Source organism: Pseudomonas sp. PDM30 (assembly GCF_019218985.1).
Taxonomy (GTDB): domain Bacteria; phylum Pseudomonadota; class Gammaproteobacteria; order Pseudomonadales; family Pseudomonadaceae; genus Aquipseudomonas; species Aquipseudomonas jessenii.
Genome location: NZ_JAHUWM010000013.1, coordinates 56,269 through 113,066, shown reverse-complemented (window position 1 = coordinate 113,066; position 56,798 = coordinate 56,269). Strand labels below are relative to the sequence as shown.

Genomic DNA, 56,798 nt, shown 5'->3' with positions numbered 1-56,798 from the left:
GCGCAAGTACACCGTTGCGCTGATGAAGGAGGGGGAGCGGCATTTCCGCATTTCCTCGGACATCGGTGAAAACGCGCCCATCCCCTGGACCGCATCCGGGCGCTTGCTGCTGGCGCACCTGAGCGACCAGGCAATCGTCGACCTGATCGACCGCGACGACTTCATCCTGCCCAACGGCGAACGCTTGGAACTTGCGCAGTTTCTCAAGGAAATCCGTCAGGCCGGTATCGATGGTTTCTTTTCCTTCGATAGCGTCGCCGACACCTTTACCCATTGCTTCGCCGCACCGGTCAAAGACCCCAACGGCGTGGCCATCGCGACCCTGTGCATCGTCGCCCCCCGGGCCGATGCCAAGAACAACTACAACGACTACCGCCGGGTGCTGATCGAAAGCGCCAATAGCCTGGCCCGTCGCATCAACGAATAACAGTGGCTGCCTGCGGCCGCGTGAACGAGGAGTTCGACCATGTCTTCTGCCCCCAATACTGCCGCCGTGGAAAAAGGCACCGCACCCAAGGGCGCCAGCCTGGTGCGTGACGTCAGCCTGCCTGCGCTGGTACTGCACCGCGAGGCGCTGGAACACAACATTCGCTGGATGCAGGCGTTCGTCAGCGACAGCGGAGCGGAACTCGCGCCCCATGGCAAAACCAGCATGACCCCGGCGCTGTTCCGGCGCCAACTGGACGCCGGTGCCTGGGGCATCACCCTGGCCAGCGCCACCCAAACCCGTGCGGCCTACGCTCATGGTGTGCGCCGGGTGCTGATGGCCAACCAGTTGGTCGGTACGCCGAACATGGCGCTGATTGCCGACCTGCTGGCCGACCCGACGTTCGACTTCTATTGCATGGTCGATCACCCGGACAACGTCGCCGACCTCGGCGCCTATTTCGCCTCCCGTGGCGTGCGTTTGAACGTCATGATCGAATACGGCGTGGTCGGTGGTCGCTGCGGTTGCCGCAGCGAGCAGCAAGTGCTCGACCTGGCCAAGGCCATCGCCGCGCAACCGGCGCTGGCCCTGACCGGGATCGAAGGCTACGAAGGGGTGATCCACGGCGATCACGCAGTGACCGGTATCCGCGATTTCGCCGCATCACTGGTGCGTCTGGCGGTGCAGTTGCAAGACAGCGGTGCCTTCGCCATCCCCAAGCCGATCATCACCGCGTCGGGTTCGGCCTGGTATGACCTGATTGCCGAGTCGTTTGAAGCACAGAACGCCGCCGGGCGTTTCCTCAGTGTTCTGCGTCCCGGCAGTTACGTGGCCCATGATCATGGCATCTACAAGGAAGCGCAGTGCTGCGTGCTCGACCGTCGCAGCGACCTGCACGAAGGCCTGCGTCCGGCGCTGGAGGTGTGGGCGCACGTGCAGTCGCTGCCGGAGCCGGGGTTTGCGGTGATTGCCCTGGGCAAGCGCGACGTGGCCTACGACGCCGGTTTGCCGGTGCCATTGCTGCGCTACAAGGCGGGCGTCGTACCGGCCGAAGGCGATGATGTGAGCGTCTGCAAGGTGACTGCGGTGATGGACCAGCATGCGTTCATGACCGTGGCACCGGGGGTTGATCTGCGGGTGGGCGACATCATTTCGTTTGGCACTTCGCACCCGTGCCTGACGTTCGACAAGTGGCGTGTCGGGTGCCTGGTGGATGAGCAACTGAACGTCATCGAGACGATGGAAACCTGTTTCTAAGGGTTTGAGATCGAGTTGCGGCCATCGCGAGCAAGCTCGCTCCCACATTGGATCTATGGCGTTTACAAAATCCCTGTGGGAGCGAGCTTGCTCGCGATGGCGGCCGACCAGACAACACCGAAACACCAGAGACCCCACAACAATGAACACCATCAACACCCTGGGCCCCAACACTCCACGCATCGCCCTGATCGGCGAGTGCATGATCGAGTTGCAGCATCGCGCCGACGGCAGCCTGCAACAGAGCTTCGGCGGCGATACATTGAACACGGCCGTGTACCTGTCCCGGGAACTGGGAGAGGACGGCTCCGTGGACTACGTCACCGCCCTGGGCGATGACAGTTTCAGCGACGCGATGTGCCAGAGTTGGGCGGCGGAAAATATCGGGCTCGCCATGGTCCAGCGTCTGCCCGGACGCCTGCCGGGTTTGTATTGCATCCAGACTGACGCTGCCGGTGAGCGACGCTTCCTGTACTGGCGCAACGAAGCGGCCGTCCGCGATTGCTTCACCACCCCGGCCGCCGCGCCGATTCTCGCCGCGCTGCCGGATTATGATGTGCTGTACTTCAGCGGCATCACCCTGGCGGTACTCGGTGCGCAAGGTCGGGAAAAACTGCTGGAAACCCTGATCGAAGCCCGCCAGCGCGATGCGCGAATCGTGTTCGACAACAACTACCGGCCACGGCTGTGGGCATCGGTCGAGGACGCCCGGGCGGCATATCGCAGTGTGCTGGCGTATGTCGACCTGGCGTTGCTGACGGTGGATGACGAACAGGCGTTGTTTGGTTATGCCGATGGTGACGCGGTGTTTGCCGCGTATGAGCAGATCGGTACGCCGGAAGTGGTGCTCAAGCGCGGCGCACAAGCGTGCCTGATTCGTTGTGATGGAGAGTCGTTCGAAGTGCCCGCGCAGAAGGTCGAGCGGGTGGTGGACACCACGGCGGCGGGGGATTCGTTCAGCGCGGCGTATCTGGCTTCGCGGCTCAAGGGCGGCAGCCCTTCGCAAGCCGCCGAGGCCGGGCATCGGTTGGCGAGCCGGGTGATTCAGGTGCCGGGGGCGCTGATTCCCAGAGATTGAAATGCATTAACTGGGGCGAGGGGGGCTTTGTGGCGAGGGGGCTTGCCCCCGTTGGGCTGCGAAGCAGCCCCAAACCCTGTCTACCGGATTTATCTGACATGCCGAGTGCAGCGAACTCACGAGTGCTGCGCACTCGAACGGGGGCAAGCCCCCTCGCCACAGGGGCCTGACCAGCCACTCAATCCCGGTAAAACACCTGCACCAGGTGATACCCGAACTTGCTCTTGATCGGCCCATGCACCACCCGCAGCGGTTTCTTGAAGATCACCGCATCAATCACGCCGACCATCTGTCCCGGCCGCACTTCACCGAGATCGCCGCCGCGTTTGCCCGATGGGCAGGTCGAATACTTCTTGGCCAGCACGTCGAACGCTTCGCCCTTGGCGATGCGTTGTTTGAGCTGCTCGGCTTCTTCCGAGGTTTTCACCAGAATATGGCGGGCTTGAGCTTTCATTGGCGGTACCTTGCAACGGTGGTGGCTATGTGGGCGGCAGTGGGGGCGCGCGATTATGCCTCAACTCAGTCCGATTGACTGATCATCGTGCGAATCTTGTTGGCCAGCAGATCGATGGAAAACGGCTTGGCCACCATGTCCATGCCCTCTTCGAGAAAACCCTGGCGCTCGGCGGCGATCTCGGCGTAACCGGTCATGAACAGCACTTTCAGTTCGGGACGATGCTGACGGGCGATTTCCGCCAGTTGGCGGCCGTTCATGCCCGGCAACCCGACGTCCGTCACCAGCAGGTCCACCCGCAGGTCCGACTCCAGCAGCGGCAGGGCGCCCTTGGCATCTTCGGCTTCATGGGCTCGGTAACCGAGCTCATTGAGCAGGTCCAATACCAGCATGCGCACCGCCGCATCGTCCTCGACCAGCATCACGGTTTCGCCGGCAATGGCCGCCGGTGCCTCGCCGATGACGGGCGACAAAACTTTTTCCGACTCGGTCGAATGCAGGCGCGGAAGGTACAAACGCACGCTGGTGCCCCGTCCCGGCAGGCTGAACAGAGTGACGTGGCCCCCCGATTGCTGGGCGAAACCGTAAATCATCGACAAGCCCAAACCGGTGCCCTGGCCGATGGGCTTGGTGGTGAAGAACGGGTCGAATGCCTTGGCCAGCACCGAGGGCGTCATGCCGGTGCCGTTGTCGCTGACGGCAATCATCACGTAGTCACCGGCCTTGACCGGTTCCAGGGTCGTCATGTCACTGCCGTCGAGGTACACGTTGGCCGTTTCGATCTGCAACTCGCCGCCATCGGGCATGGCGTCTCGGGCGTTGATCACCAGGTTGAGCAGGGCGTTTTCCAGTTGGCTGACATCGGTGTTGACCCGCCAGATGTTCTCGGCCAGTTGCAGGTCGAGCTCGATATGGTCGCCCTTGGTGCGCCTGAACAAGTCTTCCAGAGAGTGGATCAGCTCGTTGGGGTTGAGCGGCTTGCGATTGAGTGATTGGCGGCGGGAGAACGCCAGCAGGCGATGGGTGAGGGCGGCGGCGCGGTTGGCCGAGGACACGGCCGCTTCGGTGAATCGACCGATCTCGCTGGCGCGGCCGTCGGCAATGTAGCGTTGCATCAGGTCGAGGCTGCCGATGATACCGGTGAGCATGTTGTTGAAGTCATGGGCGATGCCGCCGGTAAGCTGGCCGACCGCTTCCATTTTCTGCGCATGGCGCAAGGCGTCTTCGGCACGTTCGCGCTCGAACATCTCGTTTTGCAGGCGCTCGTTGGCTTCGGCCAGTTGGCGGGTGCGGGCGGCAACCCGTTCTTCAAGGGTTTCGTTGAGGTTACGCAGGGCTTCTTCGGTCTTTTTGCGCTCGGTTTCGTCGATCACAAAGATGTAGAAACCGTTCACGGCGCCATCCGCGCCGTGGCGTGGCAGGTAATTCATCAAGGCCTGGCGGATGCTGCCGTCGCGGTGTGGCGTGCTGATGCTGAAACAGCACGGCCGGCCGGACAGCGCTTCCTTGATGTGCGGAGCGCGCAGCGCATAGGCTTCTTCGCCGAGCACTTCAAGAATGGTTCGCCCGTAAAGCTCTTGCGGCGTCAGCCCGTACCAGTCGAGGTACGCCGCATTGTTCAGGCGAAAGCGTTCTTCGCGGTCGACGTAGCTGATCAGGACCGGCATGGCGTTGATGATCAGTTGCAGCTCGGTCTGGCTCTGGCGCAGGGCCTGTTCGGTGTGTTTGCGCTCGGTCAGGTCCAGGGCGGCGCCGAGGAAGCGCACTGGCCGGCCATGGTGATCCTTGTAGCAGCGACCGCGGGCAAATACCCAGCGCATCTGGCCGTCGGTTTGCAGCAGGCGATACTCCTCGGCGTATTCGGTGCCATGGGTGATGCAATGCTTGATGCTGCGGGCGATCAGGGCGCGGTCTTCGGGGTGTACGCCGTGCAGGTATTCACTGATCGGCAATTGACTGGCCATGGCCGGGTCGATGCCATGCAGTTGGGCAAAATGCGCATCGGCGATGAAGCGGTCCTCGCTGATGTCCCAGTCCCAGGTACCGACCGCATCGGTGGCGGCGAGGGCCAGTTGCAGGCGTTCCTCGGTTTCACGCTGGGCCTTGAGGCTGGCCGCCGAGCGCTGTTCGAGTTCGAGGGCGATGCGCCGGCGTTCGTTGGTTTCGATGGCGGTGACCAGGATCCCGGACACCTGGGCACCTTCGTCGCGGATCGGGCTGTAGGTCAGGTCGAGCCAGAAGTCAGACTCCCGGCCCCCGCGTTGCAGGGTAAAGCGCTGCTCGCTGTAGGTTCGCACCTGACCTTGCAGGACGGCGCTGTAGATCGGGTCGGTGAAGTCTTGCAACTCGGGCCAGATCAGGTGTGTCGGTTGTCCGAAAGCGTGCGGATGCTTGCTCCCGGCGAGCAGGGCGAAGCCGTCGTTGTAGATTTGCGTCAGTTGCGGGCCCCATAACAGCAGCATCGGCATCGGTGAATGAATGACGATGTCCACGGCGGTTCGCAGGCTTTGTGGCCAAGTGCTGGCAGCGCCCAGCGGGCTGCTTGCCCAGTCGATTCGGGCGATCAAGGCCTGGGCATCGCTGGCGGTTGGTATTGCGTTCATCAAGGAGTCCTGCACATGAGTCGCTTTGGCTGGGACTATTCTTGCACAGGTGATAGGTGCAGGTTGATTCGAAGGCTTGAGCGGTTACTGTGGGAGCGAGCTTGCTCGCGATGGCGTCGGGTCACGTTGCATTGATGTCAACTGACACTCCGCTATCGCGAGCAAGCTCGCTCCCACAGGTAATCCCATTTCAATCCATCAGTTCGGGCCGGTCACGAAATTGCTCCAGCGCCTCGGGATTGGCCAAGGCATCAGTGTTCTTCACTTTCTGCCCATGCACCACATTGCGCACCGCCAGCTCAACGACCTTGCCGCTGATGGTCCGGGGAATGTCCGTCACTGCCACAATCTTCGCCGGCACATGACGCGGCGTGGTATTGGCGCGAATCACCTGGCGGATCTGCTGTTGCAGGGCCTCGTCCAGTTCGAGCCCGTCGCGCAAGCGCACGAACAGCACCACCCGCACGTCGTCCTGCCACTGCTGACCGATCGCCACGCAGTCGAGCACCTGGGGAACTTTCTCCACCTGGCGATAGATTTCCGCCGTGCCGATGCGCACGCCGCCGGGGTTGAGCACGGCATCGGAGCGTCCGTGGATCATCATCCCGCCATGGGGCAGTTGTTCGGCGTAATCACCTTGGGCCCAGACGCCGGGGAACAGGCTGAAATAGGATTTGTGCAGTTTTTCGCCATCAGGATCGTTCCACAGGCCAATGGGCATCGCCGGGAAATGCCGGGTGCAGACCAGTTCGCCTTTTTCACCGATCACCGGGTGGCCTTCGTCGTTCCACACTTCAACGGCCATGCCCAGGCTCTTGCCCATGATTTCGCCGCGCCGCACGGGCGACATCGGGTTGCCGTTGACGAAGCACGAGACGATGTCGGTGCCGCCGGACATCGAAGCCAGGCACACGTCAGCCTTGAAGTCGCGATAGACGAAGTCGTAACTGTGCGGCGACAGCGCCGAGCCGGTGCAAAGCAACGTCTTGAGGCTGCTCAGGTCATGACTTTCACGGGGCTTGATACCGCTGCTTTCCAGGGTTGCGAGGTATTTGGGACTGGTGCCGAAGACGCTGATGCATTCGTCGTCGATCAGGTCGATCAAGCGTTGTGGCTCGGGCTGGAACGGTGAGCCATCGTACAGCACCACGGAACTGCCTGTGGCCAGTGCCGACACCAACCAGTTCCACATCATCCAGCCGCAGGTGGTGTAGTAGAACAGCCGTTCACCGGGGCCTAGATCGCCATGCAGGCCGTGTTCCTTGACGTGTTGCAGCAACACGCCGCCGGTGCTGTGGATGATGCATTTGGGCACGCCGGTGGTGCCGCTGGAGTAGAGGATGTACAGCGGATGGGCGAAGGGCACGGGGACGAAATCCGGCTCGCCGCCGGGTTCGTAGAAATCGTCCCACAGCGTCAAGTTGGCCTGGGTGTGGAATTCTTCGATGTGCGCCTGTGGCCGAGCGTAAGGCACGACGATCAGCTGTTGCAGCGAAGGCAGACGCTGGAGGATCTCGTTGACCTTGGCGGTCTGGTCTATCTCCTTGCCGGCATAGCGGTAGCCAGCGCAGGTCACCAGTACTTTCGGTTCGATCTGACCGAAACGGTCAACCACCCCTTGGGTGCCGAAGTCCGGTGAGGAGCAGGACCAGATAGCGCCAAGGCTGGTGGTGGCGAGCATGGCCACCAGGGTCTGCCAGGTGTTGGGCATGCACGCGGCGACCCGGTCACCCACACCGACGCCGGCGGCGATCAAGCCATTCTGAAAACCGGCGACCTGCTCGGCGAGTTCAGCCCAGGTCAAATGTTCACGCTGACCGTTTTCGCCGACGGCTATCACGGCGATCGCATCGTCGCGACGCTGTAGCAGGTGTTCGGCAAAGTTCAGCGTTGCACCGGGGAACCATTGGGCGCTGGGCATCCGCGGGCCTTCGAGCAGCACGGCGTCGGGCTGCTCGTGGAAGCGGATGTCGAAGAAATCGACGATGGTCTGCCAGAAGTCCGGGCGCTGATCGATGGACCATCGGTGCAGGGCAGGGTAGTCGTCGATCTTGAGGTGGTGTCGCTGATTGATGAAGCGCCGAAAGGCTTCCATGCGGGTCTTGCCAATGCGTTTGGCGTCGGGTTGCCAGAGGATGTCGGACATGGTTTGCCTCTTCTTTTTTATGCCTTCACACAGGCTGATGTGGAGCCGGCTTTTGTGGCGAGGGAGCTTGTGTGGCGAGGGGGCTTGCCCCCGTTCGGCTGCGAAGCAGTCGTGAATCAGACAACCTGAATCGTCTGTGAGTTTTTGGGGCGGCTTCGCCACCCAACGGGGCAAGCCCCCTCGCCACAAGGGTCTATCAGCCAGTCACTGCGCCAACCACCCACCATCAACATTCCACGCCGCGCCCCGCACCTGGCTGCCGGCTTCGCTGCACAGGAACAAAACCAGTTCCCCCAGTTGCGGCGGTGTCACGAATTCCAGCGATGGCTGCTTTTCAGCGAGCAAATCGTGCTGCGCCTGCTGCGGGTCAACTCCACTGGCGGCACGATCATCAATCTGCTTTTGCACCAGCGGCGTCAATACCCAGCCTGGGCAGATCGCGTTGCAGGTGACCTGGGTGGTTGCGGTTTCCAGCGCGACCACTTTGGTCAAGCCGATCACCCCATGCTTGGCGGCGACATAGGCTGACTTGCCCACCGAACCGACCAGACCATGCACCGAGGCAATGTTGATCACCCGGCCCCAGCCCTTGGCGCGCATGCCCGGCAGGCTCAAGCGGGTGCTGTGGAACACCGACGACAGGTTGATGGCGATGATCGAATCCCAGCGCTCCACCGGAAACTCATCCACTGCTGCCACGTGTTGAATGCCAGCGTTGTTGACCAGGATGTCGACGCCGCCGAACTCGCGCTCGGCGTAGGCAATCATGTCGGCAATTTGCGCCGGATCGCTGACATCGGCCGGGTGATGGCCGACCTTGCCCCCGAACTGTTGCACCTGGGCGATCACTTGGGAGGCATCGCCAAAGCCGTTGAGGATCAGGTTGGCCCCGGCCTTGGCCAGGCTGAGGGCGATCCCAAGGCCGATGCCGCTGGTGGAACCGGTAACCAGTGCGGTCTTGCCCGAAAGAGTCGTCATGAATACCTCACACAATGCCAGTGGCGTAGAAAGTGCCGATCACCACAAAAACCGCCAGGGTCTTGATCAGCGTAATACAGAAAATATCTTTGTAAGCCTCGCGGTGGGTCAGCCCGGTGACCGCCAGCAGGGTAATCACCGCGCCGTTGTGCGGCAGGGTGTCCATGCCGCCGCTGGCCATCGCGGCGACCCGGTGCAGCACTTCCAGCGGAATGTTCGCCGCATGGGCTGCGCTGATGAACTGCTCGGACATTGCCGCCAGCGCGATGCTCATGCCGCCCGAGGCGGAACCGGTGATGCCGGCCAGCAGGGTCACGGTAATCGCTTCGTTGACCAGTGGGTTGGGAATGCTCTTGAGCCAGTCGGCCAGTACCAGGAAACCCGGCAGGGACGCGATCACCGCGCCGAAACCATATTCCGAGGCCGTATTCATCGCCGCCAGCAAGGCACCGCTGACCGCACTTTTACTGCCTTCGGCCAGCTTGCGGCTGATCGCCTTGTAGCCGAACACCAGCACCATGAGGATGCCGACCAGCAAGGCTGCCTGTACCGCCCAGATCGCCGTGAGCTTGGCGATTTCCGTGGTCACCGGCGTGGCCATGCCCGGCAGCGCGAGGCTGTGGGTCTTGCCGTATACCTGTGGAATCCAGTGGGTGAACAGCAGGTTCATGATGCCCACCGCCAGCAGTGGCGACAGCGCCAGCCACGGGTTGGGCAGTTTCAGGTCGGGGGCGGTTTCCGGCTCGTTGCGCAGGTCCGAACCATAGCCTTCACCGGTACGCTGGGCCTTGTTGCGCTGGCGCTGGAGAAACAGCATGCCGGCGCAGAACACGAAGATCGTGCCGATCACGCCCAGCCACGGCGCCGCCCAGGCGGTGGTGTTGAAGAAGGTGCTGGGGATGATGTTCTGGATTTGTGGCGTGCCGGGCAGGGCGTCCATGGTGAACGAGAAGGCGCCCAGCGCAATGGTCGCCGGGATCAGCCGCTTGGGGATGTTGCTCTGGCGGAACATTTCAGCGGCAAACGGATAGACCGCGAACACCACCACAAACAACGATACGCCGCCGTAGGTCAGCAAGGCGCAGACCAGCACGATCACCAGCATCGCCTGGCGGGTGCCGAGCAGGCGAATGGCTGCCGCGACGATGGAGCGCGAGAAACCGGACAGTTCGATCAGCTTGCCGAACACCGCGCCGAGCAGGAACACCGGGAAATACAGCTTGATGAAGCCGACCATTTTTTCCATGAACACCCCGGTGAAAGCGGGGGCGACGGCAGACGGGTCAGTCAGCAGGACAGCGCCGAGGGCGGCAATCGGGGCAAAAAGGATAACGCTGTAGCCACGGTAGGCAGCCAGCATCAGCAGCGCGAGGGCTGCCAAGGCAATGATCACACTCATGGTGTGTCTCCTGGGTTGTTATTTTTGTTGGGTGAAGCCTGGTGGGAGAGGCGTATAGCGAGTTTTGTGCCATCTTACTAAGTTATTGAAATATAAGGATATATTTGATTTTTGAGGGTTGAGTTCGAATGCTTTGTCTCTAATTCGAGACTTTTGGCGATGGTGCTGGCCTCATCGCGAGCAAGCTCGCTCCCACAGTGGGACGGAGTAGTTCAGTAGAACGCGGTCTACTGTAGGAGCGAGCTTGCACGCGATGGTTTGTCTAGAAATTGAGACTAATGTCTCTTTATTGAGACTCTGCAATCCCCAGTGCCGCCATTTTCTTGTACAGCGTCGACCGCCCAAGCCCCAGCCGTGCCGCTGCATCAGGCACCTTGCCCCCGCATTGCGCGAGGGTGGTTTCGATCAATTGCCGATCAAATCGCTCCCGCGCCACACTGAACGTCTCGTGGGCAAGCGGTTCAATGGTCAAGGGCGCCACGCGTTCCACCGGTATGAATGTACCGATCGCCCCGCGGATGTCCGCCACCGTCAGGCGCAAATCATCACTGAGCAGCGCGGCCCGCTCCAGCACATTGCGCAGCTCCCGGATGTTCCCCGGCCAGGCGTGTTGCCCCAGAAGTTCCAGGGCTTCGTGGTGCAATTCATGCTGGCTGCGCAGTTCTTCGAGAATGGCCTCACTGAGCGCCGGCACGTCATCGAGGCGGTCACGCAGGGGCGGAACCTGGATCGGCAGCACGTTGAGCCGGTAGTACAAGTCGGCGCGGAATTCGCCGCGCTTGATCGCGGCTTCCAGGTCCGTAGAGGTCGCGGCGATCACCCGCACATCGCTCTGGATCACTTCGTTGGAGCCCACCGGCTCGAATTCCTTTTCCTGCAGCACACGCAGCAGTTTGCTTTGCAGGGGCAGCGGCATGTCGCCGATTTCGTCGAGGAACAGCGTGCCGCCCTGAGCGATCTGCAATTTGCCGGCGCGGCCCTTGCGGTCGGCACCGGTAAACGCGCCGGGGGCGGTGCCAAAGAATTCAGCCTCCAGCAGCGATTCGGGAATCGCCGCGCTGTTGATACTGACAAACGCCTTGTGCGCGCGGGGCGAGGCGTTGTGGATCGCCTGGGCCAGCAACTCTTTGCCGGTACCGGTCTCGCCGAGCAGCAGCACCGGCGATTCGGTGCTCGCACTGCGCCGGGCGCGGCGTTTGACTTCCAGGCTGGCGGCGCTGGTGCCGATGAAGTGGGCGAAGTTGTATCTGGTCTGCCGCGCCCGCAGCAGCGAGCGGGTGGAGGCCAGTTCTTCCTGCATGCTCATGTAGCGCTTGAGCATCGGCGACAGGCTGCGCAACTCGTCGAACAGGGCGAAACCGATGGCGCCGATGACTACGCCGGCATCGTCATGAATCGGCAGGCGCATGACCACCAGCGGTTCTTTGGAGGTGTCTTGCATATCCAGCAGAATCGGCCGGCCGGTGCGCACCACCTCACGCAGCAGGCTGCCGGGGATCACGCTTTCGCAGGGCTTGCCGATCGCGACTTCGGCCGATGGCAGGCCGAAGCGCCGGGCATACCGCTCATTCATCCAGACGATGTTGGCATCGCGGTCGACAATCACCGTGCCCTCGCTTGATTGTTCGATGATTTCGAACAGCGAACGGATCGCCAGCAAGCGAACGCGCTGGTAGTCCTTGAGGCTTTCGGTGGTGTTCATGGGTTTGATCCTGATGATTTATTGCCTGTGGCGGCCCCTTCGCGAGCAAGCCCGCTCCCACATGGGATCTGTGAACGACACCGATCAACTGTGGGAGCGGGCTTGCTCGCGAAGGCCGCAACGCGGTCTAACAGTCAGATTATGCCTGCCCCAACATCGCCGCCGCCAATAGCTCCTTGGTGTACGGATGCTGCGGTGAGTCAAACACCTCATGGCTGGCGCCGCGTTCCACCACTTTTCCGTCCTTGATCACGATCATGTCGTGGGCCAGGGCGCGCACCACTGCCAGATCATGACTGATGAACAGATAGGTCAATCCGTACTTTTCCTGAAGCTGACGGAGCAGGGCGACCACTTGTTTTTGCACCGTGCGGTCCAGCGCCGAGGTTGGTTCGTCGAGCAGGATCAGTGCCGGTTTCAGCACCAGCGCCCGGGCGATGGCGATACGTTGACGCTGCCCGCCAGAGAACTCGTGGGGATAGCGATGGCGACTTTGGGGGTCAAGGCCGACTTCGTTCAGTGCCCGGATCACTTCGGCATTGCACTCTTCAGTGCTCAACTGGCTGTGCACCTCCAGGCCTTCGCTGATGATCTGCGCGACCGACATTCGCGGGCTGAGGCTGCCGAAAGGGTCCTGGAACACCACCTGCATCTTCTTGCGCCACGGCCGTAGCTGTTTTTGCGTCAGGCCGTCCAGCGCCTGGCCTTGAAAGCGAATACCGCCTTCGGAGTCGAGCAAACGCAGGATCGCCTGGCCAAGGGTGGACTTTCCCGAACCGGACTCGCCGACGATGCCCAGGGTCTTGCCGCGTTGGATATTCAGGCTGATGCCATCCACTGCACGCAGCCAGGTCTTGCGCTGAAACAGGCCACCACCGACGGGAAACCGCACCTGCAGGTTGTCCACCTCCAGTACGTTTTCGCGCTCGTCCCGGGGCAAGGCTTCGCCCTCGGGTTCGGCGTGCAGCAGTATGCAGCTATAAGGGTGCCTGGGTTCGGTGAACAGGGTTTCGCACGGCGCCTGCTCGACGATTTCCCCGGCCTTCATAACGCACACGCGCTGGGCGATGCTGCGCACCAGATTGAGGTCATGGCTGATCAGTAGCAGCGACATGCCCAGCCGCTGTTGGAGGGATTTGAGCAGCAGCAGGATTTTGCGCTGCACCGTCACATCCAGCGCGGTGGTCGGTTCGTCGGCAATCAGCAGTTCCGGTTCACACGCCAGGGCCATGGCGATCATCACCCGTTGGCGCTGCCCGCCAGACAATTGATGGGGATAGGCCTTGAGGCGCTCTTCGGGTTTCTGGATGCCTACCAGATGCAACAATTCGAGGATCCGCGCTTGCGCCGCCTTGCCCGCCAGGCCTTTGTGCACCAGCAAGGTTTCACCGATCTGTTTTTCGATGCTGTGCAGCGGGTTGAGGGAGGTCATCGGCTCCTGGAAGATCATCGCGATGCGATTGCCGCGCAGTTTGCGCAACTTGCCGGCATCGGCGCCCACCAGTTCCTGGCCGCGATAGCGGATGCTGCCTGTCGTCTCGGTATCGGTTTGCGGCAGCAGTTGCAGGATCGAGTGGGCCGTCACCGACTTGCCCGAGCCCGATTCGCCCACCAGCGCCAGGCATTCGCCGGGGCGGATGTCCAGGCACAGATTGCGCACCACGGTCTGGCCACTGAAGGCCACGCTGAGGTCACGGATTTCGATCAGGTTGGTCATATCAACATCCGCATCAAGATCGGGGGTCAAAAGCGTCGCGCAGTGCTTCGCCAATGAACACCAGTAAAGAAAGAATCAGCGCCAGGGTGAAGAACGCCGTCAGGCCCAGCCATGGCGCTTGCAGGTTTTGCTTGCCCTGACCGATCAGTTCACCCAGGGAAGCGCTGCCGGCAGGCATGCCGAAGCCGAGGAAGTCCAGCGCCGTCAGGGTGGAAATCGCCCCGGTCAGAATGAACGGCAAGTAGCTCAAGGTCGCGTTCATGGCGTTGGGCAGAATGTGCCGCACGATGACTTTGCGGTCGGTCAGGCCCAGCGCGCGCGCGGCCTTGACGTATTCCAGGTTGCGCCCGCGCAGGAACTCGGCGCGCACCACGTCCACCAGGGCCAGCCATGAAAACAGCGCCATGATTCCCAGCAGCCACCAGAAATTCGGCTCGACGAAGCCCGACAGGATGATCAGCAGGTACAGCACCGGCAACCCGGACCACACCTCCAGCAGACGCTGGCCGAGCAAATCCACCCAGCCGCCGTAATAGCCTTGCAGGGCTCCGGCCGCGATGCCGATCAGGGCACTGACAAAGGTCAGCATCAAGGCAAACAGGATCGACACCCGGGCACCGAAGATCACCCGGGCCAGAACGTCCCGTGCCTGGTCGTCGGTGCCCAGCCAATTGACGCTGGAGGGTGGGCTGGGGGCAGGCTTGTTCAGGTCGTAGTTGGGGGTGTCGTCACTGAACGGAATCGGTGGAAACAGCAACCAGCCGCCATCCTTCTTGATCAGTTTCTGCACGTAGTCGCTGCGGTAGTCGGCCTGGAACGGCAGTTGCCCGCCGAAGGCCTGTTCGGTGTGGCGCTTGAAGACCGGGAAGTACCACTGGCCTTGATAGCTGACCACTAACGGTTTGTCGTTTGCGATCAGTTCGCCGCCCAGGGTCATCAGGAACAGGCCGACAAACAACCAGAGCGACCACCAGCCCCGACGGTTTTTCTTGAAGCGCTCGAAGCGGCGACGCGCCAGCGGTGAAAGCTTGAGCATCAGGCGTTCCTCGCGGCGAAGTCGATACGCGGGTCGACCAGGGTGTAGCAGAGGTCGCCGACCAGTTTTATCAGAAGGCCAAACAGGGTGAAGATGAACAGCGAGCCGAACACCACCGGATAGTCCCGGGACACTGCCGCTTCGTAGCTCATGCGGCCGAGGCCGTCGAGGGAGAAGATCACCTCGATCAGCAGGGAACCGGCAAAAAACACACTGATGAACGCCTGGGGAATGCCCGACACCACCAGCAGCATGGCGTTGCGGAACACGTGCCCGTAGAGCACCCGTCGTTCACTCAAGCCCTTGGCCCGGGCGGTGACCACGTACTGGCGGGTGATTTCATTGAGGAACGAGTTCTTGGTCAGGATGGTCAGCGTGGCGAATCCGCCGATCACCAGGGCGGTCACGGGCAACACCAGATGCCAGAAATAGTCGGCCACCTTGCCAAGGGTCGACAGCGATTCGAAGTTGTCCGAGACCAGCCCGCGGACCGGAAACCAGTTCAGCGAAGTGCCACCGGCAAAGATCACGATCAGAAACATCGCAAACAGGAACGCCGGCATGGCATAGCCAATGATGATCGCGGTACTGCTCCAGATGTCGAATTGGCTGCCATGGTGCACGGCCTTGCGGATGCCCAGGGGAATCGACACCAGATAGGTGATCAGCGTCGCCCAGAGTCCGAGGGAAATGGTCACGGGCATTTTTTCGAGGATCAGGTCGGTGACGGTGGCGCCGCGGAAGAAGCTTTTGCCGAAGTCCAGGCGCGCGTAGCTGGTGAGCATTAGCCAGAGGCGTTCGTGGGCCGGTTTGTCGAAGCCGTACTGTTTTTCAATGTCCTTGATCAGCTGCGGGTCGAGCCCGCGACTGGCACGGGACTTGCCGCTCACGGACTCGCCGGAACCGCCGCCAACCGCGGCGCCGCCAATGCCTTGCAGGTGCGCGATGGCCTGTTCGACCGGCCCGCCCGGCGCGGCCTGGACGATGACAAAGTTGACCAGGAGAATAATCACCAGCGTCGGAATGATCAGCAGCAGACGCCGCAATATGTAAGCCCACATCAGTGCGGCCCTCCGGGTTTGCCTCGGCTGATACGCTCGGCGGTCATCTGTTGGTTGGTCAATGGCGTGGTGCTCATCTCCCACCAACTCTCGATGGCTTCGTCATTACTCGCTTGCACGTTCGGGATGCCGAAGCGGTTCCACCACACCGTTGAGGTGCCCGGCGGGTAATAGTTGGGAATCCAGTAGTAATTCCATTGCAGCACCCGGTCCAGGGCATGGGCGTAATGCAACATGTCAGCCTGGGTATTGGCGCGGATCAGCCCGGTGATCAGGGTGTCCACCGCCGGGTTCTGCAACACCATGTAGTTGTTGGAGCCAGGGTCGGTGGCCGCCTCCGAACCGAAGTAATTGACCAGTTCGCCCCCCGGAGAGGTGGTGACCGGGTAGCCGGTGACGATCATGTCGTAGTCGCGGCTCATCAGGCGATTGACGTACTGGGACGAGTCGATGCGGCGGATGTTCAGGTCGATGCCGATCTGTTTCAGCGTGCGTTTATAGGGCAACAGCAGGCGGTCCATGCCGTTTTGACTGACCAGGAACGTGAAGCTCAGCGGTTCGCCGTGGGCATTGACCAGTTGGTCGCCATCGGGTTTCCAGCCAGCCTGTTCGAGCAAGTCCAGGGCCTGCAACTGCTTGTCGCGAATCACGCCGCTGCCATCGGTCTTCGGCGCCTCGAACACTTTGGTGAAGACTTCGTCGGGAATCTGCCCGCGCAACGGTTCGAGAATCGCCAGCTCACCCGCATCTGGCAGTTGCCGGGCCGCGAGATCGGTATTGGAAAAAAAGCTCTGCTGGCGGATGTACATGTCGCGCATCATCTGCCGGTTGCTCCACTCGAAGTCCCACAGCATCACCAGCGCCTGGCGCACTCGACGGTCCTGGAACAGGGGCTTTTGCAGATTGAACACAAAACCCTGGGCCGGTTGCGGCGCCTCTGTGGCGAGGTGGGCTTTTTGCAGGCGACCATCGCTCAGGGCCGGGCTTTCGTAGCCGATGGAGTAAGCGGTGGCGGAAAATTCCCGGTTGTAGTCATAGGCGCCGCCGCGCAACACCTGGCGCGCCACGTCGGTATCGCCGAAGTACTCGATGCTGAAATGATCGAAGTTGTACAGGCCGCGGCTGACCGGCAGATCCTTGCCCCACCAGTCGGGATTGCGTTCGAACGTGATGCTGCGCCCCGAATCGATCTTGCCTACTTTGTAGGGGCCGCTGCCCAACGGCGCTTCATAGCCGCCGCCACCGGCGAAATCGCGGCTCTTCCACCAGTGTTCGGGAAACACCGGCAAGGTTGCGATATCGAGGGGCAGGGTGCGATTTTCGTTGTTCTTGAAATCAAAGCGGATGGTCAGTGGCGATTCCACTTCGACGCTTTTGACATCGGCGAATTGGGTTCGGTAGCGCAGGCTGCCCTGGGTCATCAGCAGGTCGAAGGTGTAGCGCACGTCTTGGGCGGTAATCGGTTTTCCATCGGCAAAACGCGCCTTGGGGTTGAGGTAAAAGCGTAGGGACAGGCCGTCCTCTGAACGCTCCATCTTCTCAGCCACCAGACCGTAAACGGTATAAGGCTCGTCCAGCGAGCGTTGGGCCAGTGGCGAGTAGATCAAGCCGTCAATCTGTGTAACGCCGATGCCTTTGTCGATGTAAGGCAAAACATGGTCGAACTGACCGATTTCAATCGCCGATCGCCGCATCGTGCCACCCTTGGGGGCCTGCGGGTTGGTGTAGGCGAAATGACTGAAGCCGGGAGGGTATTTCGCCGGTTCGCCGTACACGGTCATTGCCGGTTGCGGTGCCGCATGCACGCCCCAGGCACCCATCAGCAGGGCCACGGCCGTGAACAGCAAAGTAGGGAAAGCCAGTCGCATTGTCAGCCTTAGAGCCGGAGGTCGTTAACGACAATTTGTACGCTAGCGGCGCGTCCCTCGCCAGCCGTATTGCACTTTGAAAACACAACGGCCCACCAATAGGCGGGCCGTTGTGTGAATAGCTCAGGCGTCGATCAGTCCTGACGGCTGGTCACTTCCAGCAGGTGGAAACCGAACTGGGTCTTGACCGGGCCCTGGACCACGTTGAGCGGTGCGCTGAAGACCACGGTGTCGAATTCCTTGACCATCTGGCCCGGACCGAACGAACCCAGGTCACCGCCCTGGCGGCTGGAAGGGCAGGTGGAGTTTGCCTTGGCAACTTCGGCGAAATCGGCGCCAGCCTCGATTTGGGCCTTGAGTTCGTTGCACTTGGCTTCGGAGGCAACAAGGATGTGACGGGCAGTGGCTTTAGCCATGGGAAAATACTCCTTTCAATACTCGATAAAGTGCTGAGCCTACCGGATTCAGTGAGCTATTTCTCCTCAAAGTTCCGTTCCACGCAGGATCCGCGGCAGTCGCACCTCAAAGGCCGGCGTCCCTCAAGCGCCTGGCGTGCTGGACATACAGTTCAATCGGGTTGACACCTTTACGCAGTTGACCGGCCGGCTGGCCAATGGTGTCCAGATGATCCAGTGAATAGTCGGACCGGATAACCGTTCCCAGATGGGAGCTGAAACGACCGACCAAACCGTCGTTCTGCTCGCTTTCCGTGACGAAATAACCGGAAAGGGCTCGACAGAAGACGTTGAACGGATCGAGCGCATAAAGCCCTTCTTGGAGCGCATTCGGCGGCAGCACGCCGCTCCACGAGTAGTAATGAACACCGTTGACCCGTTCGCACCCTTTGCCACCCCAGGTGGCAGGCAGTCCTTGTGGGTATTTGTCGTTGAATGCGCCTACGCCTTCGGTGGTCAGCGCGTTGAGGGCGGCAATGGCGTTCCGCGGTAGATACTGATTGTCGCTTAATGCCGCGAGGAAGTCGGCGAACAGGGTTACCACTGTCTCGGCCACATGTTCCGGCAGGCAGCCCGGTGTCAATGCCTTGCGCAGGAAGTCGGCCAGTTCCGAACCATGGTTCGGCCCGCTGACAGAGGTGACCGATGCCACGCTGTGTGGCGCAATCGCCGCGGCATAACGTGCGGTCAGTGCGCCCTGGCTATGACCTATGAGGTTGACTTTGTGTGCACCGGTTCCTTCCAGTACCCGCTCGATCTGTGCGAGCAATTGGTCTCCGCGTACCTCGTTGTCATGGATGGCCGACAAGTGGGGAACGAACACCCTGGCTCCGGCGTTCCTCAGCGCCTGCCTGATGTCGTGAAAGAGCTCGAACTTGCCGATTCTTTCGAAGCCGAAAAGGCCGTGGACCAGCAGTATTGGGTAACAAGTGCTTGCATTCCTTTGCATGTTCATACCTTTACGCAGAAGTTCATTGGGGCTGCATGGCGCTTCACTCTAAAACACTCGAGGTTGGCGCGATGTATGAAAAGTCCGGCGAAACTTGCGGAAAACGGAATAGAACAAGTGCGAATACCCAAGAGTGGCTGAAGCTTTGGTCGGAATCGTTTGAGGACTTTTCGCGGCAATCAGCTTGCTGCTGATCAAAGACCTACTTTGCGTGTATCGACTTTCCGAGCGGGTCAGCGTTTGAGGCCGACATCGCGATTGTTTGCCATGGGGTTAAATAGCCGTCCAGAGCCGGCCACCTGTCCGGTGTCTATTCCAGGGAATGGAGCGAATGAATGACTGCTTATGAACCCGATACCTTGAATCTCGTGCAGCAACCATTACCACCTCCCAAGCTGGAGCAGGCGCAAAACGGTGTTCTGAACCCTTCTGACAAAAAAGCCGTCATCAGGGTCCAGCCGTATCCAGGCATGACCTGCGGCGACAAATTACTATTGAGTTGGGCGGGGCTGGATGCCGATGGCCTCGCCTGCAAGCATCAGGTGGCGCGTTTTGTCAGTGAGGAACGGGTCGGCGAGGACATCATCTTTGCCGTAAGTGGTGCAAATATCGCGGCGCTTGAGGGTGGCTCACTGGAAATCGGTTACTCACTCACGAGCACTCGATTTGCCGACCCCGTGCATTCCCATCGTCTGCAGCTGAGTGTCGGTGACGTGCAATGCAACCTGTTGCCCGCGACGGTGAGCGATGTGGTGGGTAGAACGCTTGATCCGGATCGGGTGAAAGAAGGGGCGATCGTTACGATCAAACCCTATGCGCACATGGCGGCGGGCGACTGGGTGTTGCTGACCTGGGCGGGCGTTTCGGTCGACTCAAGTTTCAGTGATGCACTCAAGGTCGAGTCCTTCGCTGTGGGGGACGAACTGTCGTTTTGGGTCAGTCCGGAGTGCATTACGCGGAATCTGGGCTCCTCAGTGTCCGTCGATTATTGCGTCAAGCAAGTAGGGCAGGGGCCTCGTTATTCTGAAGTAACGGCACTGATGATTGGCATCCTGGAGCGCCGACCACTGCAAGCACCCACTGTGCTGGAAGCCGACGAAGGTTGGGTGGACCTGCATGATGCGCAGGATGGCGTGACCGTCGTCATCGAGAACGCCAGCGCTGAAAAAGGAGAACGGATTTACCTGGAGTGCGACGGGGAGAAACTCAATCACCATGACGACCGCGAAATAACCAGGGACACCGTTGGCGAGCCGTTGGTGTTCATCGTTCCCTACCCGTTCTGGAGGGAACATCGAGATTCGGCGATCCGTGTTTCCTATTCAGTCGAGCGCCTTGACGGCACCCGACAGCAATCGGGGGTGACGCTGGTTCAAGTGCAGTCCCTGATGGGACATTGATTGCCATTTGCCCTCCAGTCTTTCCATGAAGACCGGAGGGCAGACGGATGATGTCGATTATCAGGCGTTGTTTGACGCTCGCAGCCGATCTGCCGCATCAAGCAACAGTTGTTCTGTTCCTCAAGTAAATCGTTGAACACGGCTTGCAATCGACAATGATTCGAGCCGGAATCCTGAGTCTGGTCAGGTGGCTGTTTACCTGGGCGACCGCGCGGTCAGTGCTCCGTGGTGAGGTCCTATGAGGTTGACTTTGTGTGCACCGGTTTCTTCTTGTACCCGCTCGATCTTCGTGAGCAATTGATCATCGAGTACTTCGTTGTCATAGGTGGCTGATAGGTGGGGAACGAACACTCTTGCTCCGGCGTTCGTTCGCGTCTACCTGATGTCGTGAAAGACCTCGAACTTGCCGATTCATTCGAAGCCGAAAGGTCGTGGACCAGCAGTATTGAATACCAGGTACTTGCATTCCGTTGCATATCTTACCTTTCCGCAGACGTTCGCGTCAGTGATATTGCGCTTAACTCTAAAACTCTCGATGGTAGTGGGAGTTATGAAAGTTCCAATGAGTTTTGAAGAAAATGGAACGGAATCAGTAGGAATATTCGATTTTATGGGCGGTCTTCGCCGGAATGTCTGAACGTAATTCGTCAAAAAGAAAATTGTAAAGCGCCAATTCCTACCGCATCAATATCAATATTCTCCATGGCTCGAAGTGCTCTCCCTACATCATGAGATTTTTTTATGACGTTTAATAGGCTTCGTTCGATGCCGATTGTTGGGCGGCGAACTTTCAATGGATTGATAGGGAGAAGTTTCACGTGGCAGATAACGGATTTGTTCGAGGCAAAACTTACTATATTAAACCTACGCACATTGTTGCTGGGCGTCAGCAAACCTTCGGTCCCGGTGGTGGCGGTGGTTACAGCGGAAGTAATGGTGGATGGGGGTTGCAGGAAGGGCCTCGTAGAGGGGAGGGAGGCCCAAGTGGAATTCGGGACATCGCGTTGCCAAACGTTATGGCTGAGTTTATGAATGAACAAGTCTACAATCAGCAGCAGATTGATAATGAATACAATGCACGATTCAATACACTCCGCACCGATACCGCGCGTGAACTGGAGGAAAGAAAAAACGCCGCCAAAAGTGCTCAGGTTTTAGCTCCCCCAGAATCTGCTGCCGTAGACCAACAGGTCACCCTAGAGCTTATTGACTTAAAAAAGAAGCAGTACATATCCATCGCACCAAATATCTATGGCCTTTTTGGTCAGAGCCCCTTTTTCATGATGGAGGTGCTGCCGCGTCAGAAGATGCGTGAGTTTCTGAACTCCGGTAGCGCTGACTCCCAAGCACTCATGAGCCTATATGCCATGTTTGACAATGTCTATAAATCGGCATTGGAGCTCAAAGCGCTTTCACTCTCGGTGGACATTCTGGCTGGCAAACTCGCAGATCTAGCTAACAGCAGAAACCAAGCGGAGTCGGTAGTTCCTCTAGATGGTACCGCATGGTTCGCTGTGCAGAGCCAGAGACTCAGCATTATTGGTTTGGAACTGAATATTCACGCTCAGCAACTTCCCGAGTTTCTTCAAACAGAACTCGTTGCTGCAGCAGGTTCCCTGACAGGCATGACCCAAACTCAAGTGTTATTACATTACAAGGCGACGCTAGAGCGTATGGCTTCGACCAAAATGGCAGAGATCAAACCTGTCGTTGCACCGCCTCCATACAAAAGTGGTGGGATAACCATCAATTTTCGTGCGAATAACCCGAAAATCAGCGCACCTCTGAGCAAGCCAGAATTAGAGGCCCTCAACGAGTTGGTTTATCTGCAAACCCACACCCCGATAGGGACAAAGTGGCTCAGCTACCACGACGCATTGTTGAAGGCCGAATCTGCGAGGCACCTGACTTCAACTTCAAATGCGTTGGGTGGCTTGGCAGAACGGTCAAATGAAGCTGAACAGATCCAGAGTGCAATCAAATTTACTACGGATTTTTATAAGGAGGTGAGTGAGAGATTTGGTGTAAGAGCCGAGGCGCTGGCGAAAGAGCTTTCGGAAAATGCCAAAGGGAAGACGATTCGTAATGCTGGTGAGGCAATAAAGGCCTTTGATCAGTATAAGAATATTTTGAGTAAGAAGTTTGGAGTCCAGGACAGGGAGGCGATTGCTCGGGCTCTTGACGCTCTTGATAAAGAGGTGATGTCTAAAAATCTGACGGCATTCGGTAAAGGGCTGAAGACTATTGGTAATCTCACTGATCTTTACAGCTTGCTCGCGGAAGCGCAAACCTCATCAAGGAGTGGTGATTGGATACCGTTTTTTGTCAAAGTTGAGTCTTTAGTTGTGGGTAAGGGGGCAACCGCTCTGGTGGCGTTCATGTTTGGTCTGACGGCTGCGACACCCATGACTATTCTAGGATTTGCATTGCTAACGGCTGTGATTAGTTCATTGATTGATGACGCGCTCGTGGGCAAGATCAACGACTACGTGATAAATCTCTGACATGTAAAAGGGGGGGCAGCTTTCACCCCCTTTTTAAGATCATGCATATTAAGTAAGCGCTGCCCAGTGGGATGGCGAAGGCGAGGCAAAAAAATATAAATAGTGCATTTATTCCTGTAGAGTCCCCCTTGATAAAAAAATCCTTTCTCCAGAACTCCGGTCCTGTCAGTTTGTAGGCGCTGGCAGTTATCCAGTACCTGGAAAACGGGTATAGCAACGTGCTGAGCAGCATGAATGTGACAAGCTTAATGTCATGGTAGAAAAATTTGTCGCCAATATAAAAAGCAGCGCTAGCTGTAATTAGGTACAGCACGCTCAATAGTAAATGTTTAGTAAAATATTTTTTATCCATCCTTGACCTCGTTACTATTGATGACAATGTGCCGTGTCAGCTTGAATCGAGCTGGCGTCACTTTCTTCTTACTCTGTAGATTTGCCTCCATACATAATCATCCAGGTTTTTCGACAGAACTCTTGTGCTTCAATCGTCGTCCAAAAGCTTTACGAGTGCAGCGTCTAAACGTTACGAATTGTTCGGGGGTGAGGAGCTCAGCTTGCGCCATATGGAGCGCAAGGGAGCTCAACACCAGAGCGATTGTTAAGTGCGAATTTGTTTCCGCAATCTATCCGCTGCATCGCGCAACAACGTTTCCGTCCCAGACCAGCCCAGGCAACCATCCGTAACCGACACGCCATACTTCAGTGTCGAACCTAGTGGCTGGCAGCCTTCGAACAAATGGCTCTCGATCATCATGCCGATCAGCGAATGATCGCCTTGCAGGCGTTGTTCAAGTACATCGTTGAAAACGGCTGGCTGGCGCAACGGGTCTTTGCCGCTGTTGGCATGACTGCAATCGACCATGATTCGAGCCGGAATCCTGAGCCTGGTCAGGTCGCTATTCACCTGGGCGATGCTGGCGCTGTCGTAGTTCGGGCCGCGATGGCCGCCGCGCAATACCAGGTGCGTGTCCGCATTACCCGGGGTTTGAATGATCGCCGGATGTCCCTGGCTATCGACACCGAAATGGCGATGGGGATGGGCGGCGGAGCGCATGGCATCGCTGGCGACGCCAACACCGCCGTCCGTCCCGTTCTTGAACCCTACAGGCATGCCCAGGCCGCTGGCCATTTCCCGATGGATCTGCGACTCCGTGGTCCGGGCGCCAATTGCGACCCAGCTCAACAGATCATCGAAGTAGCCGGCCGCCATCGGTTGCAGCAGTTCAGTGGCAACGGGCAGGCCCAGGCGGAGCATTTCGCGCATCAACTCGCGGGACAGCGTCAGGCCGGCGGCCATGTCATCGCTGCCATCGAGGTGCGGGTCGTAGGCCAGGCCTTTCCAGCCAACCGTGGTACGGGGTTTTTCGACGTAGGCACGCATCACCAGCAGCATTTCGTCGCTGACTTCGGCGGCGAGGCGGGCAAGGTTGCCAGCGTATTCGAGGGCTGATTCGGGATCGTGTATCGAGCAGGGGCCGACGATGACCAGCAGGCGGGAATCCTCACCGTTGAGGATCGCGCGAACCGCCTGGCGGTGGGCGGTGACTTGCCGGGTCAGGGCGTTGCCGAGGGGCAATTGCTGTTTGAGTTGCAATGAGCTGGGCAGGCGCAGGGTCAGCGCTTCATTGGCAGGGCTCAAGGTGGACAGCGGCAGTGCAGAGACGGACGAGTTCATATTCAAGGCTTCCTGGGCTGGTGGCGGGTTCGTGCCCGCGCTCTCGGCCCTACTGGGGTGTTCGACAATTGGCCGGATTGGCTGCGTGTGTGTGCTTGCCACCTGTGGGTGACCGATCGGAGGCGGCAGGCTGTCCCGAGCGGAGGGTGGTAAATCGCCAGGCGGTAAAACTGTCGTAACGGTAATAAGTGGCGTAGTTCATGTTCTTAATCCTCTGAATGTCTGGTGTGTCGCTAAAAGTGTTGGGGCTGAAAAAACAAAACCCCCGGTCGGGAGGCCGACCGGGGGTTGAGAATTCTCTGGTGGCGACCCGTTTAAAGTGGGCGCCGTGTGGGTATCAGGCGCGCCAGTGGCTAAACCAATACCCAAAATAAAAGCTGACCGGAGCACAACCGTCGTTCACCCGGGCAGCCGCAACCGAGCGCGGGGCGCTGGCGGTACCAAGCTGTAAGAGGGCGTTGAACATGGTCTGTCTCCGATGGATGGGTCGAGCTTACTAGAGGCCGGTACGCAGATTCAATCAGAAAATGCTATCGGCCAACGACGTCCCTTTCTATCGCTTGAGTACCCCGAAGGTTGTGACACACTCTGCGCTTCAATAAAAAACATATCGTCACAAGGACGCACCTGACCCTCGCCGTGGAGCTGGAATGATGGAATGCCAATGGCGTCCGGCAACACCGGATGACCTGGAATTTGCCCGCGAACTGACCTGTAGAGGCATGCTGCGTTACTACATTGAGCATGACCTGTTGTGGCTGGACGAAGCGTTTGACGTGGCCTGGGCCGGGCGGGACAACCGCTTGATTGTATGGGGCGACAAAGTGCTGGGTTATGTCAGCCTGAGCCGTGATGCCAGGGCCTTGTATATCCGCGAATTGCATATCGTCGAAGCGTTTAGTGGGCGGGGCGCTGGATCCTGGGCGATCGATCAGGTACTGGTTCTGGCGCGCCAGGAGCGGCGCCCGGCGTTGCGTCTGACGGTTTTCGAAAACAACCCGGCGCAAGCGTTGTACGAGCGCAAGGGATTGAGGGTGGTGGGCAAGGACGAATGTTTCCTGAGGATGCAGCTGGATATCCCTGGCCTGGATCTCTGCAACACGCTTGCGACAAGCCTTTCAAGATGAATTGAAACTTTTAATCTGACGCTTTCCGCTAGGTCTGCCAGATGCTTTTTGCTAAGGTGTCTGACAACCCAATAAGACCAAATCGCGAGGTGTCTGCTTGATTAGGGTGCTAGTAGTCGATGACCATGATCTCGTTCGTACAGGCATTACACGAATGCTGGCTGACATCGATGGCCTGCAAGTAGTCGGCCAGGCCGAGTCGGGTGAGGAATCCCTGATCAAGGCGCGCGAGCTGAAACCCGATGTGGTGTTGATGGACGTCAAGATGCCGGGTATTGGCGGTCTTGAAGCCACTCGAAAATTATTGCGCAGTCATCCGGATATCAAGGTCGTCGCGGTGACCGTGTGTGAAGAGGACCCGTTTCCTACGCGGCTGTTGCAGGCCGGTGCGGCAGGTTACCTGACCAAGGGGGCAGGTTTGCCGGAAATGGTCCAGGCCATTCGCCTGGTATTTGCCGGGCAACGCTACATCAGTCCGCAAATTGCCCAGCAATTGGCGATCAAGTCCTTCCAGCCGACCAACGATTCGCCTTTCGATGCCTTGTCGGAGCGGGAAATCCAGATCGCGCTGATGATCGTCGGCTGCCAGAAAGTACAGATCATTTCCGATAAACTGTGCCTGTCCCCGAAAACCGTGAACACCTACCGTTACCGCATCTTCGAAAAGCTTTCGATCAGCAGTGATGTCGAGTTGACGCTGTTGGCGGTTCGTCATGGCATGGTCGACGCCAGCCTCTGAAAATGAACGACACCTTTGATCCGAGCGCCTTTCTGTCGACCGTTAGCGGGCGCCCAGGTGTGTACCGCATGTTCGACAGCGAAGCGCGGTTGCTCTACGTCGGCAAGGCGAAGAACCTCAAGAATCGCCTGTCGAGCTACTTTCGCAAGACCGGGCTTGCCCCCAAGACCGCCGCGCTGGTAGCGCGTATCGCCCAGGTCGAGACGACGATCACCGCCAACGAAACCGAAGCCTTGCTGCTTGAGCAGACGTTGATCAAGGAATGGCGCCCGCCCTATAACATCCTGCTGCGCGACGATAAATCCTACCCCTACGTCTTTCTCTCCGACGGAGAGTTTCCGCGCCTGAGCATTCATCGCGGCGCGAAAAAGGCCAAGGGCAAGTATTTCGGGCCTTATCCGAGTGCCGGCGCGATCCGCGAAAGCCTGAGCCTGATGCAAAAGACGTTTTTCGTTCGGCAATGCGAAGACAGTTACTACAAGAACCGCACGCGCCCTTGCCTGCAATACCAGATCAAGCGCTGCAAGGCGCCCTGTGTCGGGCTGGTGGAGCCGCAGGTGTACGCCGAGGATGTCCGCCATTCGGTGATGTTTCTTGAAGGGCGCAGCAATGCACTGACTGACGAGTTGTCCGCCGGGATGGAAGAGGCGGCGATCAATCTCGAATTCGAACGAGCAGCCGAGTTGCGGGACCAGATTGCGTTACTGCGCCGGGTCCAGGATCAACAGAGCATGGAGGGCGGGACCGGCGACGTCGATGTGATTGCCGCCTTCGTCAACCCGGGCGGCGCCTGTGTTCACTTGATCAGCGTGCGGGGCGGGCGGGTACTGGGAAGCAAGAACTTCTTCCCTCAAGTCGGTATTGAAGAAGACGTTTCCGAAGTCATGGCTGCATTTCTAGGCCAGTACTTCATCAGCAGTCCTGAACGCGACTTGCCAAGCGAACTGATCGTCAATGTGGTCCACGATGACTTTCCCACGCTGATCGCCGCCATCGACGAGTTGCGCGGTCGTGAACTGACCATCAGCCATCGCGTGCGGGGCACGCGGGCGCGCTGGCAGCAATTGGCGGTGACCAATGCCGAGCAGGCACTGAGTGCGCGCCTGGCGAATCGTCAGCACATTACGGCGCGCTTCGATGCGCTGGCCGAGGTGCTGAAGCTGGATGAACCTCCACAGCGCCTTGAGTGCTACGACATCAGTCACTCCAGCGGCGAGGCGACGGTGGCGTCCTGCGTGGTCTTCGGTCCCGAAGGTCCGATCAAGGCCGATTACCGTCGGTACAACATTGAGGGCGTTACGGCCGGCGATGATTACGCGGCGATGCATCAGGCGCTGACCCGACGCTTCAGCAAACTGAAGGACGGGGAGGGCAAGCTGCCGGATATCCTGCTGGTGGACGGCGGTAAAGGTCAGTTGTCCATGGCCCGTGACGTGCTCGATGAACTGGCCGTGCCTGACCTGATTCTGCTGGGCGTGGCAAAAGGTGCGACGCGCAAGGCCGGTTTCGAAACCCTGTACCTGAACGACGCTGCACATGAGTTCACCTTGCGCGGGGATTCGCCCGCGCTGCACCTGATCCAGCAGATTCGCGACGAAGCCCACCGGTTTGCCATTACCGGGCACCGCGCCCGACGTGGAAAAACCCGTCGGACGTCTACACTGGAAGGCGTCGCCGGCGTCGGACCCACACGTCGGCGTGATTTGTTGAAACATTTTGGTGGATTGCAGGAGCTGTCTCGTGCAAGCATCGAAGAAATTGCCAAAGCCCCCGGGATCAGTAAAAAGCTCGCAGAGTTGATTTATGCAAATCTGCACAGCGAGTAGAATGCCCCCTCACCTCGCAGCCAGTTGTGCCGATGAATATCCCTAATCTGATTACCGTTCTACGCGTTCTGCTCATACCGATCTTCATTTTGCTGTTCTACCTGCCTTACCAGTGGAGCTACATGGCCTCCGCTTCGGTCTTCGCATTCGCTGCCGCGACCGACTGGCTGGACGGGTACCTGGCCCGCCGGCTGGAACAAAGCACACCGTTCGGGGCTTTCCTCGATCCGGTTGCCGACAAGCTAATGGTTGCGGTTGCATTGGTCCTGTTGGTGCAGGAACACGGAAACCTGTGGCTCACGCTGCCGGCTGCCGTGATCATCGGTCGCGAGATTGTCGTCTCGGCACTGCGCGAGTGGATGGCCGAACTGGGCGCTCGTGCCCACGTCGCCGTATCGAACCTGGGCAAATGGAAAACCGCCGCGCAAATGTTGGCGCTGGTGATCCTGCTGGCCAATTCCAAGGATTTCAGTTTCTGGGTCTTGCTGGGCTACACCTTGCTGATGGTGTCGGCTGGCCTGACTTTGTGGTCGATGGTCCAGTACCTGCGGGCTGCCTGGCCACATCTGAAGACCGACGTTGAAAAGAAATAAAACTTTTTTGAATCAAAGGGTTGACGGGGCTTCTGGATTCTATAGAATGCGCCACACCAAGACGCGGGAATAGCTCAGTTGGTAGAGCACGACCTTGCCAAGGTCGGGGTCGCGAGTTCGAGTCTCGTTTCCCGCTCCAAGTTTGTACGCATTTGATGTCGCGCTACTGACAACAAATGTTTTGAGGCCGAGTAGCAAAATGGTTATGCAGCGGATTGCAAATCCGCCTACGCCGGTTCGATTCCGACCTCGGCCTCCACTAATAAACAAGCTCCGTAGATCTATGATTTACGGAGCTTTTTTATTTGCAATAGCCTGCAAGATTTAGTCTTGAAAAGGGTATTTGCGAACTTGCTTCACTGGGGCGGGATGTATATATTTCCACCTCTGCTGCACAAGCGTCAGAACTGCCAGAGCGTTATTTGGCAAAAGCTTGACGCTTCACCGCGCTACCGCCCGAATGGCGAAACTGGTAGACGCATGGGACTTAAAATCCCCCGCTCGTAAGGGCGTGCCGGTTCGATTCCGGCTTCGGGCACCATATAAATCAAGGGTTTGCGAGCGAAAGCTGGGCAAGCCCTTGTTCGTTTCTGGTCCGCAATTATTGGATTGGTCCGCAATTCACTTGGTTGGTGAGACTTTTTTCCCTTTCCTGTTGCGGATGTACTGCTCGGTCATTACAACGGTCGTATGCCCAAGTTGATCCCTGGCCTGCAAAATGTCACCGCTTGATTCGGCCTTGTCCGTGCCGGCTTTGGAGCGTAAATCGCGCATTTGAAACTCGGACTTTGCGACACAAGCCGCTTCCCTGGCCAAGTCAAATCTTCCTCGTAACATCGCCACCGACATTGGTGTGCCATCCTCGAAAGCTTTTCCGATGACCAATTTTGATGATCTCCGAACGGTGGCTACTACTCAGTCAATCGGCAGTTGATTGAGGAGATGACGTTAGCAAGACAGATCTTTCACACCGAGCGCACCCAACAATGCTTGCTGATCCATTCTCGTCGGGCCAAGTGCCTGCGATTAAGCGTGTCGAGGCTACAAAGCATCGATTGATTGTGGAAAGCACGCGAAAAGGGTTAGGGTGGCTCAAGCGCCGTACTCCGTGACCGGATGCGACAGGGGGTAGTGGCAATTTGGTTGTGGGTGAGCGATTAATCTTTCAGGCCGGCATGGGGTCGGTTTAAGGAGATGCAGTGGTTAGTGATCGCGAAATTGCACTGGAACAAGCGCTTGTAGCAATTATTGGAGCGGCCGTCGCCAGCGGGCTTGATGTAAAAAGCCTGATGGACAACGCGACAGCCGGCTTACTTGGAAATGCTTCATACCGCTGGGCTGAACATCCGCATGTGTTAAACGCCATTAAAGTGATGAATGATGCATATGATCAAGTCAAGTAGTTGAGACTGCGCCAGCGCAGTAGCTAGACCGCCAGATTTCGACACCGGTTTTGGCGAACCCTACTAGCTTTCGCGACCACTTTTCAGAAACTACGATTTCAGGTCGCGACATGTTGGCGAAGCAGGCAGACTGATCGGCAGGTGCTTTGGCCAGATTGATGAGGAGCGTGGACACCGTCTCCTGCCACTCCTCGAAGTCGTGGCGCTCGCCCTGCACGTGGTTGTTGATAAGCGCTTCCAGAGTTTCTTGTCGGATGGTTTTTTTATGACTCATCCCACCGGAACGCGGCGATCTTTTCCATCCCAATAAAGACCAAGTTCATCGTCGAATGATAGCCGCAGCTGATGCTTTCCAGCAGCATGACGGTCAGGTAGGCCGCTATGAAATCGACTTCATTCTGCTGATCTCTGGCTTCGTTCATTTGCGAAATGATGGGAATCATGTAATTGACTTTTCCCTCAACCGACAACGCCATAAACCCAGGTAGTCCGCCTATGTCGTTTTCCAGGGCCCGTTGATACTTCCGCAACCTGTGAGACGTCATCAGCTTGATAGTGGTACTAAGGGGTTTGAGACGGAGCGAGAGTCCCTCGAGGTCTAGTTCAAGCGCTAGTTGCCGCTCGGGTTTGAAAAACAGCATGCCGAACTTCCTTTCTGATTAGCGCGTTCACTCTTAAGCCGCAAAATGTATGCACTGGTGCACCAGCGGTTGGGGGCTTCGTTGCCATCAGCGGCGCAGTTTTCAACCAGCAGCGCCTTGTCTGTACCGGGCAATTGAACATAGCCCCCGTTACTCGTAATGCGCGGGCTACCTTTTTGCTGCGGCCCGCGCTTCAGCGTTTTGCACCGCTCCTTGAATGTAGTCAAAGCCCATCGATCACCGGCAAGGCTTGCAGCGGATCCCGATCAACCCCTGAACTGTCTCCCATACTCAAGCATGATCCATGCCCGTTCGTTGTTCACGGCGGCCACCCACTGCGCCGCTTCCTCGGCTCTGATCTCCCCGGCCAGGCATTCGTTTCTTGCACCAGATGCCGCGCCTTGGCGTATTTGGGGGCGGAGGAGGGATTTTTGGCCTGGCGCGCGCCGTCGTCCCTCTCGCCACGCCTGCGGTCTAAATGTGTCGTTTTTTCTGCATACCTGCACCCGTCTAAAACAGGCCCAGGTTGGGGGCTGTGTACGCGAATGTGGGGCGGAAAAAGCCTGCAGATCGATGGGTCAACATGAAAAGCCTGAAGCACTTAGGGGGAGGGTGCAGGCAGAGGTCCATCTTCTGTTTGTGCGTGCAAACACACAAACGGACCCCAATATGCACGCAGCGGCGTTCTTTAAGCCTTGTGCTACTCGCCAGTTCACAGCGGCAGCGATCATGGGGATCTCGTATTGGACTGCAAAAAGAATGCGAGGGTGGTTTCCTAGGCCACCCTCGCATCCGTTCACGCGCAAAGCTTCAAGCACTGCCAAAAAAGACGTCGGTATTCAGAACATCAACCCCGACCAAGGTGATGGTCGTTGTCTGTCCGCCCGTCTCGGTAACCGTCACGATGCTATCGGCACCGGTGTTGTCGATCGATTGGACAGCGGCGTTCGGGTCGCCGTTGAGCACCAGCCTGTCCCGCACGTCCGGGCCCGCATCGAAGCCGCTGACCTGGTACAGGTTCTCATTGACTGACAGATCGATGTTGAACGCATCCTGCTCACCGCCCGTGCCAACCAGCGTGAAGTCGAAGGGTGCGTTGGCCGGTTCGTTGGCGAACAGGTTGGCGTCAAAGGTACTCGTCGCCGAGTCCCCGTCCTTGTCCGTCAGCGTCGCGCTGAACGCCAGCTGGACATCGCTGGCCAGACTCTCGCTCTCCTGAATGAACTGGATCACCGGGATCTTGATATCGCCCCGGCCCATCGTCAGCTGAACCGCGTCGATCAGTGTCGTACCCGCCTTCTCGACGAGGAAGGACACCTGCCCGCCAGCCTCCGGCGTCAGGGTGTTCACCTCGATGCGGTCCGAAAACGTGCCATCCGCGTAGTAGATCCGGTAGTACAGGTCCTCGGTCGCGGTGTTGTAACCCGCTACGGAGTTGTCGATGAAGACCTTCATTGCCGTCAGCAGGCTCTCTGGGTTGATGACGAAACTTTCATCGGCGTCGCTGATTGCCGCCAGGTTATCGCCCTGGAACACGTTGTTGGCGACGCCGATGCCGGCCGTGCTGACGTTCATGGCCCTCGGGTCGATGTACCCCGGCAGGGGGTTGGTCTGTAGCGCCGCTTCGGTGGGGTCGGGTGCTCCGAGCCCGATGCCGGTCAGGATGTCCGTGGTCGACGCCAGCGCCTTCGCGGAAAAGAACACGATCTCCTCGGATGCCGAAGGAATAGCCGGGTTACTCGTCTGAGGAATCAACAATGTGCGCACCGGATCCGGGCCACCGGCAGCGAGCGAGCCGTCGGCACTGCTGAGCACGATCGTCGAACGGAAGCCTTGCACCAGATCCAGTGCATAGCGACCATCGGCATAGGCGGTCAACGTGTAGTCGACGGTGGTATTCGCCGTTGCGGCGTTGTTGTCGAAATCACCGGTCAAGGTTCCCGCGAACTGGTACGCGCCATTGGCATCCGGTGACAGCGCCAGCTCGCTGAGCGTGCCGGTCCCGGTCGTGGTCGTGTTGTCTGGCCTGACGAGAGTGAACTGGTTATTGACCAAAGAGATATCCAGACCGGCCGCCCCCAGCCCGTCGGCTCCCGTCGCCATATTCCAGAACCCGGATTGCGCAAGGACGCTACCGGTCCCGATCAGGTTGCCGAAACTGAGTGCCGGCCCGTCGTCCTTGAACACCAGGTTCTGCCCGATGTTCAGCGTCGCCTGGGCGCTGTCGCCGTCCCCGTCGGTCTTGATCGCCGTCAGCGTCACCAGGTTGTCCGAGGTCAACGACTTCGAATCATCGGGATTGCTTGGGTCGGAATGCACCACGGCGCGGAGCTGGTCCAGCGTGACGCTGCCATTGGCGGCCACGCTGACCGTGAACACCAGCAGATTACTCGTGGCCGTGCGGCCTTCCACCACGGTGCCATTGAGCGACAGGTTCACCGCCTGGTTCGAGGCCGTGTCCGTCAATCCGGAAGCCCCGGCCACCACGCCCAGCGCATAGCTCAGGGTGCCAGCCCCATCGGCGCCAAACGCCGAGGTGAAGTTGGCGGCGAAGCTCTGGGTATCGTCGGCCGGCAGTACCGTCTCGTCCACTGTCAGGGTTGGCTCCGTGCCGGTGGTGGTGATGCTCGGCCCGTCGTCCTTGAACACCAGGTTCTGCCCGATGTTCAGCATCGCCTGGGCGCTGTCGCCCTCCTTGTCGGTAATGGTCGCGGTCAGCGTCACCAGGTTGTCCGAGGTCAAACTCGTCGAGTCATCGGGATTGGTGGCGTCGGGATGCACCACGGCGCGGAGCTGGTCGAGGGTGACATCACCGTTGGCAGCCACGCTGGCCGTGAACACCAGCAGGCTGGTGGTGGCCGTGCGGCCTTCGACCACGGTGCCATTGAGCGACAGGTTCACCGCCTCGCCTGTCTCCGTGTCGGTCAACCCGGAAGCTCCGGCCACCACGTCCAGCGCATAGGTCAGGGTGCCGGCGCCATCGGCGCCAAACGCCGAATTGAAGTTGGCGGCAAAGTTCTGGGTATCGTTGGTCGCCAGCACCGTTTCGTCCACTGTCAGCGTCGGCTCCGTGCCGGTGGTATTGATGCTCGGCCCGTCGTCCTTGAACACCAGGTTCTGCCCGATGTTGAGGGTCGCCTGGGCGCTGTCGCCGTCCCCGTCGGTCGTGGTCGCTGTCAGCGTCACCAGGTCGTCCGAGGTCAAACTCGTCGAGTCATCCGGATTGGTTGGGTCGGGATGCACCACGGCGCGGAGCTGGTCGAGGGTGACATCACCATTGGCGGCCACGCTGACCGTGAACACCAGCAGGTTGCCGAGGGCCGTGCGGCCTTCGACCACTGCACCGTTGAGCGACAGGTTCACCGCCTCGCCTGTCTCCGTGTCGGTCAACCCGGAAGCTCCGGCCACCACGTCCAGCGCATAGGTCTGCGTGCCGGCCCCATCGGCGCCAAACGCCGAGTTGAAGTTGGCGGCAAAGCTCTGGGTGTCGTTGGTCGCCAGTACCGTCTCGTCCACCGTCAGCGTCGGCTCCGTGCCGGTGGTGCTGATGCTCGGCCCGTCGTCGTCGAAGATCATCTTGGAGCCGATTTCGGTGGTCGTAACAGAGGCTTTGACCAGCGTGAAACCACCGATATCAAAGTCGGCGTGGTCATTGCCCTTGGCAGTGACGGCCGCACCGTTCTCGATAAGCACGCGGTTGTGATCCGCCGTAGTGGTGTATTCAATCTGGTAGCCGGCTTTAATGCCGGTGAGGGTCGCGACCCCTGCAGCAAAGCTGATGGTAATGGCCGGATCATTCACCGATCCGTCTGAATTCTCGATCACCAGCCCGGTGCTATTGTTGATCACGCGAACATTGGTGATGGCCACCGACGAATCGCCTGCGTATCCATTGATGAAATTCACGCCAGGTTCAGCCGCGGTGCTGAATGCGCTGATTTTTACGATAGCGCTCTTGCCGCTTTGCAATTGCACGACGTCGAAATTGGCCGACTTCGTGTTGTAGACGTCGGTAAAGTCGACGTTGGATTCAAGGTCGGCTTCGTTCTGATCCAGGTTGGGAATGGTCACATTCTGCCTGGCACCTGTGACGAACGAAAAGCGGATGCCCTCTTGCTCAACAATCATCTGATTGTTGGTGCCGAAGGTGGTCGGGCCACCCGCCTGGCTGGTATTGATCGTGTCGCCAGTGTTTATGTTGACGCCGCTTGACTGGTCAGCAGGGTCCTTGCCGGTGGCAATGATGGTGGGATCCGTGATCCGCATCACACCGCCGTCATCGACAACGTTCGGGTCCGCCTTCGTGAACATCAGGAACAGGTTCTGACCGGAGGGCGCATTGGCCAGGCTGAACACCAAATCCTCACTGGCTCCGATGAAAACCTTATTCAGCAGATTGAGCGAGTCATCGGCATTCGTCATATCGGGATGCTTGAGCGGTTGGTACTCCACGGTCCAGATCTTGCCGCCCGTGACCGGCGAACCGGTTTCTTCAATGTAGGCAGCGAACACGATCGCACCGGCCGGGCCCCCGGCTCGGCCCACGACGATGTTGTTGTCGTTCGTATCGGTATAGAGAAGGATGCTGGTGCCATCGAGGGTATCGAGTCCGCTGTCCAGGCCATCGAGCGGTGCACCTGAGCTGTCGGTAAAGCTGATATCGGTAATGGTTCCTCCGGGCGCGGCGGTGACGGTGAATGCATCGCTGCCCGTGTTGTCCGCGGCACCGGTATAGCCGCTCAAGGCCGCACCCGTGGCGGTGCCTGCCCCCAGTCCGGCCAAACGGTTAGCGAAGGTCGTGGGCAGGGACGCCACCAGGATGTCGTTGTCGTCAGCGTCCCCCGCAGGGGTTGGCGTGGCAGTGGCGTTCTGCAACCCCGCCGTTTCATCCAGGGTCACGTCCTCGCCGGTCGCCATGACGCCCAAAGCGCTGGCTGTAACCGATGTTGTCACCAATGACTCGTTGAGGTCAGTGGTGAGGGGCTGGGTGAATAGAGCGATCTGATCGTTCGTTGACGATGAGTTTTTTTTCTGAGTAGCCATGACATTCTCCAAAGCAATTGCAGTCACCAAGGCCGGACCGCGGACCTTTTTTTGGTACATGCCACAACTATGGATAAACGCCGGGCGATATACATCGGCCGATACTCCCAGACGAGGCAGGAGATTCAGACTACTGGGAAGGGGAGACGGGATGACGCGAAGGAACGGAGTCGAATATTCCGCTTGTGAATGAGGGCATGGTGCGGGTGTTCAAGGTTGCCGGGGCTTTAACCTCCAGCGTGTCGAACTGAGGCTGAACCAGCCTGTCGAACTACATCCGCTCCCTGAAGCTGGGGAAAATGATGAAGTACGAATACGTGCCCGCGTTCCAAAGTGCGCTCTACGCGCCGAAGCCGTTAGCAGCACTGGCTAACGCGTACTGATTCAACGATCCGGCAAAAAAAACTGTCAGACCTCACAATCCTGACAGATGACGTTTTACTTGGACGACGCAATATCACGGCCGCGTGGTGCTGCCGCCACGCCTTCCTCGCGTAGACGATGCAATAACAACTGCGTGTTGTCCACGCAACCCATGCCTTCAGGCTTACTTTCAACTCCCTCGATAACCAGAAGAAGTTGCGCTTTATTGAGTGCCAGCCGTTGCTGCAGGACTTCGATTTCCTCAACCTTGCGCTTGAGTCCACTGAGCAACTCTTCATGCCGCCAACCGTTCGCATTCATCGGCAGTAATTGTCGGATTTCTTCCAGTGAAAACCCCGCCGCCTGGGCGCCCGTGATGATCTCCAAAACCCACTCCGTATCAGGTGCATAGTCCCGATACCCATTGGCTTTGCGCCCGACAGATGTGATCAGGCCGCTCGCTTCGTAAAAGCGAATCCGTGAAGGCGCCAGTCCGCTGATTTTCGCCAGTTCGCCTATTCTCATATTCCACTCCGAAAAACCATTGACCTTAAAGTTGACTTTAAACCTAAAGTTATTTGGCGACCAAGCTGCGCGGATGTAATGCATTGCTAAAACGCCATGGAATTCAGGGGTGGGCGAAAACCAGACCAGGACCATTCCCTCTGAACTGCCTATTGGATGGGCTGCACGTTATTGAACAAGGGCAAGGTTCAACAAGGGGCACGATCAGGACACGATTGGTCATACCCTCCATTTCATTCGGGAGATGCGAACATGGGTTATGTCACTACGCAGGACGGTGTTGAGATCTTTTACAAAGACTGGGGACCACGCGATGCCCAAGTGATCTTTTTTCATCACGGATGGCCACTCAGTGCGGACGACTGGGATGCGCAGATGCTCTTTTTCCTGGCGAACGGCTACCGGGTCATTGCACACGACCGGCGTGGTCACGGGCGATCCAGTCAGGTCTGGGACGGGCACGACATGGATCACTATGCTGATGACGTCGCGGCCGTGGTCAACCATCTTGGGGTACAAGGCGCAGTTCATGTGGGGCACTCCACCGGCGGTGGTGAAGTCATCCATTACATTGCGCGCCACGGCGAAGACCGAGTGTCGAAGGCCGCCATAATCAGCGCCGTGCCACCCTTGATGGTTCAGACACCGAGCAATCCAGGCGGCTTGCCAAAGTCGGTTTTCGATGACTTGCAGGCACAGCTGAAGGCCAACCGCGCACAGTTCTACCATGACGTTCCAGCCGGGCCTTTCTACAGTTATAACCGCCCTGGTGCAAAACCGTCTGAGGGCATCATCCGGAACTGGTGGCGACAAGGCATGATGGGCTGCGCAAAGGCACACTATGACGGGATCGTGGCCTTTTCCCAGACCGACTTTACCGACGATCTAAAGAGCATCACGACCCCCGTGCTGGTGATGCATGGTGATGATGATCAGATCGTGCCTTATGAAAACTCGGGGCTCTTGTCAGCCAAACTGTTGCAAAACAGCACGCTGAAAACCTACTCGGGCTTCCCGCACGGAATGCCTACGACGAACGCCGATACAATCAACGCCGATTTGCTCGCTTTCCTGCGTGGTTAGTTAACTGGGGGGTGGGTAAAAAACTGCCCCCCAGTTTCTTCAAAGCCAAAAAATCGATGCGTTGAAGATTCGACTAAGTGGCTGAAAACTGAGCTGACCGAGTGTCCGCTTGCGACTCACTTCGTCTATGTTTCCTGTTCCTCACTGGACTAAAAAAATGGGGCTGTTAATCAATTAATTATTTGCCCTGTTCAGGCTGCCCAGCGTAGTCCGGCGACGCTCAGCAGGATCATGGGCAACCCGAAGCGTGAATTCCAGGATGGCGGCATTTAGGGCGGGTAGGGCGAGATTTGGGTTGATTTTGAAACGCAGGCATCGCTCTGGGTGCTCCGGCCTGAAGGTTCGCTGTTTTGGTAATTCACATCACTCAATGCTCATGGGCATGCGAATGGATGGAAAGGGCACCAGGGACCTTGGTGCGTTCGAGCCCCCCACGTTCCAGCCACCGAAGGGTCTGCTCATAGGCACGCTGCAGCAAAGACTCGGTCTTGTCAAAGTTGAAAACCGAGACATCCACCGGGCACAAGGGCGGAACGATGTGCAGACTGGTGACAGTGCGGAAGTGTTCGATGTCGCTCACCAGCTGGCGCATGCTCATCAGATTGACGGTGTGCAGGGCCAAGGCGACCAGTCCTCGGGGAGGTTGCGTCAGGTCGCAACTCACTCCGGTGGGGATTACCACGACGTTGGTGGCTCCCAAGGCTACGGCAGTCGAAATAGGTGTATTGCTTGCCACGCCGCCATCAACCAGAAACTGATCGGCGATTTGTACGCAGGGGAACACCAGCGGAATGGCAGCGCTGGCCAGTAACGCCTGCTCGAGTTCGCCACTGGACAGAACCGTCTCGGCACCACTGAGCAGGTTGGTGGTGACGATGTACAGGGGCAGCACCGCGTCCTCAATGCGGTGAATGGGCAGTGCCTGACCCAGCAGCCGATTCAAGGCCGACGGCTGTAACAGATAGCCACGCCGTTTGATCAATCCTCTACAGGTATCGAACCAAGAGAGGGGGAAGATGTCAGTTTTACTCAGCCCGCGCCAGAATCCGGCGAGCGCCTGGACGCCATCGGAATCGGGTCTTGCGGCAAAGTAGGCACCGTTGATAGCGCCTACCGAAGCACCAATCACCATGTCAAACCGAACATTGGCTTCGACCAGAGCCCGCAACATTCCTACCTGCACCGCCCCCAAACTGCCACCGCCAGCGAATACGATTGCGGTTTTGGTCGTCATGGCGGAAGTCTCTGTGCGGAAATGTATCGAATGAGTGTAGCTGGCGGGGCGGCATGACTTCCGGCAGCCCGCCATATGCATTCAGTGCGCGACCTATGAAGCGGCGCTCGCCTCATTGGTAGAATTCAAATAGCAGGCCATCTCCCGTTCGACAACGTCGATCTCATTTAGCCCCCAGTTTGTAAGGGGCGCGGAAAGTTTGCCGGTCGACGCAAAACTCGCCGCCAGCAGACGGGTCATCAGCGTCTTTGCCAAGTCCAGTTGCTCCTGAAGCTCCTGAACCGCGCGATCAGCCTTGTCCAGGCTCTGTCGCAGGGCATCGCGCCCGGCAGTGATCTGTCCGACACTGGCCATCGTTTCATGTAGGTCGACCATCAATGCCGCTTTTTCTTCCAAAGATTTATCACTCATCAATGTGCTCGTTCGCTCAGGTTCAAGGTCAGGCACGCGCAGGCCTTGCCTCAGTGATATCGGCACGAGAGTTTATTCCTATAGTTTTCTATCGCACTGCTGCGCAAGGTGCCGACCAACGGCAGCGGAACCCATCAGTACCCCCGACCCGAAACGCCCGCTGAACGATTTAGCCTATCTGTTGCGTTGGTGGGTTGAATCCACAACCCATAGCTGACGGTCGGCTTGGCTCAGATTCAGATTCAGATTGAGCAAGCCGGTCTCTCGAATCTACACTTCGTAAAAAACGAACAATTCGCAACGAATAAACGATTTTTACTGATGCTACATGCCCGTTAGCATGACCTCTCCCAGCCCATTTACTTCATGCAGAGACAGTCATGCAGAAGGCCATCCAATGCCGCGGTTTCGAGATTACTTCAGCAAGCGCCTGGCCTACCGCTTAAGTCACTGCGCCGCCCGCATTGGGGCGGGTGATCGTGCGGCGCTATATGAGTATCGGCCAATCTTGGATAGTTAAATGACCACCATTAGCGTCGGCCAATCTTGGATGTGGGCCGCCTTTATCGGGTTCGTCCTCGCCATGCTGGCGCTGGATCTTTTCGTTTTCGGCGGGCGCAAGGCGCATCGTGTTTCGGTACGCGAAGCGCTGGCCTGGGTCATCGCCTGGACCAGTTTGGCGTTGGTCTTCTCCGTCCTGCTCTGGTGGTATCTGCGCAGCATGTTCGGCGCCGAAGTGGCCCAGCGTACAACGCTCGAATTCCTGACGGGCTACCTGATCGAGCAGTCGCTGTCGATCGACAACATGTTCGTTTTCGTGATGATCTTCGGCTATTTCGCCGTGCCGCCAGAGTTGCAGCGCCGCGTCCTGCTCTATGGCGTGCTCGGCGCCATCATCATGCGCGCCGGTATGATTTTCGCCGGTGTCTGGCTGGTGCAGGAGTTTGCCTGGCTGCTCTATGTCTTTGGCGCTTTCCTCCTCATCACCGGCTTCAAGATGCTGATTTTCGCCAACCAGCAGCCAGAGCTCGAAAAGAACCCTTTGCTGCGCTGGCTGCGTAGCCATCTTCGCATCACCGACGGTTTTCACGGCGAGCACTTCTTCGTGCGCCAGAACGGCCTGCGCTGGGCGACACCGATGTTCCCGGTGCTGGTACTGATCGAGGCCAGCGACCTGGTATTCGCGGTCGACAGCATCCCGGCTATCTTCGCCGTCACCACCGACCCCTTCATCGTGTTCACCTCCAATATCTTCGCCATTATGGGCATGCGCGCACTGTATTTTCTGCTTGCCGACATGGCCTACCGTTTCCACTTGCTCAAATATGGTCTGGCCATCGTACTGGTGTTCATCGGCGGCAAGATGCTGGTCGCGCCGTGGTGGCACATGCCGATCCAATGGTCGCTGACCACAGTCGGCGGCATCATCTTGATTTCGGTACTGTTGAGCCTGACTTTGACGAAGAGCAAAACACGGGTTACGGGAGAATAAGGATGAATTTGAGACAAGAACGGGCGATGGCGGCACCGACGCTAGCTGAGCGCGACAGTGATGGTCGACTGATCGGCGTAGTCATCGACCGGTTGAATCCACAACCCAAAGCAGACGGTGGCGACAGGCAAAAGTCGGCCAATAGTGGCTTACCTGAAAATCAAGCTTTCAACAAAGCATCCGCGATTGTTCCTGAAAAAGTCGTCTCTACCGGCCCGGTGAGAAAAACTGATCCCACACCATCCCATTGAACCGTTACAGCTCCGCCGTCACATTCGACCTCAACGCAATTGTCTAACAAGCCACGACGAATTCCGTTAACCGCGGCGCCACAAGAGCAGGAGCCTGAACCCAGAGGGATACCACCCCCGCGCTCCCAAATTCGCAACCGGATGTGCTTTCGGTCAATGATCTGGACGAAATGCACGTTCGTCCTGAGGGGAAACAAGGGGTTGGTTTCAACTCCCGGTCCAATCGTCGCAATCTCAACGGCTGTCAGATCATCCATAAAATAAGTGCAGTGCGGATTTCCCATGCTGCAAGCTGTTGGGTGACCGGCAAGTGGCATCACTAAAGTGTCCATTTCCAAAGCCAGAGGAACATCCGACCAGCCCAAAAGTGGCTTTCCCATGTTTACAGAAATGGCGCCGGTAGAAGTTCGTTCGCAAGTCAGCAGGCCACGGTTGGTTCGCAGTGCTGCCGAAGTCATATTGGATTCACGCATCAGCATATCAGCGGCCCCGCGCGTTGCGCTGCCACAAGCGTCCAGCGTTGAGCCATCTGCATTCCAGAACATCAAACGCGCATCTGCATCATCGCAATCAAACACCACCGCGAGTTGGTTGAAGCCGATTCCTCGGTTCCGATCTCCCATTAGACGAGCCATATTGCTGGTGATTGGATTCGGTGATTTTCGCGAGTCGACGATAACGAAATCATCGCCATTGGCGTGCATTTTATGAAAGCTGAGCGGCATAAATAGACCTGGCAGCAAGACATGTGGTGAGTTGACGTTTTAAAGCGATCTATCCCTATTCGCATGACTTTTGCAAGCTACGTGAAAACTCATGAGGCGAATGTGTTTGGCAGACTGGACATATCGTTGTGTTTGATTCGTCACCGGCAGCTTTTGGCCGAATCAGGTCAGTTTCGACAGGCGAAGACTGACCCGATGCAGGGAGTCCCTTTCACTTTTCGAGACTCTCGGTATGGCTGACAGCTACCTGCCGCCCGCGCTCCAGGTTGACGCCGGCCAGGATCAGCAGGCCGACAACGAAATAGCTGCCGGTAATCAGCATCGCCAGGCGGTGATCGCCTCCGGACAGCCAACTGGTCAGGCCGTAAGTCATGGGGCCGAGGATTGCCGACAGTTTGACGGCTAGCCCCCAGAGGCCGAAGAACTCCGCCAGCCGCGTCGGCGGCGCGAGCAGACCGACTATCGCACGTCCGGCCGATTGGCTGGCGCCCATGCACAGACCGGCGAGGTTGGCCGCCAGCCAGAACAGCCCGGGGCCGCGCGCGACCCAGACCAGACCGACCATGCCGAGCCAGCCCAGCAGGGTCAGCGCCAGCGTGGTGCGATGGCCGAGGCGATCCTGCAGCCAACCGAACAGCACGGCACCGATGGAGGCCGTGATATTCACCACGAAGATCAGCAGCAGCGTGTCCTGGGTACTGAAGCCCATGACCTGATTGGCATAGATGGCAGCCAGGGTGATCACCGCCGAGATACCGGCCTGGTAGCAGACGGTGCAGGCAAGGAAGCGCAGCAGGTCACGATAGCGGTCGGCTTCGCGCAGCGTCTGCGCGAAGCGCGCCAGCGCCGCTTGCGGGATAGGCCTGTCGCTGCTCCCTGTCTGCGGCAGGCTGCGTTCACGCAAGAACAGGAAGGTCGGTACGCTGGCCAACGCGAACAAGACCGCAGTGATCAGCATGCACACCGGCACGAACTGCGCCGCCGTCTGGCCTTGCGCCTGGGCCCAGCTGACGAAGGCCAGGCAGGCACCCAGGCTGACCAGGCCGCCTATATAGCCAAACCCCCAGCCCCAGCCGGACACCTTGCCCAAGGCATCCGCACGGGCGAGCTGGGGCAGGAAGGCGGCAATCAGGTTCTCGCCGCTGCCGAAGCAGTAGTTGGATAGCACGATGAACAGAATCGCAACGCCGAGCTCCCCCGGCCCGGCCAACGCCAGTCCAGCGGTAAAGGCGACGCAACCGATCGTGCTGAACAGCAGCAGGCGTTTCTTGCAGGCGAACGCGTCGGCGTAGGCACCGATCAGCGGAGCGGTCAGGATGATCAAGGCGTAAGAGAGGGATATGGCGCTGGTCCAGGCCAGCGTACCCCAGGCTTCGCCCTTGGCGACCACGGCGACGAAGTAGGCGTTGAACACGGCGGTGATCACCACGGTCGTGTAACCGGAGTTGGCGAAATCGAACATCGCCCAGGCCCAGATTTCTCGGCGTGTCACTCCGGGGGCAAGGTTGGCTGGCATGGCAGATCTCTCTGCAGGGGCTGCGTTCTTCAGAAGCCTAGCCCCGGCTCACCCATCCTGCGAGCGCTGCAGCTGATGATGGCATTCCCAGTCGTCTCAGTAGGCGCATAATGGCAATTGGCAAGGATCTACACACAGATTGTTCTGTCATGAGGGGCTGCCGATGCCTCGTCCGCCTCCAGAAACCCGTGCCGTTCCCCGTTGCGATGGGGACGCGGAAAAATTGCTCGAAATTGTCCGGCGCACCGTGGTCGAGCTGCGTCCGCAAGCGGCAGAAGGTTTGCAAGTCACCTTGCACAGCGTGCTGGATCGGGATCTGGGCGTAGACAGCCTGGCTCGAGTCGAGCTCTGGTCACGTATCGAGCACGAATTCGGCGTGCGCTTGCCAGAAAACCTGTTCGCCTCGGCAGACACCCCCACCGACATACTGCGCGTGCTGCACAGCAGGCATGGCGCCGAGGCCGTACGTCCGTTGCCCGCCAGCGACTCCAGCGAGACCCTGATAGCAACAGGGCAGACGCCAGATGCCGCGCGGACCTTGATCGAGGTACTGGACTGGCATGTGCGCCAGCAGCCGCAGCATCTCCACGTGCGCCTGCTAGGTGAAAGTGACCAGCAGGAAGATATCAGCTATGGCGCCTTGCACCAGGGTGCCTTGGCCGTTGCCGCAGGGCTGCAACGCAGTGGCTTGCACGCCGGTCAGACCGTGGCCCTGATGCTGCCCACAGGCCGCGACTTTCTCCAGGGCTTTTTCGGCATCCTGTTGGCCGGTGGTGTGCCGGTGCCCATCTACCCACCGCTGCGCCTGTCGCAGATAGAGGATCATCTGCACCGCCAGGCCGGCATTCTGCGCAACGCCGAGGCCAAAGTGCTGATTACCGTGACGCAAGCGAAGCTGCTCGCCCGGTTGCTCCAGCCGCAGGTCCCGAGCCTGACGCGCATTGCCAGCGTGGCCGAGCTTACAGGCGAGGGGGGCGAGTGTGTCACACCGCCGCGGAAACCGGATGACATCGCCTTCCTGCAGTACACCTCGGGCAGTACTGGCCAGCCCAAGGGTGTGATGGTCAGCCACGCCAATCTGCTGGCCAACCTGCGTGCCATGGGGAGGGCTCTGAAGGTGGGACCGCAAGACGTGTTCGTCAGTTGGCTGCCCATGTACCACGACATGGGATTGATCGGTGCCTGGCTGGGCAGCCTGTACTACGGCTACAGCCTGATGCTGATGTCGCCGCTGGCTTTCCTGGCACGGCCGGCGCGTTGGCTATGGGCCATCGACCGCTTCCGCGGCACGATGTCGGCGGCGCCCAACTTCGCCTACGAGCTGTGTCTGAACAAACTCGCTGACGACGATCTCGAGGGTCTGGACCTGAGCAGTTGGCGCCTGGCCTTCAACGGTGCCGAACCGGTCAGCCCGCAGACCTTGCAGCGCTTCGCCGAACGTTTCGTTCGCTACGGCTTGGCCCCTACCGCGTTGGCGCCCGTCTATGGGTTGGCCGAGGCCACGTTGGGTGTGGCCTTTCCTCCCCTGGACCGAGGACCGCTGATCGACCGGGTACAGCGCGACGCGTTCCAGGCCCGTGGCAATGCACTGCCCGTCGAAGCGGATGCCAGCGCAACGCTGCGCTTCGTCTCCAGCGGTCGACCACTGCCGGGCCATCAGATTCGTATCGTCGATGGCAGCGGAATCGAACTGCCCGAACGCAGCGAAGGGCACCTGCAATTTCGCGGGCCGTCTACCTCGGCAGGCTACTACCGCAACCCCGAAGAGACCCGCCGGGTGCTGCGCGATGGCTGGTTCGACTCGCTCGACTTCGCCTACATGGCCGGCGGCGAGGTCTACCTGACCGGCCGCGCCAAGGACTTGATCATCCGTGCCGGGCGCAACATCTACCCCTACGATGTCGAAGCAGCGGTCGGCAATCTGCCCGGGCTGCGCAAAGGCTGCATCGCGGTGTTCGGCAGTCCGGAGCCGGCCACCGGCACCGAGCGCCTGGTGGTGTTGGCGGAAAGCTACGAGAAGGACGCTGCTGCGCGGCAACAGCTGCAGCAGGAGGTCAACCGTATCGTGTTCGACCTCACCGGTGTGGCGCCCGACGATATCGTTCTGGCGCCACCGCATAGCGTACTGAAAACCTCCAGCGGAAAGCTTCGTCGTGCTGCCAGTCGTGAACTGTATGAGCGCGGCGAAGTGGGGCGGCCGCACCTGGCCGTTTGGCGCCAGCTGCTGCGCCTGGTGTTGCAGGCCTTGCGCGGGCATTTCGGTCGCAGCTGGCAGACCTGCCGCGCCGCGTTGTATGCCACTTACATCTGGCTGCTGTTCTGGCTGGTCACACCGCTGACCTGGCTGGTCGTTGCGATCCTGCCGCGCCAGCGTTGGTGTCGCAGCTTTACCCGTACGGCCTCCCGGCTGTTTCTGCGCCTGGCGGGTGTTCCGTTCAGTGTCACGGGACTCGAGCGCCTGCCTTCCTCCTCGGTGAGCGTGCTGGCCGCAAACCATGCCAGCTACCTCGATGGTGTCATTCTCAGCGCGGCCCTACCGCCGCAATTCAGCTTCGTTGCCAAGCGCGAATTGGCTGACCAGTGGATCGCCGGCCGGTTCCTGCGCAAGCTCGGCGCCCGCTTTGTCGAACGCTTCGACCTGCAGCGCAGCGCCGCAGACACCGAGCCCCTGGCCGAGGCGCTGCAGGCTGGCCAGCCCCTGGTGTTCTTTCCCGAGGGAACCTTCACCCGCGAGCCAGGATTGCGAACGTTCCATATGGGCGCCTTCGTGCTAGCTGCGCGTGCCGGCGTGCCGCTGCTGCCGGTCGCAATTTGCGGCACGCGCAAGGTGCTGCGCGACGGTCAGTGGTACCCGCGCCACGGTGCAATCCACGTCAACGTCTGTCCTCCGCTGTTGGCAGACGGGCCGGACTGGATGGAGGCAATCAAGCTGCGGGATGCGACGATAGCGGTGCTGCTAGAGCACCTGGATGAATCGGAACGAGCCCAGCGCCCAGGTTAGGCGACTACTTTGCTGCCGTCGTTTTTCCAGAGCCGTTTATAGAGAGGGCACACGTCAAAATCTAAATCCGCTGTGAGCGCCCGCTTTTGGCTGACTGCTGCCTGTCGCGAAGGGCCGAAAACGACTCAGTCACTCCGGTGCCATCATCACCACAAGCGTCATCTTGATGAATTCTTCAATCTTATCGATGGCTTCCAGGGCACCGCGTACGTTGTTAGCGACACCGGCTGACCCAAACTGCTCGACCCAGCCAGGCGCTATAGCGGAGGGCGGGCCTGCACCCGGCCCAGGGCGGTTTCATGCTCTGGGCGCAGCTGCTGGAATATTTCGACACACTGCTTGAAACGGGCTTTACTGGAACAAGTCGTGCGGACTATCGAGGGCTGCATGTGCTCGGCAGCCAGTACTGGCTGGATGCCGAGTTCAAAACTACACCCGTTGTGGTTGAGGAGCAGTCCTTGCCCATGTCCCGGTTTTTCTGCGCCATGCTGTTCGCGCTGCTGCTCGTCGGCTGCGCCACCACGCGCTTGCCCCACGAATTCAGCGAGGCGATACCCGCCAGCGATTCGGTGTTCGGGCGCTCGATCCAGGCTCAGGCCGCCGCGCATGAGGGGCGCTCGGGTTTTCGCTTGCTGCCCAACAGCAGTGAAGCATTCCGGGCGCGCGCGGAGTTGATCCGCAATGCGCAGAAAGCCGTCGATCTGCAGTACTACATCGTGCATAACGGTTTCAGCACTCGGGCGCTGGTGCATGAAATGCTGCTGGCAGCAGATCGCGGCGTACGGGTACGCATCTTGCTCGATGACACTGCCAGCGACGGCCAGGAAGAAGTCATCGCTACCCTGGCGGTGCACCCGAACATCCATATCCGCGTCTTCAACCCTTTGCATCTGGGGCGCAGCACCGTGGTCACTCGAACCATGGGCCGCCTGCTTGATCTTTCCCAACAACACCGACGCATGCACAACAAACTGTGGCTGGCCGACAACAGCACAGCCATCGTCGGCGGACGCAACCTGGGGGATGAATATTTCGACGCCAGGCCCGATCTCAACTTCACCGACATGGACCTGCTGGGCATCGGCCCGGTCGCCGAGCAATTGGGACACAGCTTCGATCAGTACTGGAACAGCGCCTTGAGCCAGTCGATCAGTGACTTCCAGCTCAACAAGCCAACAGCGCAAGACTTGCTCGAAAGCCGCCAACGCCTGGAGCAATCGCTCCAGACCTCACGTATCGAGAGCAAGGCGTTGTACAACCATCTCATGACCTACCAGACTCAACCGCAACTCGAGACCTGGCGCAAGCAGCTGATCTGGGCCCATAGCAAGGCGATGTGGGACGCTCCAAGCAAGGTCCTGGCCAGCGGCGAACCAGCACGCGCGCTATTGATGGCCACACAGCTGCGGCCTGAACTCGATAGCGTCAATAGCGAGCTGATCATGATCTCGGCCTATTTCGTCCCGCAAAAGCCGGGCATGGACTATCTCCTGGGTCGTGCCGATGCCGGCGTTGATGTGCGCCTGCTGACCAACTCACTGGAGGCCACCGATGTGCCGGCGGTGCATGGCGGCTATGCACCGTATCGCAAGACTCTGCTCGAACATGGCGTGAAACTCTATGAGCTGCGGCGCCAGCCGGACGATCCCGGTCGTAGCTCCTCGTTTGGTTTCAGTGGTGGCTCTGACTCCAGCCTGCACACCAAGGCCATGATCCTGGACAGACAGAAAGTGTTCGTCGGCTCGTACAATTTCGACCCGCGTTCAGTGTTCTGGAACACTGAAGTCGGGGTGCTGGTCGATAGTCCCGAACTGGCCGGCTACGTACACCAACTGGCGCTTGAGGGCATGGCGCCGGCCCGGAGTTACCAGGCCCGACTGGAAAACGGCGAAATTGTCTGGCTCACCGAGGACGACGACCGCCTGCATACCTTGCGCAAGGAGCCCGGCGGCAAGTGGCGCAGCTTCAAGGCCTGGCTCAGCGACAAGATCGGCCTGGAGAAAATGCTCTAGATCGAAACCCGGAGTACACCCACTGGCCTCACGCCCGCGTGTGAGCATTCAATCAGAGCGCAGAGCTCAGGGCTTGCGTCAGGCCGCCGTGCAATAGGGACTTACAAAGAAGCCTCTCGATAAGGGTGACGCGATCAAGCTGGATGTCTTCTGACGTTTTTGTCTGCACCTGCATGACTCAGGCGCCTTGCAGTAAACGGAGGGTACCTTATGCCCTTATTTTTGAGGGTAATGAATGAAACAAGGACAGGTTCTGCTGTTGGCATTGTTGATGCTGTTTTTAACGGGGTGCACGACTACACCGCCAAAAGACCAAGGCAATCTCTGCAGTATTTACCGTGAGTATCCCGACTGGTATGAGGACTCGCTGCAAATGCAGAGTGAATATGGGACGCCTCTGCATGTGGCCATGGCGATCATGAAGCAGGAAAGCAGTTACGTGGCGGACGCATTGCCGCCTCGTGACTACCTGCTCTGGGTGATCCCCTGGGGGCGAGTCAGTTCGGCCTACGGTTATGCGCAGGCTCAAGACCCGGTGTGGGGTGAGTACAAGGACAATACTGGCAACGGTGGTTCGCGTGACAGTTTTGACGACGCGATCATGTTTATCGGTTGGTACACCACTGGCACCCAACGTCAGCTCGGAATCTCCAAATGGGACACCTACAATCAGTACCTGGCCTATCACGAGGGGCGTGGGGGCTTTAGCCGCAATACCTATCGCAGTAAACCCTGGCTGATGCAGGTTGCCCAGAAAGTGCAAAAGCAGTCAGAGATTTACAACGCTCAACTTAAAGTGTGTCGCCAAGAGTTGGAAGATGAACGTAGCGGGTGGTTTTAACGCATTTACGAAAAAAACCCCGCATCTCCTGGGGGAAGATGCGAGGAAAAGTATTACACATGGTGAGGAAGGTCGGCCTCCTCGAAAGCAGACTGGCTGTATTCGAAGCGTCCGTTAAAGGTGTCACCTGTAAACCTCACCTTGGCCAACGCCCCCTCGACGCATATTTAAAGTCGAGGGAGAGGGGCGAGCGAAATCAATAATTGTCAAAGACAGATTAATAAATACGGATATGACGTCGTGGATAGCCTCATCGGTGATGGCGTCGCGAGGTCAAGCCTGTTCCAAAAGAAGTCTGGCGGTGCTGATAGGCAAGGGGTGAGGTGCATTGATCCGGCCTTCCAATCTGATCACGAACGCCAAGGCCTCTGCGTAGCTGCGAAACTCAACGCACCACGCGTTCATCCATACATTCCAGCCTTCCGGTTTGCTCGCCTTCTCGATTTTTATCAGCATCCTGGAATCCCTCCATGTGGTGGTTTAGCCTGGTCTCGAACCGGGGAAAACCGAAGTGCGGTGTGTGAATGTTTGTCTGCGTGGCCTGGGTGACGACGCGGGACAAAACAGTAAATCTGCTCAGGAAAGTCAGCCTCTGCAAATGCGGTTTTGATGGCGGTCGAAGCTTTCGTCAAAAACGTCGCCTGCAGGTCCCACCATGGCTAACCCTCCTCCTGGCACATTTAAAGCCGATAGAGGGGAGTGTTTGGAAATTAATAATTATCAAAAATGGATTTACGGCGGCGGGGGGGATTCAGACGTTGGAACCGTGTTTGCGTTCGATTGGGCATTCTCTAAAGCAAGGGCTTGCAAGCGAAAGCGGATGCAAGCCCTTGTTTTTTTCTATTCCATTATTTCTATCTTGATCGTGATTGCCTGATGCTTTTCAGGACGTCGGGTCTGCCTTGCGGCGATCGCTGCCGGCCGGGTTGCCGGTATCGATCAGCCTTCTTTCCAGCAGTACGTTTTCCAGGGCCTGGCGGTCTGACGGGTTCATCTGATGTTCTCGCTCCTTGAGTTCCAACAGTATCGGGGTCGACCACTGGCGGTAGGTTTGTTCAGCACTACGATTGAGTGACATGGGTTCCTCCTTGATCAGGCTCCTGCCAATAAAGGCGCCGCACTTCGATACGCCAAAAAACCCTAGTCGACGAAGCCTGTTCCCGCCACTGCTTTACGTCGGACGGCCATTGCCCCAGATGCCCGTAGCGGCAGTGCGCCGTACGTAGTCGCCAAAGTCGCGCGCCGGCCGTCCCAGCGCCCGCTGTACACCATCGGCCACGGGTGTGTTGCGCCCGTCCAGCACAGTCGTGAAGAGATACAACACCAGGTCGATCAACGCCGGGGGAAGCTGTTCCTGTTCCATTGCCTGTCGATAGGCGTCCCGAGGTACGGCCACGAATTCGATCTTGCGACCGGTGGCGCAAGCAATCTCGGTCACGGCCTGGGCAAAGGTCAACGCCCGAGGGCCGGTAAGTTCATAGAGCTGGTTGGTGTGTCCGGGTTGGGTCAGTGCCGCGACGGCACACTCGGCGATGTCTTCCGCATCGACAAAGGGCTCGGCGACTTGGCCGACGGGGAGTGCAAACTCACCTTGCACAATGGGTTCAAGAAAGTGGGCCTCGCTGAAATTCTGGCAGAACCAACTGGCCCGCAGAATCGTCCAGTCAATCCCGCTGTCCTGTACGACGCGTTCGGCCTGTTGCGCTTCAACTTCGCCGCGCCCGGATAACAAGACCAGTTTGCGGACGCCGCTTTTCACCGCCAGGTCGGTGAACGCCTGGATGGTTTCAACGGCGCCTGGAACGGCGAGATCCGGTTGAAAGGAAATGTAGACGCAATGAACGCCATCGATTACGGCGTCCCAGGTCGATCGATCTTCCCAGTCGAAGGGTGGATTGGCATCGCGCGAACCCCGGCGAACGGGCAGGCCGGCAGTCTCGAGCCGTTGTGTGATGCGCCGTCCGGTTTTGCCGGTGGCGCCGAGGACCAGCGTGATGGGTTGTGCCGTTTTCATCGCGTTCATCTCCATCGATTAATGTGAGTGATGCTCATGTTTAAAAGATGATAGATGCTCATGTTTCGCCGTCAACCCATCAGATCGAATTCCCCGACGTGCGGCATCTGTTGTTGGGCGTAGGGAATGGCGATGCTAAGGTGAGTACATGTCACGTTTTTGATCGGGAACTCACTCGTGCGCAAAAAAACCTCTGAAACCCTCGAACAGCCTGCTGCACAAGCGGTTCGACGCAATCCCACGCAACAGCGCAGCCGCGATCGTCAGGAGCGGATTCTGGCCATGGCCACTCAATTGATCGCGGACAAGGGCAGCGATCAACTCAAGATGAGTGAAATCGCCGAGCGATCCGAGATCTCGATCGGTTCCCTTTATCAGTATTTCCCTGACAAGAGTTCCGTGATCCGTACGCTGGCCGAGCGCTATAACGCTGAAAGCCGTCGTTGCATCGCCGAGGCAATGGAGGCTGTCGAGGATGCCCGGGGTTTGCGCGCCGCCTATTCGCAGTTGCTCGATCAGTATTACGAGATCGTGATGGCGACACCGGTGATGCGTGACATCTGGTCCGGCATGCAGGCCGACAAGCAGTTATTGCAGCTGGAACTGGAGGAGAGTCGGGTTGCCGGAGCCCTGCTGGCCCAGGCGATGCTGCGCGTGTATCCCGACTGCGACGAGCAACAGGTCGAGGAGTCCGCGTTTTTGATCTGGCACCTGGGCGAGGCGACCATGCGGTTGGCGGTCACTTGTGCACCCGTTGAGGGGCGAGCACTGGTCGAGGCGTTCAAGCGCATGTCCCTGCGCGAGATCATGGAGCCCGCGCGCAGGGACATCGACTCGCCGTAAAAACCTGACGGCTACTTCATGCTCCCTAAACGAAGGGTTGGCCGCCAAAGCCACGGGGCAGTCGTTGCAGGCCGGCCATCGCGGTCAGCCGCTCGGTCCAGGCTGAACGCCAGTCATTGGCGGTGTGCACGGCTTTGGCTTTGCGTGCTGCGCGGCGGGCAGCGTTGCGCTCAGCCTTGCGGGCTTCTTTGTAGGCGTCGGTGTTTCGGCAGCTTCGGCATTTCACCCGGTTGAGTTCGCGGGTCGATACGAGGTTGTTGCCGTGGTGACCGCAGGCCAGGTGCCCGCTGACTTTGAAATGAGTGACCATTGGAACGTCTCCTTCGTGACGTGTGAGCGGTTGACTCCACGTGAGCGGGGACGTTCGATTGGTTTTGCGCAACAAAAAATCCCGGTTCCAGGCCGGGTTGTGAGAAGGGATGGAAATCCAGCAGGCAGCCAAGGATGTGGAGACGTACGGTCACCGATCATGCCACCCGAATAGGGCCTTTTCCCGCACCGCGAATCCGTGACGGATCATCTGAACCGGGGCAGAGGCCGGTCGACAGGCTTGAGAGACGACAGCGTGTGCCGGATCAGCGGCGTGTCCTTCTCAATGTCGTTCAGGCGATCACGAATTCTGAGGGCGGTGGGGTGTCCGCCTTGATGATCGACCCAGTCGGCGATTTCCTTGCAGGCTGCGGCCAGGCGAGCCTGACGGGAATCCAGCAAGGTGAGCAGGGTGGTGATGGACTCTTTTTCGGACATGGGAAGCACCTCCGTTCAAGAAACCTGGGTGTGGCAGCAAAAAGCCCGCCTGGGGCGAGCTTTCTGCCGAAAGGGTTACTGATCCTTCAACTATCTCAGTATAGACCCGTTAAAAAATGGTGACGAGCCGTCAACTTTGTCGGGCTGTCACTTGTGATTGAGCGTTCAACTGACGGCAAACACGCACAGCGTCTTCTTCACTATCGTAGCCATCTCCGATGAAGCCTTGGGTGCGGGTATCGGCGATGCGGTACCAGACTGCGGCATCCGGTGGCAGGTGGTCATATTCACCCGCACGGCGACCATGGATGATGATCTTTTTGCAACGCTTCACGACGAAAATGTCTTCCATGGCGTCTCCGCAGCGGATACGTGTTCAGTTCAACTATAGAAGCCATTGGTGATCGTGCAAAAAACAGGCAGGTCAATTCGTCGATTCAGATGCTGCCAGCGTTTTCTGCAGAAAGTTCGCCAGCCCGACTTCCTCGGCCGAGAGTCCCTTGCGCGCTCTCGGCCTGGGCAGTTGCGCCAAAGCGCCCAGAGGGAAGCCATCCAGCACCGCCGGGTGGATATAGCACTTGCGGCACACCGCCGGGGTGTTGCCCAGCTGCCTGGCAACGTCCTTGACCATCTCCACCAGGTGCCGCCTGGCGTCTGTTTCAGGCTCCCAATGCCGCTTGCGCAATATCGCCAGAGCCAGAACGCTGCCAGCCCAGGTGCGGTAGTCCTTGGCGGTGAAATCGGCGCCGCTGAGCGTTTGCAAATAGCTGTTGATGTCGGATGAAGTGACGGTGTGCCGGTCACCGTTTTCATCCAGATACTGAAACAGGTTCTGCCCGGGTATTTCCTGGCAGCGCTTGATGATCCGGGCCAGTCGGCGGTCTTTCACAGTGATCTGGTGTTCGACGCCACTTTTGCCGCGGAACTGGAACAGGATGGCACTGCCGTTGATCTCTACATGGCGGCTGCGCAAGGTCGTCAGGCCGTAGGAACGGTTGTCCCGGGCATATTGGCTGTTGCCGATGCGGATCAGCGTCGAGTCGAGCAGGGTAATGACCGTGGCCATGACTTTGTCGCGACTGAATCCCGGTGCCGCCAATACGGCTTCCAGCCGTTGGCGCAGTTTCGGCAAGGCCAGCCCGAATTCACGCAGGCGCAAGTACTTGTCGGCGTCACGCACCTCCCGCCAGCGGGGGTGATAACGGTATTGCTTGCGACCCCGGGCGTCGTGGCCGGTGGCCTGCAGATGCCCGCGTGGATCGGCGCAAATCCACACCTTGGTATAGGCGGGCGGCACCGCGAGGGTGTTGAGGCGTTCGATTGCGTCGGGGTCGGTGATGCGCTGACCGGCCGGGTCGAAATAGGCGAATTTTCCGCGCAGTTTCCTGCGGGTGATGCCCGGCTGGGTGTCATCGACATAATGCAGGTCAGGTGGCAGTCCATCGGACATGACAAGCGTCCTGGGCAAGGAGTTACGGGGCGTTACAGCCATTGACCTCGCTCCGGTGCAGTCGTGCCTTCGGATTTACGCCAGCACCGCGACCGCTTTGATTTGTGCCCACAGTGGCTGGCCGGGGTGGATGTTCAGTTGATCACGGGAATAACGCGTGATCCGCGCAAGCAATGGCGTGCCGGCGGCGTCCAGGCGAATCAGCACGTGGGCGGCGTTGTCGGCGCTCATTTCGCTGACCACAGTGACCGGCAGGCGATTGAGAATGCTGCTTTGCCCGGTATTGTCCAGGCTCAGGCTCACATCCCGCGCCTGGACCTTGCAGCGCAGTGCCTGGCCCGCATCCAGTGGCGTATGAGGCACACGGATGTTGAGGGTAGTGTCGGGCAATTGCAGGCTCAGCAATTGATAGTCGGCGTCATAAGCGCTGACGCGACCTTCGATCACCACACCCGCGTCATCCCCCATTGCCAGCGGCAAGTCCAGGCGTGCCAGGGTCTGGCCGATCGGGCCGCTGGCCAGTGCCTTGCCGTTGCTGAGCAACACAATATGGTCGGCCAGCCGCGCGACTTCATCCTGGGAGTGGCTGACGTACAGCACCGGGATGTCGAGTTCGTCGTGCAGGCGTTGCAAGTAGGGCAGGATTTCACCTTTGCGTTGGGCATCCAGGGCCGCCAGAGGTTCGTCCATCAACAACAGTTTCGGGCTGGTGAGCAAGGCGCGGGCGATGCCGACGCGCTGTCGCTCACCGCCTGAAAGGTGTTGCGGGTGCCGGTCCAGCAAATGGCCGATGCCCAGCAACTCGGTGGCGTGGGCCATGTCGACCCGGCGTTGCGGCTTGGGGATGCGCTTGAGGCCGAATGCCAGGTTGGCCAGCACCGACAGATGAGGAAACAGGCTGGCTTCCTGGAACACGTAGCCCAGCGCGCGCTTGTGCGGCGCGACGAAGATCCGGTTGTCGCTGTCTTGCCAGACTTCATCGTTGACCTGGACAAAGCCTTGCTCGGCCCGTTCCAGGCCGGCGATGCAGCGCAGGCAAGTGGTCTTGCCAGAGCCGGAGTGGCCGTAAAGCGCAGTGACGCCACGGCCAGGCACCTGCAGATCGACGTCCAGGGCGAAGCCCGAATAACGTAGTTTCAGACGCATTTGAATCATCGGTCAGCTCCAGCCCGCTTTGGTTTTACGACTGGAATACAGCGCCAGCAGGACGACAAACGAGAACACCAGCATTGCCCCGGCCAGCCAATGGGCCTGGGCATATTCCATGGCTTCGACGTGATCGTAGATCTGCACCGAGACCACGCGGGTCTTCTCGGGAATGTTGCCGCCGATCATCAACACCACGCCGAACTCGCCGACGGTGTGGGCAAAGCCGAGAATGGCCGCGGTAATGAAACCAGGGCGGGCCAGGGGCAGTGTCACGCTGAAAAAGGTATCCCAGGGATTGGCCCGCAAGGTCGCGGCCACTTCGAGCGGGCGCGTGCCAATCGAGGAAAAAGCGTTTTGCAGCGGCTGGACCACAAACGGCATCGAATACAGCACCGAACCGATGACCAGCCCCGCAAAACTGAACGTGAGGGTGCCAAGGCCCAGTGATTGGGTGAGCTGGCCAAGGTACCCGTGAGGGCCGAGGGCCAGCAACAGATAGAAACCAATCACCGTCGGTGGCAGCACCAGGGGCAGGGCGACAATCGCCCCGACCGGACCGCGCAACCAGGAGCGGGTGCGCGACAGCCATAACGCAATCGGAGTGCCGACAATCAGCAGGATGACGGTCGTCAGGGACGCCAGTTTCAGGGTCAGCCAGATGGCGGAAAAATCGGCACTCGATAGCGACATTTAGATTTCGTAACCGTAGGACTTGATGACAGCTGCCGCTTTCGGCCCCTTGAGGTAGTCAACCAGTGCCTTGGCGGCCGGGTTGTCCTTGCCCTTGTTGAGAATCACCGCGTCTTGCTTGATCGGGTCGTGCAGGCTGGCGGGAACGATCCAGGCCGAACCGCTGGTGATCTTGCCGTCCTTATAGATCTGCGACAGGGCGACAAATCCCAACTCGGCGTTGCCGGTGGAGACGAACTGGTAGGCCTGGCTGATGTTCTGGCCTTCGACGATCTTGTCCTTGACCTTGTCGGTCAAACCTTCCCTGGCCAGTACCTGGGTCGCCGCCAGGCCATAAGGCGCGGCTTTGGGGTTGGCGATGGACAGGTGC

The 56,798-nt window shown here is 58.9% G+C and carries 48 protein-coding genes, 3 tRNA genes and 3 pseudogenes (2 of these 54 only partly in view); 21 read left to right on the top strand and 33 right to left on the bottom strand.

What is annotated here, in order from left to right; genetic code table 11:
* From KW840_RS25605 to KW840_RS25595, 3 genes are all read left to right on the top strand, one after another.
* Positions 1-427, top strand: partial view of an IclR family transcriptional regulator gene (locus tag KW840_RS25605; protein WP_218498212.1) — the 3' portion only. 338 nt of this gene lie to the left of the window's left edge; 427 of the gene's 765 nt are visible here — the last part of the coding sequence; the start codon falls outside the window, past its left edge; the stop codon is at positions 425-427.
* Positions 428-466: 39 nt separating this feature from the next.
* On the top strand, positions 467-1,684 hold the full coding sequence (locus KW840_RS25600) for an amino acid deaminase (RefSeq protein ID WP_057714593.1): 1,218 nt from the start codon (positions 467-469) through the stop codon (positions 1,682-1,684).
* A gap of 142 nt (positions 1,685-1,826) precedes the next feature.
* Positions 1,827-2,762, top strand: a complete 936-nt coding sequence (locus tag KW840_RS25595; RefSeq protein WP_218498187.1) for a sugar kinase — start codon at positions 1,827-1,829, stop codon at positions 2,760-2,762.
* A gap of 178 nt (positions 2,763-2,940) precedes the next feature.
* On the opposite strand, the gene KW840_RS25590 is transcribed toward KW840_RS25595, so the two are convergent.
* The 12 genes from KW840_RS25590 to KW840_RS25535 form a co-directional block, all read right to left on the bottom strand.
* Positions 2,941-3,216, bottom strand: a complete 276-nt coding sequence (locus tag KW840_RS25590; RefSeq protein ID WP_007898282.1) for a peptidylprolyl isomerase — start codon at positions 3,214-3,216, stop codon at positions 2,941-2,943.
* Between the two features lie 65 nt (positions 3,217-3,281).
* On the bottom strand, positions 3,282-5,819 hold the full coding sequence (locus KW840_RS25585) for a PAS domain-containing sensor histidine kinase (protein ID WP_218498186.1): 2,538 nt from the start codon (positions 5,817-5,819) through the stop codon (positions 3,282-3,284).
* Between the two features lie 190 nt (positions 5,820-6,009).
* Entirely contained in the window at positions 6,010-7,965 is a 1,956-nt protein-coding gene (locus KW840_RS25580) for an acetoacetate--CoA ligase (protein ID WP_218498185.1), read from the bottom strand.
* Between the two features lie 204 nt (positions 7,966-8,169).
* Positions 8,170-8,943, bottom strand: a complete 774-nt coding sequence (locus tag KW840_RS25575) for a 3-hydroxybutyrate dehydrogenase (protein WP_090455621.1) — start codon at positions 8,941-8,943, stop codon at positions 8,170-8,172.
* Positions 8,944-8,950: 7 nt separating this feature from the next.
* Complete coding sequence (locus KW840_RS25570; protein WP_090455620.1) at positions 8,951-10,342, bottom strand: GntP family permease; 1,392 nt, start codon at positions 10,340-10,342, stop codon at positions 8,951-8,953.
* Positions 10,343-10,628: 286 nt separating this feature from the next.
* Positions 10,629-12,044: a sigma-54-dependent Fis family transcriptional regulator gene (locus KW840_RS25565; protein ID WP_218498184.1), complete on the bottom strand. Its 1,416-nt coding sequence runs from the start codon at positions 12,042-12,044 to the stop codon at positions 10,629-10,631.
* Positions 12,045-12,183: 139 nt separating this feature from the next.
* The gene (locus KW840_RS25560) at positions 12,184-13,761 is read right to left on the bottom strand and encodes an ABC transporter ATP-binding protein (protein ID WP_057714606.1); all 1,578 of its coding nucleotides are present in this window, start codon (positions 13,759-13,761) and stop codon (positions 12,184-12,186) included.
* Positions 13,762-13,774: 13 nt separating this feature from the next.
* The gene (locus KW840_RS25555) at positions 13,775-14,797 is read right to left on the bottom strand and encodes an ABC transporter permease (protein WP_057714609.1); all 1,023 of its coding nucleotides are present in this window, start codon (positions 14,795-14,797) and stop codon (positions 13,775-13,777) included.
* Positions 14,797-15,858 (bottom strand): microcin C ABC transporter permease YejB, encoded by a 1,062-nt coding sequence (locus KW840_RS25550; protein WP_057714611.1) that lies wholly within the window; start codon positions 15,856-15,858, stop codon positions 14,797-14,799. Before KW840_RS25550 ends, KW840_RS25555 begins: the two co-directional genes overlap by 1 nt.
* Positions 15,858-17,726 (bottom strand): extracellular solute-binding protein, encoded by a 1,869-nt coding sequence (locus KW840_RS25545; protein ID WP_218498183.1) that lies wholly within the window; start codon positions 17,724-17,726, stop codon positions 15,858-15,860. The genes KW840_RS25550 and KW840_RS25545 overlap by 1 nt, the downstream gene beginning before the upstream one ends.
* A gap of 134 nt (positions 17,727-17,860) precedes the next feature.
* On the bottom strand, positions 17,861-18,142 hold the full coding sequence (locus KW840_RS25540; RefSeq protein ID WP_008051985.1) for a peptidylprolyl isomerase: 282 nt from the start codon (positions 18,140-18,142) through the stop codon (positions 17,861-17,863).
* Positions 18,143-18,248: 106 nt separating this feature from the next.
* On the bottom strand, positions 18,249-19,130 hold the full coding sequence (locus tag KW840_RS25535) for a triacylglycerol lipase (protein WP_057716595.1): 882 nt from the start codon (positions 19,128-19,130) through the stop codon (positions 18,249-18,251).
* A 335-nt stretch (positions 19,131-19,465) separates the two neighbouring features.
* On the opposite strand from KW840_RS25535, the gene KW840_RS25530 reads away from it, so the two are divergent.
* The gene (locus tag KW840_RS25530) at positions 19,466-20,530 is read left to right on the top strand and encodes a hypothetical protein (RefSeq protein ID WP_218498182.1); all 1,065 of its coding nucleotides are present in this window, start codon (positions 19,466-19,468) and stop codon (positions 20,528-20,530) included.
* A 207-nt stretch (positions 20,531-20,737) separates the two neighbouring features.
* Here the strand turns inward: KW840_RS25530 and KW840_RS28745 are convergent.
* Positions 20,738-21,006: pseudogene (locus KW840_RS28745) on the bottom strand (esterase/lipase family protein); the annotation flags it as partial.
* A gap of 342 nt (positions 21,007-21,348) precedes the next feature.
* Here KW840_RS28745 and KW840_RS29100 point away from each other — a divergent pair.
* A complete protein-coding gene (locus KW840_RS29100) occupies positions 21,349-23,034 on the top strand; it encodes a colicin-like pore-forming protein (RefSeq protein WP_218498181.1) in 1,686 nt (561 codons plus the stop codon).
* Positions 23,035-23,632: 598 nt separating this feature from the next.
* Here KW840_RS29100 and KW840_RS25520 read toward each other — a convergent pair.
* Positions 23,633-24,709: a 3-deoxy-7-phosphoheptulonate synthase gene (locus KW840_RS25520; protein WP_218498180.1), complete on the bottom strand. Its 1,077-nt coding sequence runs from the start codon at positions 24,707-24,709 to the stop codon at positions 23,633-23,635.
* A gap of 653 nt (positions 24,710-25,362) precedes the next feature.
* Here KW840_RS25520 and KW840_RS25515 point away from each other — a divergent pair.
* The 7 genes from KW840_RS25515 (at position 25,363) to KW840_RS25485 (ending at position 29,535) form a co-directional block, all read left to right on the top strand.
* Positions 25,363-25,836 (top strand): N-acetyltransferase, encoded by a 474-nt coding sequence (locus KW840_RS25515; protein ID WP_218498211.1) that lies wholly within the window; start codon positions 25,363-25,365, stop codon positions 25,834-25,836.
* Between the two features lie 97 nt (positions 25,837-25,933).
* Positions 25,934-26,575: a UvrY/SirA/GacA family response regulator transcription factor gene (gene uvrY, locus KW840_RS25510; protein WP_032829778.1), complete on the top strand. Its 642-nt coding sequence runs from the start codon at positions 25,934-25,936 to the stop codon at positions 26,573-26,575.
* Between the two features lie 2 nt (positions 26,576-26,577).
* Positions 26,578-28,401: an excinuclease ABC subunit UvrC gene (gene uvrC / locus KW840_RS25505; protein ID WP_218498179.1), complete on the top strand. Its 1,824-nt coding sequence runs from the start codon at positions 26,578-26,580 to the stop codon at positions 28,399-28,401.
* Positions 28,402-28,433: 32 nt separating this feature from the next.
* Positions 28,434-28,994 carry a CDP-diacylglycerol--glycerol-3-phosphate 3-phosphatidyltransferase gene (gene pgsA / locus KW840_RS25500; RefSeq protein WP_057714620.1) on the top strand — a complete coding sequence of 187 codons (561 nt, stop codon included), beginning with the start codon at positions 28,434-28,436 and terminating at the stop codon, positions 28,992-28,994.
* 63 nt (positions 28,995-29,057) lie between these two features.
* A tRNA-Gly gene (locus KW840_RS25495) sits at positions 29,058-29,133 on the top strand.
* A gap of 46 nt (positions 29,134-29,179) precedes the next feature.
* A tRNA-Cys gene (locus KW840_RS25490) sits at positions 29,180-29,253 on the top strand.
* Between the two features lie 195 nt (positions 29,254-29,448).
* A tRNA-Leu gene (locus tag KW840_RS25485) sits at positions 29,449-29,535 on the top strand.
* Positions 29,536-29,615: 80 nt separating this feature from the next.
* Here the strand turns inward: KW840_RS25485 and KW840_RS25480 are convergent.
* Positions 29,616-29,858: pseudogene (locus KW840_RS25480) on the bottom strand (integrase); the annotation flags it as partial.
* A 335-nt stretch (positions 29,859-30,193) separates the two neighbouring features.
* Here KW840_RS25480 and KW840_RS25475 point away from each other — a divergent pair.
* A complete protein-coding gene (locus KW840_RS25475) occupies positions 30,194-30,397 on the top strand; it encodes a hypothetical protein (RefSeq protein ID WP_102671513.1) in 204 nt (67 codons plus the stop codon).
* Here KW840_RS25475 and KW840_RS25470 read toward each other — a convergent pair.
* From KW840_RS25470 to KW840_RS25460, 3 genes are all read right to left on the bottom strand, one after another.
* Complete coding sequence (locus KW840_RS25470) at positions 30,390-30,671, bottom strand: hypothetical protein (protein ID WP_256353633.1); 282 nt, start codon at positions 30,669-30,671, stop codon at positions 30,390-30,392. The two genes, KW840_RS25475 and KW840_RS25470, sit on opposite strands and share 8 nt — an antisense overlap.
* On the bottom strand, positions 30,661-31,038 hold the full coding sequence (locus KW840_RS25465) for a hypothetical protein (protein WP_218498177.1): 378 nt from the start codon (positions 31,036-31,038) through the stop codon (positions 30,661-30,663). Before KW840_RS25465 ends, KW840_RS25470 begins: the two co-directional genes overlap by 11 nt.
* Positions 31,039-31,848: 810 nt before the next feature.
* A complete protein-coding gene (locus KW840_RS25460) occupies positions 31,849-36,081 on the bottom strand; it encodes a DUF5801 repeats-in-toxin domain-containing protein (RefSeq protein ID WP_218498176.1) in 4,233 nt (1,410 codons plus the stop codon).
* A 260-nt stretch (positions 36,082-36,341) separates the two neighbouring features.
* Here KW840_RS25460 and KW840_RS28735 point away from each other — a divergent pair.
* Positions 36,342-36,464, top strand: a pseudogene (locus KW840_RS28735) (acetoacetate decarboxylase (ADC)); the annotation flags it as partial.
* 55 nt (positions 36,465-36,519) lie between these two features.
* Here KW840_RS28735 and KW840_RS25455 read toward each other — a convergent pair.
* Complete coding sequence (locus KW840_RS25455; RefSeq protein ID WP_218498210.1) at positions 36,520-36,969, bottom strand: MerR family transcriptional regulator; 450 nt, start codon at positions 36,967-36,969, stop codon at positions 36,520-36,522.
* 252 nt (positions 36,970-37,221) lie between these two features.
* Between KW840_RS25455 and KW840_RS25450 the strand changes: the two genes are divergently transcribed.
* Positions 37,222-38,052 (top strand): alpha/beta fold hydrolase, encoded by an 831-nt coding sequence (locus tag KW840_RS25450; protein ID WP_218498175.1) that lies wholly within the window; start codon positions 37,222-37,224, stop codon positions 38,050-38,052.
* A gap of 367 nt (positions 38,053-38,419) precedes the next feature.
* Here the strand turns inward: KW840_RS25450 and KW840_RS25445 are convergent, their stop codons facing one another.
* Together KW840_RS25445 and KW840_RS25440 are read right to left on the bottom strand one after the other, a co-directional pair.
* Positions 38,420-39,286: a patatin-like phospholipase family protein gene (locus KW840_RS25445; RefSeq protein ID WP_218498174.1), complete on the bottom strand. Its 867-nt coding sequence runs from the start codon at positions 39,284-39,286 to the stop codon at positions 38,420-38,422.
* A 93-nt stretch (positions 39,287-39,379) separates the two neighbouring features.
* Positions 39,380-39,697 (bottom strand): hypothetical protein, encoded by a 318-nt coding sequence (locus tag KW840_RS25440; protein WP_218498173.1) that lies wholly within the window; start codon positions 39,695-39,697, stop codon positions 39,380-39,382.
* A gap of 520 nt (positions 39,698-40,217) precedes the next feature.
* Here KW840_RS25440 and KW840_RS25435 point away from each other — a divergent pair.
* The gene (locus KW840_RS25435; protein WP_305729782.1) at positions 40,218-41,189 is read left to right on the top strand and encodes a TerC family protein; all 972 of its coding nucleotides are present in this window, start codon (positions 40,218-40,220) and stop codon (positions 41,187-41,189) included.
* Positions 41,190-41,349: 160 nt separating this feature from the next.
* On the opposite strand, the gene dapF is transcribed toward KW840_RS25435, so the two are convergent.
* Together dapF and KW840_RS25425 are read right to left on the bottom strand one after the other, a co-directional pair.
* Positions 41,350-42,165 (bottom strand): diaminopimelate epimerase, encoded by an 816-nt coding sequence (gene dapF / locus KW840_RS25430; protein WP_218498172.1) that lies wholly within the window; start codon positions 42,163-42,165, stop codon positions 41,350-41,352.
* A gap of 211 nt (positions 42,166-42,376) precedes the next feature.
* A complete protein-coding gene (locus KW840_RS25425; protein WP_218498171.1) occupies positions 42,377-43,681 on the bottom strand; it encodes an MFS transporter in 1,305 nt (434 codons plus the stop codon).
* A 163-nt stretch (positions 43,682-43,844) separates the two neighbouring features.
* On the opposite strand from KW840_RS25425, the gene KW840_RS25420 reads away from it, so the two are divergent.
* The 3 genes from KW840_RS25420 (at position 43,845) to KW840_RS25410 (ending at position 49,535) form a co-directional block, all read left to right on the top strand.
* Positions 43,845-46,682, top strand: a complete 2,838-nt coding sequence (locus KW840_RS25420; RefSeq protein WP_256353632.1) for an AMP-binding protein — start codon at positions 43,845-43,847, stop codon at positions 46,680-46,682.
* A 464-nt stretch (positions 46,683-47,146) separates the two neighbouring features.
* Positions 47,147-48,694, top strand: coding sequence for a phospholipase D family protein (locus tag KW840_RS25415; RefSeq protein WP_218498207.1), 1,548 nt, complete (start codon positions 47,147-47,149; stop codon positions 48,692-48,694).
* A 235-nt stretch (positions 48,695-48,929) separates the two neighbouring features.
* Positions 48,930-49,535, top strand: a complete 606-nt coding sequence (locus KW840_RS25410) for a hypothetical protein (RefSeq protein WP_218498170.1) — start codon at positions 48,930-48,932, stop codon at positions 49,533-49,535.
* Between the two features lie 273 nt (positions 49,536-49,808).
* Here the strand turns inward: KW840_RS25410 and KW840_RS25405 are convergent, their stop codons facing one another.
* The gene (locus KW840_RS25405) at positions 49,809-49,991 is read right to left on the bottom strand and encodes a hypothetical protein (protein WP_057714641.1); all 183 of its coding nucleotides are present in this window, start codon (positions 49,989-49,991) and stop codon (positions 49,809-49,811) included.
* A gap of 199 nt (positions 49,992-50,190) precedes the next feature.
* Between KW840_RS25405 and KW840_RS25400 the strand changes: the two genes are divergently transcribed.
* Positions 50,191-50,412 (top strand): hypothetical protein, encoded by a 222-nt coding sequence (locus tag KW840_RS25400; protein WP_131726862.1) that lies wholly within the window; start codon positions 50,191-50,193, stop codon positions 50,410-50,412.
* Between the two features lie 6 nt (positions 50,413-50,418).
* On the opposite strand, the gene KW840_RS25395 is transcribed toward KW840_RS25400, so the two are convergent.
* On the bottom strand, positions 50,419-50,613 hold the full coding sequence (locus KW840_RS25395; RefSeq protein WP_090455493.1) for a hypothetical protein: 195 nt from the start codon (positions 50,611-50,613) through the stop codon (positions 50,419-50,421).
* A 93-nt stretch (positions 50,614-50,706) separates the two neighbouring features.
* Positions 50,707-51,549: an NAD(P)H-binding protein gene (locus KW840_RS25390; RefSeq protein ID WP_218498169.1), complete on the bottom strand. Its 843-nt coding sequence runs from the start codon at positions 51,547-51,549 to the stop codon at positions 50,707-50,709.
* Between the two features lie 177 nt (positions 51,550-51,726).
* On the opposite strand from KW840_RS25390, the gene KW840_RS25385 reads away from it, so the two are divergent.
* Positions 51,727-52,392 carry a TetR family transcriptional regulator gene (locus tag KW840_RS25385; RefSeq protein ID WP_218498168.1) on the top strand — a complete coding sequence of 222 codons (666 nt, stop codon included), beginning with the start codon at positions 51,727-51,729 and terminating at the stop codon, positions 52,390-52,392.
* A gap of 25 nt (positions 52,393-52,417) precedes the next feature.
* On the opposite strand, the gene KW840_RS25380 is transcribed toward KW840_RS25385, so the two are convergent.
* From KW840_RS25380 to modA, 7 genes are all read right to left on the bottom strand, one after another.
* Positions 52,418-52,702 carry a hypothetical protein gene (locus KW840_RS25380; protein WP_057714648.1) on the bottom strand — a complete coding sequence of 95 codons (285 nt, stop codon included), beginning with the start codon at positions 52,700-52,702 and terminating at the stop codon, positions 52,418-52,420.
* Between the two features lie 206 nt (positions 52,703-52,908).
* On the bottom strand, positions 52,909-53,139 hold the full coding sequence (locus tag KW840_RS25375; protein WP_057714650.1) for a hypothetical protein: 231 nt from the start codon (positions 53,137-53,139) through the stop codon (positions 52,909-52,911).
* A gap of 130 nt (positions 53,140-53,269) precedes the next feature.
* On the bottom strand, positions 53,270-53,491 hold the full coding sequence (locus KW840_RS25370; protein ID WP_090455487.1) for a hypothetical protein: 222 nt from the start codon (positions 53,489-53,491) through the stop codon (positions 53,270-53,272).
* Positions 53,492-53,563: 72 nt separating this feature from the next.
* Positions 53,564-54,589, bottom strand: a complete 1,026-nt coding sequence (locus tag KW840_RS25365; protein ID WP_218498167.1) for a DNA topoisomerase IB — start codon at positions 54,587-54,589, stop codon at positions 53,564-53,566.
* 75 nt (positions 54,590-54,664) lie between these two features.
* On the bottom strand, positions 54,665-55,744 hold the full coding sequence (modC, locus tag KW840_RS25360; protein WP_154859819.1) for a molybdenum ABC transporter ATP-binding protein: 1,080 nt from the start codon (positions 55,742-55,744) through the stop codon (positions 54,665-54,667).
* Positions 55,745-55,747: 3 nt separating this feature from the next.
* On the bottom strand, positions 55,748-56,428 hold the full coding sequence (modB, locus tag KW840_RS25355; RefSeq protein WP_090455483.1) for a molybdate ABC transporter permease subunit: 681 nt from the start codon (positions 56,426-56,428) through the stop codon (positions 55,748-55,750).
* Positions 56,429-56,798 carry the final stretch of a molybdate ABC transporter substrate-binding protein gene (modA, locus tag KW840_RS25350; RefSeq protein ID WP_150814103.1) on the bottom strand. Its footprint extends 398 nt past the window's final position, so the window shows 370 of its 768 coding nt (coding positions 399-768); its start codon lies off the right edge, out of view; its stop codon occupies positions 56,429-56,431.

What these genes read in the sequence shown, in the direction of transcription:
- KW840_RS25600 (WP_057714593.1), top strand. Translation starts at nt 467, where the DNA reads ATGTCTTCTGCCCCCAATACTGCCGCCGTGGAAAAAGGCACCGCACCC.
- KW840_RS25595 (WP_218498187.1), top strand. Translation starts at nt 1,827, where the DNA reads ATGAACACCATCAACACCCTGGGCCCCAACACTCCACGCATCGCCCTG.
- KW840_RS25590 (WP_007898282.1), bottom strand. Translation starts at nt 3,216, where the DNA reads ATGAAAGCTCAAGCCCGCCATATTCTGGTGAAAACCTCGGAAGAAGCC.
- KW840_RS25585 (WP_218498186.1), bottom strand. Translation starts at nt 5,819, where the DNA reads ATGAACGCAATACCAACCGCCAGCGATGCCCAGGCCTTGATCGCCCGA.
- KW840_RS25580 (WP_218498185.1), bottom strand. Translation starts at nt 7,965, where the DNA reads ATGTCCGACATCCTCTGGCAACCCGACGCCAAACGCATTGGCAAGACC.
- KW840_RS25575 (WP_090455621.1), bottom strand. Translation starts at nt 8,943, where the DNA reads ATGACGACTCTTTCGGGCAAGACCGCACTGGTTACCGGTTCCACCAGC.
- KW840_RS25570 (WP_090455620.1), bottom strand. Translation starts at nt 10,342, where the DNA reads ATGAGTGTGATCATTGCCTTGGCAGCCCTCGCGCTGCTGATGCTGGCT.
- KW840_RS25565 (WP_218498184.1), bottom strand. Translation starts at nt 12,044, where the DNA reads ATGAACACCACCGAAAGCCTCAAGGACTACCAGCGCGTTCGCTTGCTG.
- KW840_RS25560 (WP_057714606.1), bottom strand. Translation starts at nt 13,761, where the DNA reads ATGACCAACCTGATCGAAATCCGTGACCTCAGCGTGGCCTTCAGTGGC.
- KW840_RS25555 (WP_057714609.1), bottom strand. Translation starts at nt 14,797, where the DNA reads ATGCTCAAGCTTTCACCGCTGGCGCGTCGCCGCTTCGAGCGCTTCAAG.
- KW840_RS25550 (WP_057714611.1), bottom strand. Translation starts at nt 15,858, where the DNA reads ATGTGGGCTTACATATTGCGGCGTCTGCTGCTGATCATTCCGACGCTG.
- KW840_RS25545 (WP_218498183.1), bottom strand. Translation starts at nt 17,726, where the DNA reads ATGCGACTGGCTTTCCCTACTTTGCTGTTCACGGCCGTGGCCCTGCTG.
- KW840_RS25540 (WP_008051985.1), bottom strand. Translation starts at nt 18,142, where the DNA reads ATGGCTAAAGCCACTGCCCGTCACATCCTTGTTGCCTCCGAAGCCAAG.
- KW840_RS25535 (WP_057716595.1), bottom strand. Translation starts at nt 19,130, where the DNA reads ATGCAAAGGAATGCAAGCACTTGTTACCCAATACTGCTGGTCCACGGC.
- KW840_RS25530 (WP_218498182.1), top strand. Translation starts at nt 19,466, where the DNA reads ATGACTGCTTATGAACCCGATACCTTGAATCTCGTGCAGCAACCATTA.
- KW840_RS25520 (WP_218498180.1), bottom strand. Translation starts at nt 24,709, where the DNA reads ATGAACTCGTCCGTCTCTGCACTGCCGCTGTCCACCTTGAGCCCTGCC.
- KW840_RS25515 (WP_218498211.1), top strand. Translation starts at nt 25,363, where the DNA reads ATGGAATGCCAATGGCGTCCGGCAACACCGGATGACCTGGAATTTGCC.
- uvrC (WP_218498179.1), top strand. Translation starts at nt 26,578, where the DNA reads ATGAACGACACCTTTGATCCGAGCGCCTTTCTGTCGACCGTTAGCGGG.
- pgsA (WP_057714620.1), top strand. Translation starts at nt 28,434, where the DNA reads ATGAATATCCCTAATCTGATTACCGTTCTACGCGTTCTGCTCATACCG.
- KW840_RS25470 (WP_256353633.1), bottom strand. Translation starts at nt 30,671, where the DNA reads ATGAGTCATAAAAAAACCATCCGACAAGAAACTCTGGAAGCGCTTATC.
- KW840_RS25465 (WP_218498177.1), bottom strand. Translation starts at nt 31,038, where the DNA reads ATGCTGTTTTTCAAACCCGAGCGGCAACTAGCGCTTGAACTAGACCTC.
- KW840_RS25460 (WP_218498176.1), bottom strand. Translation starts at nt 36,081, where the DNA reads ATGGCTACTCAGAAAAAAAACTCATCGTCAACGAACGATCAGATCGCT.
- KW840_RS25455 (WP_218498210.1), bottom strand. Translation starts at nt 36,969, where the DNA reads ATGAGAATAGGCGAACTGGCGAAAATCAGCGGACTGGCGCCTTCACGG.
- KW840_RS25450 (WP_218498175.1), top strand. Translation starts at nt 37,222, where the DNA reads ATGGGTTATGTCACTACGCAGGACGGTGTTGAGATCTTTTACAAAGAC.
- KW840_RS25445 (WP_218498174.1), bottom strand. Translation starts at nt 39,286, where the DNA reads ATGACGACCAAAACCGCAATCGTATTCGCTGGCGGTGGCAGTTTGGGG.
- KW840_RS25440 (WP_218498173.1), bottom strand. Translation starts at nt 39,697, where the DNA reads ATGAGTGATAAATCTTTGGAAGAAAAAGCGGCATTGATGGTCGACCTA.
- KW840_RS25435 (WP_305729782.1), top strand. Translation starts at nt 40,218, where the DNA reads ATGACCACCATTAGCGTCGGCCAATCTTGGATGTGGGCCGCCTTTATC.
- dapF (WP_218498172.1), bottom strand. Translation starts at nt 42,165, where the DNA reads ATGCCGCTCAGCTTTCATAAAATGCACGCCAATGGCGATGATTTCGTT.
- KW840_RS25425 (WP_218498171.1), bottom strand. Translation starts at nt 43,681, where the DNA reads ATGCCAGCCAACCTTGCCCCCGGAGTGACACGCCGAGAAATCTGGGCC.
- KW840_RS25420 (WP_256353632.1), top strand. Translation starts at nt 43,845, where the DNA reads ATGCCTCGTCCGCCTCCAGAAACCCGTGCCGTTCCCCGTTGCGATGGG.
- KW840_RS25415 (WP_218498207.1), top strand. Translation starts at nt 47,147, where the DNA reads ATGTCCCGGTTTTTCTGCGCCATGCTGTTCGCGCTGCTGCTCGTCGGC.
- KW840_RS25410 (WP_218498170.1), top strand. Translation starts at nt 48,930, where the DNA reads ATGAAACAAGGACAGGTTCTGCTGTTGGCATTGTTGATGCTGTTTTTA.
- KW840_RS25405 (WP_057714641.1), bottom strand. Translation starts at nt 49,991, where the DNA reads ATGCTGATAAAAATCGAGAAGGCGAGCAAACCGGAAGGCTGGAATGTA.
- KW840_RS25400 (WP_131726862.1), top strand. Translation starts at nt 50,191, where the DNA reads ATGGCTAACCCTCCTCCTGGCACATTTAAAGCCGATAGAGGGGAGTGT.
- KW840_RS25395 (WP_090455493.1), bottom strand. Translation starts at nt 50,613, where the DNA reads ATGTCACTCAATCGTAGTGCTGAACAAACCTACCGCCAGTGGTCGACC.
- KW840_RS25390 (WP_218498169.1), bottom strand. Translation starts at nt 51,549, where the DNA reads ATGAAAACGGCACAACCCATCACGCTGGTCCTCGGCGCCACCGGCAAA.
- KW840_RS25380 (WP_057714648.1), bottom strand. Translation starts at nt 52,702, where the DNA reads ATGGTCACTCATTTCAAAGTCAGCGGGCACCTGGCCTGCGGTCACCAC.
- KW840_RS25375 (WP_057714650.1), bottom strand. Translation starts at nt 53,139, where the DNA reads ATGTCCGAAAAAGAGTCCATCACCACCCTGCTCACCTTGCTGGATTCC.
- KW840_RS25370 (WP_090455487.1), bottom strand. Translation starts at nt 53,491, where the DNA reads ATGGAAGACATTTTCGTCGTGAAGCGTTGCAAAAAGATCATCATCCAT.
- KW840_RS25365 (WP_218498167.1), bottom strand. Translation starts at nt 54,589, where the DNA reads ATGTCCGATGGACTGCCACCTGACCTGCATTATGTCGATGACACCCAG.
- modC (WP_154859819.1), bottom strand. Translation starts at nt 55,744, where the DNA reads ATGATTCAAATGCGTCTGAAACTACGTTATTCGGGCTTCGCCCTGGAC.
- modB (WP_090455483.1), bottom strand. Translation starts at nt 56,428, where the DNA reads ATGTCGCTATCGAGTGCCGATTTTTCCGCCATCTGGCTGACCCTGAAA.